Annotated in this window: 50 protein-coding genes; 18 read left to right on the top strand and 32 right to left on the bottom strand. The window is 46.2% G+C overall.

The window, feature by feature from the left end:
• The first annotated feature begins 993 nt into the window (after positions 1 to 993).
• Positions 994 to 2,565, top strand: a complete 1,572-nt coding sequence (locus tag R7Q46_RS20835; protein WP_318077763.1) for an ABC-F family ATP-binding cassette domain-containing protein — start codon at positions 994 to 996, stop codon at positions 2,563 to 2,565.
• Positions 2,562 to 3,719, top strand: a complete 1,158-nt coding sequence (locus R7Q46_RS20840) for an MFS transporter (protein WP_318077764.1) — start codon at positions 2,562 to 2,564, stop codon at positions 3,717 to 3,719. Before R7Q46_RS20835 ends, R7Q46_RS20840 begins: the two co-directional genes overlap by 4 nt.
• Positions 3,720 to 3,793: 74 nt before the next feature.
• On the opposite strand, the gene fis is transcribed toward R7Q46_RS20840, so the two are convergent.
• From fis to R7Q46_RS20885, 9 genes are all read right to left on the bottom strand, one after another.
• A complete protein-coding gene (gene fis / locus R7Q46_RS20845) occupies positions 3,794 to 4,090 on the bottom strand; it encodes a DNA-binding transcriptional regulator Fis (protein WP_000462885.1) in 297 nt (98 codons plus the stop codon).
• Positions 4,091 to 4,113: 23 nt separating this feature from the next.
• Entirely contained in the window at positions 4,114 to 5,082 is a 969-nt protein-coding gene (gene dusB, locus R7Q46_RS20850; RefSeq protein WP_005382505.1) for a tRNA dihydrouridine synthase DusB, read from the bottom strand.
• Positions 5,083 to 5,221: 139 nt separating this feature from the next.
• Complete coding sequence (gene prmA, locus R7Q46_RS20855) at positions 5,222 to 6,109, bottom strand: 50S ribosomal protein L11 methyltransferase (protein WP_005382507.1); 888 nt, start codon at positions 6,107 to 6,109, stop codon at positions 5,222 to 5,224.
• A 165-nt stretch (positions 6,110 to 6,274) separates the two neighbouring features.
• A complete protein-coding gene (gene accC, locus R7Q46_RS20860) occupies positions 6,275 to 7,618 on the bottom strand; it encodes an acetyl-CoA carboxylase biotin carboxylase subunit (protein ID WP_005382509.1) in 1,344 nt (447 codons plus the stop codon).
• A gap of 14 nt (positions 7,619 to 7,632) precedes the next feature.
• On the bottom strand, positions 7,633 to 8,094 hold the full coding sequence (gene accB, locus R7Q46_RS20865; protein ID WP_262630476.1) for an acetyl-CoA carboxylase biotin carboxyl carrier protein: 462 nt from the start codon (positions 8,092 to 8,094) through the stop codon (positions 7,633 to 7,635).
• A gap of 61 nt (positions 8,095 to 8,155) precedes the next feature.
• On the bottom strand, positions 8,156 to 8,605 hold the full coding sequence (aroQ, locus tag R7Q46_RS20870) for a type II 3-dehydroquinate dehydratase (protein ID WP_005382360.1): 450 nt from the start codon (positions 8,603 to 8,605) through the stop codon (positions 8,156 to 8,158).
• Between the two features lie 303 nt (positions 8,606 to 8,908).
• A complete protein-coding gene (acs, locus tag R7Q46_RS20875; protein ID WP_262630477.1) occupies positions 8,909 to 10,861 on the bottom strand; it encodes an acetate--CoA ligase in 1,953 nt (650 codons plus the stop codon).
• Between the two features lie 237 nt (positions 10,862 to 11,098).
• Positions 11,099 to 11,728, bottom strand: coding sequence for a 3'-5' exonuclease (locus R7Q46_RS20880; protein ID WP_005382363.1), 630 nt, complete (start codon positions 11,726 to 11,728; stop codon positions 11,099 to 11,101).
• Between the two features lie 33 nt (positions 11,729 to 11,761).
• Positions 11,762 to 13,588 carry a DUF294 nucleotidyltransferase-like domain-containing protein gene (locus R7Q46_RS20885; RefSeq protein ID WP_318077766.1) on the bottom strand — a complete coding sequence of 609 codons (1,827 nt, stop codon included), beginning with the start codon at positions 13,586 to 13,588 and terminating at the stop codon, positions 11,762 to 11,764.
• 233 nt (positions 13,589 to 13,821) lie between these two features.
• Here R7Q46_RS20885 and R7Q46_RS20890 point away from each other — a divergent pair, with 233 nt between their 5' ends.
• Positions 13,822 to 15,009: a 3-phenylpropionate MFS transporter gene (locus tag R7Q46_RS20890; protein WP_053307400.1), complete on the top strand. Its 1,188-nt coding sequence runs from the start codon at positions 13,822 to 13,824 to the stop codon at positions 15,007 to 15,009.
• Positions 15,010 to 15,144: 135 nt separating this feature from the next.
• Positions 15,145 to 18,576: a PAS-domain containing protein gene (locus R7Q46_RS20895; RefSeq protein WP_031781037.1), complete on the top strand. Its 3,432-nt coding sequence runs from the start codon at positions 15,145 to 15,147 to the stop codon at positions 18,574 to 18,576.
• A gap of 90 nt (positions 18,577 to 18,666) precedes the next feature.
• On the opposite strand, the gene R7Q46_RS20900 is transcribed toward R7Q46_RS20895, so the two are convergent.
• The 5 genes from R7Q46_RS20900 to R7Q46_RS20920 all read right to left on the bottom strand — a co-directional run bounded on the left by R7Q46_RS20900 (position 18,667) and on the right by R7Q46_RS20920 (position 23,241).
• Positions 18,667 to 20,052, bottom strand: coding sequence for a class II fumarate hydratase (locus tag R7Q46_RS20900; RefSeq protein ID WP_176311193.1), 1,386 nt, complete (start codon positions 20,050 to 20,052; stop codon positions 18,667 to 18,669).
• 17 nt (positions 20,053 to 20,069) lie between these two features.
• Positions 20,070 to 20,447 carry a hypothetical protein gene (locus tag R7Q46_RS20905; RefSeq protein ID WP_318077767.1) on the bottom strand — a complete coding sequence of 126 codons (378 nt, stop codon included), beginning with the start codon at positions 20,445 to 20,447 and terminating at the stop codon, positions 20,070 to 20,072.
• Positions 20,448 to 20,646: 199 nt separating this feature from the next.
• Positions 20,647 to 21,129, bottom strand: coding sequence for a hypothetical protein (locus R7Q46_RS20910; protein ID WP_005382371.1), 483 nt, complete (start codon positions 21,127 to 21,129; stop codon positions 20,647 to 20,649).
• A gap of 108 nt (positions 21,130 to 21,237) precedes the next feature.
• Positions 21,238 to 22,965, bottom strand: coding sequence for a sodium:solute symporter family protein (locus R7Q46_RS20915; protein WP_005382372.1), 1,728 nt, complete (start codon positions 22,963 to 22,965; stop codon positions 21,238 to 21,240).
• Between the two features lie 12 nt (positions 22,966 to 22,977).
• Positions 22,978 to 23,241 (bottom strand): DUF4212 domain-containing protein, encoded by a 264-nt coding sequence (locus R7Q46_RS20920; protein ID WP_005382373.1) that lies wholly within the window; start codon positions 23,239 to 23,241, stop codon positions 22,978 to 22,980.
• A gap of 520 nt (positions 23,242 to 23,761) precedes the next feature.
• Here R7Q46_RS20920 and R7Q46_RS20925 point away from each other — a divergent pair.
• Positions 23,762 to 25,513, top strand: a complete 1,752-nt coding sequence (locus R7Q46_RS20925) for a potassium/proton antiporter (protein ID WP_005382374.1) — start codon at positions 23,762 to 23,764, stop codon at positions 25,511 to 25,513.
• On the opposite strand, the gene R7Q46_RS20930 is transcribed toward R7Q46_RS20925, so the two are convergent.
• From R7Q46_RS20930 to aspA, 4 genes are all read right to left on the bottom strand, one after another.
• Positions 25,510 to 26,139 carry a response regulator gene (locus tag R7Q46_RS20930; RefSeq protein ID WP_005382375.1) on the bottom strand — a complete coding sequence of 210 codons (630 nt, stop codon included), beginning with the start codon at positions 26,137 to 26,139 and terminating at the stop codon, positions 25,510 to 25,512. The two genes, R7Q46_RS20925 and R7Q46_RS20930, sit on opposite strands and share 4 nt — an antisense overlap.
• Before the next feature lie 194 nt (positions 26,140 to 26,333).
• On the bottom strand, positions 26,334 to 28,166 hold the full coding sequence (locus R7Q46_RS20935) for a protein-disulfide reductase DsbD (protein ID WP_318077768.1): 1,833 nt from the start codon (positions 28,164 to 28,166) through the stop codon (positions 26,334 to 26,336).
• A 161-nt stretch (positions 28,167 to 28,327) separates the two neighbouring features.
• Complete coding sequence (locus tag R7Q46_RS20940; RefSeq protein WP_005382378.1) at positions 28,328 to 29,635, bottom strand: anaerobic C4-dicarboxylate transporter; 1,308 nt, start codon at positions 29,633 to 29,635, stop codon at positions 28,328 to 28,330.
• Positions 29,636 to 29,811: 176 nt separating this feature from the next.
• Positions 29,812 to 31,263, bottom strand: a complete 1,452-nt coding sequence (gene aspA, locus R7Q46_RS20945; RefSeq protein WP_005382379.1) for an aspartate ammonia-lyase — start codon at positions 31,261 to 31,263, stop codon at positions 29,812 to 29,814.
• A 431-nt stretch (positions 31,264 to 31,694) separates the two neighbouring features.
• Here aspA and R7Q46_RS20950 point away from each other — a divergent pair, with 431 nt between their 5' ends.
• Entirely contained in the window at positions 31,695 to 32,213 is a 519-nt protein-coding gene (locus R7Q46_RS20950; protein ID WP_005386383.1) for an FxsA family protein, read from the top strand.
• Positions 32,214 to 32,283: 70 nt separating this feature from the next.
• Here the strand turns inward: R7Q46_RS20950 and trmL are convergent, their stop codons facing one another.
• From trmL to R7Q46_RS20970, 4 genes are all read right to left on the bottom strand, one after another.
• A complete protein-coding gene (gene trmL / locus R7Q46_RS20955) occupies positions 32,284 to 32,763 on the bottom strand; it encodes a tRNA (uridine(34)/cytosine(34)/5-carboxymethylaminomethyluridine(34)-2'-O)-methyltransferase TrmL (RefSeq protein ID WP_005386384.1) in 480 nt (159 codons plus the stop codon).
• Between the two features lie 136 nt (positions 32,764 to 32,899).
• On the bottom strand, positions 32,900 to 33,508 hold the full coding sequence (locus R7Q46_RS20960; protein ID WP_005382382.1) for a superoxide dismutase: 609 nt from the start codon (positions 33,506 to 33,508) through the stop codon (positions 32,900 to 32,902).
• Between the two features lie 175 nt (positions 33,509 to 33,683).
• Positions 33,684 to 35,078, bottom strand: coding sequence for an envelope stress sensor histidine kinase CpxA (gene cpxA, locus R7Q46_RS20965; protein WP_054579327.1), 1,395 nt, complete (start codon positions 35,076 to 35,078; stop codon positions 33,684 to 33,686).
• Positions 35,078 to 35,767 (bottom strand): response regulator, encoded by a 690-nt coding sequence (locus tag R7Q46_RS20970; RefSeq protein ID WP_005382384.1) that lies wholly within the window; start codon positions 35,765 to 35,767, stop codon positions 35,078 to 35,080. The genes cpxA and R7Q46_RS20970 overlap by 1 nt, the downstream gene beginning before the upstream one ends.
• 190 nt (positions 35,768 to 35,957) lie before the next feature.
• On the opposite strand from R7Q46_RS20970, the gene R7Q46_RS20975 reads away from it, so the two are divergent.
• The 3 genes from R7Q46_RS20975 (at position 35,958) to pfkA (ending at position 38,736) form a co-directional block, all read left to right on the top strand.
• Complete coding sequence (locus R7Q46_RS20975) at positions 35,958 to 36,470, top strand: CpxP family protein (RefSeq protein ID WP_213970968.1); 513 nt, start codon at positions 35,958 to 35,960, stop codon at positions 36,468 to 36,470.
• 111 nt (positions 36,471 to 36,581) lie between these two features.
• Positions 36,582 to 37,490 (top strand): CDF family cation-efflux transporter FieF, encoded by a 909-nt coding sequence (fieF, locus tag R7Q46_RS20980; protein ID WP_025768809.1) that lies wholly within the window; start codon positions 36,582 to 36,584, stop codon positions 37,488 to 37,490.
• Between the two features lie 283 nt (positions 37,491 to 37,773).
• Positions 37,774 to 38,736, top strand: coding sequence for a 6-phosphofructokinase (gene pfkA / locus R7Q46_RS20985; protein ID WP_005381521.1), 963 nt, complete (start codon positions 37,774 to 37,776; stop codon positions 38,734 to 38,736).
• Positions 38,737 to 38,825: 89 nt separating this feature from the next.
• Here pfkA and R7Q46_RS20990 read toward each other — a convergent pair whose 3' ends face one another.
• Positions 38,826 to 40,208, bottom strand: a complete 1,383-nt coding sequence (locus tag R7Q46_RS20990; RefSeq protein WP_017635565.1) for an MATE family efflux transporter — start codon at positions 40,206 to 40,208, stop codon at positions 38,826 to 38,828.
• Between the two features lie 240 nt (positions 40,209 to 40,448).
• Between R7Q46_RS20990 and R7Q46_RS20995 the strand changes: the two genes are divergently transcribed.
• From R7Q46_RS20995 to R7Q46_RS21005, 3 genes are all read left to right on the top strand, one after another.
• A complete protein-coding gene (locus R7Q46_RS20995) occupies positions 40,449 to 40,739 on the top strand; it encodes a co-chaperone GroES (protein ID WP_005381516.1) in 291 nt (96 codons plus the stop codon).
• A gap of 77 nt (positions 40,740 to 40,816) precedes the next feature.
• A complete protein-coding gene (groL, locus tag R7Q46_RS21000) occupies positions 40,817 to 42,463 on the top strand; it encodes a chaperonin GroEL (RefSeq protein WP_005381509.1) in 1,647 nt (548 codons plus the stop codon).
• Positions 42,464 to 42,776: 313 nt separating this feature from the next.
• Positions 42,777 to 43,340 (top strand): VC2662 family protein, encoded by a 564-nt coding sequence (locus R7Q46_RS21005; protein WP_213973482.1) that lies wholly within the window; start codon positions 42,777 to 42,779, stop codon positions 43,338 to 43,340.
• A gap of 100 nt (positions 43,341 to 43,440) precedes the next feature.
• Here R7Q46_RS21005 and R7Q46_RS21010 read toward each other — a convergent pair whose 3' ends face one another.
• Both R7Q46_RS21010 and epmB read right to left on the bottom strand, forming a co-directional pair.
• Entirely contained in the window at positions 43,441 to 43,938 is a 498-nt protein-coding gene (locus R7Q46_RS21010; RefSeq protein WP_005381504.1) for an MgtC/SapB family protein, read from the bottom strand.
• Positions 43,939 to 44,033: 95 nt separating this feature from the next.
• Entirely contained in the window at positions 44,034 to 45,056 is a 1,023-nt protein-coding gene (gene epmB, locus R7Q46_RS21015) for an EF-P beta-lysylation protein EpmB (RefSeq protein WP_225455802.1), read from the bottom strand.
• 32 nt (positions 45,057 to 45,088) lie between these two features.
• On the opposite strand from epmB, the gene efp reads away from it, so the two are divergent.
• Together efp and R7Q46_RS21025 are read left to right on the top strand one after the other, a co-directional pair.
• Complete coding sequence (gene efp, locus R7Q46_RS21020) at positions 45,089 to 45,655, top strand: elongation factor P (RefSeq protein ID WP_005381500.1); 567 nt, start codon at positions 45,089 to 45,091, stop codon at positions 45,653 to 45,655.
• Between the two features lie 266 nt (positions 45,656 to 45,921).
• The gene (locus R7Q46_RS21025; RefSeq protein ID WP_005386397.1) at positions 45,922 to 47,325 is read left to right on the top strand and encodes an SPFH domain-containing protein; all 1,404 of its coding nucleotides are present in this window, start codon (positions 45,922 to 45,924) and stop codon (positions 47,323 to 47,325) included.
• A gap of 102 nt (positions 47,326 to 47,427) precedes the next feature.
• Here the strand turns inward: R7Q46_RS21025 and frdD are convergent, their stop codons facing one another.
• From frdD to frdA, 4 genes are read right to left on the bottom strand one after another with little or no spacing between them, the layout of a single operon-like run.
• Positions 47,428 to 47,805 carry a fumarate reductase subunit FrdD gene (frdD, locus tag R7Q46_RS21030; RefSeq protein WP_318077770.1) on the bottom strand — a complete coding sequence of 126 codons (378 nt, stop codon included), beginning with the start codon at positions 47,803 to 47,805 and terminating at the stop codon, positions 47,428 to 47,430.
• 11 nt (positions 47,806 to 47,816) lie between these two features.
• Positions 47,817 to 48,200 (bottom strand): fumarate reductase subunit FrdC, encoded by a 384-nt coding sequence (frdC, locus tag R7Q46_RS21035; protein ID WP_005381491.1) that lies wholly within the window; start codon positions 48,198 to 48,200, stop codon positions 47,817 to 47,819.
• Between the two features lie 2 nt (positions 48,201 to 48,202).
• Positions 48,203 to 48,961, bottom strand: a complete 759-nt coding sequence (locus R7Q46_RS21040; protein WP_005381489.1) for a succinate dehydrogenase/fumarate reductase iron-sulfur subunit — start codon at positions 48,959 to 48,961, stop codon at positions 48,203 to 48,205.
• Complete coding sequence (gene frdA, locus R7Q46_RS21045) at positions 48,961 to 50,760, bottom strand: fumarate reductase (quinol) flavoprotein subunit (RefSeq protein WP_005381487.1); 1,800 nt, start codon at positions 50,758 to 50,760, stop codon at positions 48,961 to 48,963. Before frdA ends, R7Q46_RS21040 begins: the two co-directional genes overlap by 1 nt.
• Before the next feature lie 435 nt (positions 50,761 to 51,195).
• Between frdA and epmA the strand changes: the two genes are divergently transcribed.
• From epmA to R7Q46_RS21065, 4 genes are all read left to right on the top strand, one after another.
• Complete coding sequence (epmA, locus tag R7Q46_RS21050; RefSeq protein ID WP_318077771.1) at positions 51,196 to 52,167, top strand: elongation factor P--(R)-beta-lysine ligase; 972 nt, start codon at positions 51,196 to 51,198, stop codon at positions 52,165 to 52,167.
• 9 nt (positions 52,168 to 52,176) lie between these two features.
• The gene (locus R7Q46_RS21055) at positions 52,177 to 52,551 is read left to right on the top strand and encodes a VanZ family protein (protein WP_238842827.1); all 375 of its coding nucleotides are present in this window, start codon (positions 52,177 to 52,179) and stop codon (positions 52,549 to 52,551) included.
• Between the two features lie 21 nt (positions 52,552 to 52,572).
• Entirely contained in the window at positions 52,573 to 53,208 is a 636-nt protein-coding gene (locus tag R7Q46_RS21060) for a TetR/AcrR family transcriptional regulator (RefSeq protein ID WP_005381480.1), read from the top strand.
• A 144-nt stretch (positions 53,209 to 53,352) separates the two neighbouring features.
• Positions 53,353 to 54,309: a DHH family phosphoesterase gene (locus R7Q46_RS21065; RefSeq protein ID WP_318077772.1), complete on the top strand. Its 957-nt coding sequence runs from the start codon at positions 53,353 to 53,355 to the stop codon at positions 54,307 to 54,309.
• Positions 54,310 to 54,382: 73 nt separating this feature from the next.
• Here R7Q46_RS21065 and R7Q46_RS21070 read toward each other — a convergent pair whose 3' ends face one another.
• From R7Q46_RS21070 to gpsA, 3 genes are all read right to left on the bottom strand, one after another.
• Positions 54,383 to 55,528 (bottom strand): murein hydrolase activator EnvC family protein, encoded by a 1,146-nt coding sequence (locus R7Q46_RS21070; RefSeq protein WP_005381476.1) that lies wholly within the window; start codon positions 55,526 to 55,528, stop codon positions 54,383 to 54,385.
• Between the two features lie 27 nt (positions 55,529 to 55,555).
• Positions 55,556 to 56,377 carry a serine O-acetyltransferase gene (gene cysE / locus R7Q46_RS21075; protein ID WP_005381475.1) on the bottom strand — a complete coding sequence of 274 codons (822 nt, stop codon included), beginning with the start codon at positions 56,375 to 56,377 and terminating at the stop codon, positions 55,556 to 55,558.
• 78 nt (positions 56,378 to 56,455) lie between these two features.
• Entirely contained in the window at positions 56,456 to 57,493 is a 1,038-nt protein-coding gene (gene gpsA / locus R7Q46_RS21080) for an NAD(P)H-dependent glycerol-3-phosphate dehydrogenase (protein ID WP_054577183.1), read from the bottom strand.
• Positions 57,494 to 57,671: the final 178 nt, after the last annotated feature.

A 57,671-nucleotide genomic window follows, 5' to 3' on the forward strand; every position in this document is an offset into this window, starting at 1 on the left:
AGTTGGTTAGAATACCGGCCTGTCACGCCGGGGGTCGCGGGTTCGAGTCCCGTCCACTCCGCCACTTATATTAAGCCCCAGTCGAAAGACTGGGGCTTTTTTCGTTTTGGTTCCCCGACTTACCTTAAACCCACTTTCATATTGAAACCTTGTATCGAGAGGACGGCTTCCCTCTGGCGATGCTTTCTAAGCCCTGTTATGAGTGAAGTGGAACGCAGTTTTGTGTGGTTTCTGCAGTCTCGAGCGCTAGTTTTGAGCCCCTGTGCTTAACTTACCAAAGCTTCCTTTATTATTACCTGGAAAATTTATTTACTAGGTTATGTTATTTTCGGGGGAAGATTTCTCTGCTTTAGATGTTTTGATTTAGCCATAGGCGCTTATTAATATAAACTCAGCGCATTTAAAACTTTCCAAACATGGATTTTGTTTTGTCGATCTATTTAAGCCAGTGTCTTAAAGTATATTCGCTACTTCTTCCCTCTAACCCTCTCCAACCTTCAAAGCCACCACTACGTACGTATAACGTGAGCGGTATAGGTGCTTTCATAGCTGTGTTTGCTGAGTAAGCAGTTCACCTGGCACATTGACTGAGGAAAAGTCTTCTTTCACTGGACCTTCGTGTAAGTCACGATAGTTTTAATAATTATCTGGTACTTTTTATTCTAAAAGTGTACGCTTCACATCGAATGTTTTTTCGACAGTAAATCATGTTATATCTCTTGTTTAAAAGCTTTGTAAGAAGGCTGAACTCCGTGCAAAAAACGCGATGAAGTGTTGCTCGGAGTCTTAAATTAATCTTCATCAGGTGTTTTATGTGTGGGTAGCTTCGCTGAAGTTATACGCAGGAGCTTGTACACCTGATAAAAGAGAAGAGATGGCCGGTGATATTTCATCATCGGCCTTTTTGTATCTGTTAAGCAGCTACAAAGCATTACCCAGTATTGAAATAAGGGCCGGTATTGATCACCGGCCCTTTTTTATTTGGTTGAAAACATGAGTATTTTACAAGTTAAAAATTTGTCTTATCAGATAGCTGATAAGACGTTATACAACAACGTGACCTTTCGTATTAACGTGGGAGAGAAAATAGGTATCACCGGAGCGAATGGTGTTGGAAAAAGCACCTTATTGAAACTGCTTTTCGGTGAATTATCTGCAGATAAGGGCTGCATTGAATGGTTACCAAACCTTGAGGTGGGGTATTTAGAACAACATTTTAAGATCGATAATGTGCTGACAGTTCATGAGTGTTTAAAGGGCTCTTTTGAGAGTTTATACGCTGCAGAGCAAAAGCTTTGGACTTTGTATCATGCGATGACCGAGTCTCACTCTACATCTCTTTTAAGCCAAGTCGCTCGGCTACAGGCATATTTAGAAGATGAAAACTTCTATGCAATTAATACCAAAATTGAACAAGTTGCTGTAGGTCTTGGCATTTATCAATTTGGCTTAGATACACCGCTTGTCTCGCTAAGTGGCGGTCAAAGACACAAAGTCCTTTTAGGCAGGTTGTTACTTCGCAACCCCGATGTGTTAATTCTTGATGAGCCGACAAACTATCTTGATGCTCCGCACATTGAATGGCTAGTCACGTTTCTCAATGATTACATTGGCACAGTTTTACTGGTTTCTCATGATGTTGATTTCCTTAATCAAGTAGCGACCAGTATTTGTGATATTGATTATCAAACGGTTCGAAAATACAGCGGCACTTATGTCAAAGCAATGCAGCAAAAGCATCACGATGGTGCTTTGATAGAAAAGCAATATAAGGCTCAGCAAAATGAAATTCGAAAGTTAGAGCAATTTATTGCCAAAAATGGCGCTGGAGTTAACGCGAGTCTTGCTAAAGGGCGTAAGAAAAAACTGGATAAAATCGAACGTATTCAACTGAATAATGTAGAGAAAGTATCGATGTTTGACTTTGCTTACCAGCCCATTGGGCAACCGAATGTGATTGACGCAAAAGCGTTGATGATCGGTTATCAGCAGCCTCTGCTTCCAGTATTTAATATCACGTTAGCGCGCGGGGAAAAGTTGGTTGTTGCTGGCTTTAACGGCGTAGGTAAGTCGACCTTACTTAAAACCCTGATGGGGGAGATCGAGCCACTCTCTGGTGAGGTGGTATTGGCAAAAGGTGCAATGATTGGTTATTTTTCTCAAGATTTGTCTTGGCGCCATCCTCAGAACACGCCTGAACAGGAGCTGTGCTCTTGTGCGCCAACAATCTCAAGCAAAGAGTCACGCAAGCTATTAGCTCGCTTTGGGATCACGGGGGATAAGACGCAGCGCCACTTAGATACATTGAGCGGTGGTGAGCAAACTCGGGTGAAACTGTGTTGTTTATCGGTTCAGAAATGCAATGTTTTGCTGTTGGACGAACCAACAACACATTTGGATAGCAACAGTAAAAATGCGCTTAAAGAGGCTCTCCAGCGCTTTTCCGGTAGAGTGATTGTAGTATCTCATGAGAAGGCATTTTTGCAATCTTGGCCTGATAGAGTTTTAGATATTTCGTTGCTCACTTGTGCTGAATCGGAAACAGAACAGGAGGTGGAGCTATGATGCAGTCCATGATCCTATTTCTCGTTGCTTTTCTTGTTGGTGCTGATGAGTTGATGCTTGGATCTATTCTTGAACCTATCGGAAATGATTTAAGTGTTCAACCGAGTCAGGTGACCTTATTTATTACAGCATATAGTTTAGCCATAGCAATTTGCGCTCCTTACTTGGGCCGTTTATCAGACCGAGTTGGGCGTATTCGTATCATGGTGCCTGCTTGCTTTGTATTTGGGGTTGCGTCTATTACGACGGGCATAGTTCATGATTTTGAACTTGCTATTGCAACTCGAGTGATCACTGGTATTGCAAGTGCAGGCATGTTACCAATTGCATTCGCGTTAGCGGGAGACGCGAAGGGTAATAGAGCGATGCGTCAAATTGTGATGGTTCAGGCGGGATTAACGCTAGGTATGATAACTAGCCCTGCGATCGGAGCATTGTTGACCCAGCTTTTATCATGGCGTGCCGCTTTTATTATTTTGGGCGTTGCGGCTCTTCTTGTCAGTGCTATGAGCGTAGTGTTCATGAATGACCAGCATGATGAGTCCCAAATGTCAGATGCTCTGCCACCTATAACAGGTGTAATTCATGTTCCTGGCGCGTTTAGGGCGATTTTAGCGATGTGTTTAGCTCTAGGGGGAGGTATTGGTGTATTTAACCTGATAGGCCTTCATATTCGAGATACCAGCGATTTGGCGCTCGGTTGGGTGGGCGCTATTTATGCAGCTCTAGGGATCGTGAGTGTGGTTGGAAATATGTGCGTGGCAAGAGCTTCTCGCTGGCTTGGTAGCTCTCGAGCCGTTATGCGAGTGGCCTTAATGGTGTGCATACCTTGTAGTGCATGGGTGTTCTCAAATGAGATGAGTACGGTGACCGCTTATCTTCCAGCTCTAGTGCTCTGGTCTCTCGCTGGAGGGGTTGGTTCTCCGGCATTACAAGCACATATCGCAAGCTTATCTGATGAATATCGAGGTGTGCTGATGTCTTTTGGAATGAGTATGATGCACTTTGGTGTCGCGATTTGGTCTGCCTTGGCGGGCTTCGCGTATTCTGTAGGCAATGAATGGGTCGCTTTCGTGGCTTTGCTATTGTTTGGCTCAGCAGTAGTTATCTTAAAGCCAGTTGGTAATACTGAACAAAGTGAGCGTTATTCGTAGTGTTTTAGTAGATAAAGAAAAGCCGTTACCTAAAAAGGTAACGGCTTGTTCCAAATACTTTTTGAAAAACGGTCTTAGTTCATGCCGTATTTCTTAAGTTTCTTGCGAAGAGTACCGCGGTTGATACCCATCATAGTTGCTGCGCGAGTTTGGTTACCGCGAGTGTACTGCATGATAGTATCTAGTAGTGGCTGTTCAACTTCAGCTAGAACTAATTCGTATAGTTCTGTTACTTCCTGGCCGTTTAGTTGAGCAAGGTAGTTTTTAAGAGACGCTTTAACAGAGTCACGTAAAGGCTTCTGAGTAATCTGGTCTTGTGACGTTACTGTAGTTACTGTTAATGCTTCTGAAGTCAGATTTTGTTCGAACATATTCGGTCTAGCTCTTCTCTTAATTATGATGCAACGTTATCAAAATAACCTTCTAACGCCTCAATTTGCAGCGGAGCTGCGTCGATAGCGTTGAAGGTACGGCGAAACTCACTTGCCTGTTCATGCTCTTTCAGGTACCACCCAACGTGCTTGCGCGCGATACGTGGACCTAAGAACTCCCCATAAAACTCATGCAGAGCATTTACATGACCAAGCATAATGGTTTTCACTTCCTCAGTTGGAAGTTCCTCCATTGTGGTGCCGTTTTCCAAATAGTGATGGATTTCCTGGAAAATCCAAGGACGACCCTGGGCAGGGCGTCCAATCATTAAAGCGTCCGCACCGGTGTACTCCAGTACAAATTTGGCTTTCTCCGGGCTATCGATATCACCGTTCGCGATAACCGGAATTGAAATCGCCTCTTTTACCGCTTTAATGCTGTCATATTCGGCCTCACCTTTGTACATACATGCTTTCGTTCTGCCATGCAGAGCAAGAGCTTGTATGCCGCAGTTTTCGGCTAATTTAGCGATCTGGACACAGTTCTTGTTGTCTGTATCCCAGCCAGTTCGAGTCTTTAACGTTACAGGAACGTCCACTGCATTCACGACCGCTTTCAAAATCTCTTCGATAATGTTTGGGTATTGAAGCAGAGCAGAGCCCGCTAGCTTCTTATTCACTTTTTTTGCCGGGCAGCCCATGTTGATGTCGATGATTTGTGCACCGTTCTCAACACTGAATTGAGCTGCGTCCGCCATAAGCTGTGGATCGGAACCCGCAATCTGTACAGAGCGAATGCCCGATTCGCCCTCGTGTACCATGCGCTGTTTCGACTTTGACGTTCCCCATAGTTTTGGGTTAGCAGACATCATTTCACTGACGGCCATTCCCGCACCATAGCGAAGACACAACTCGCGAAACGGTCTATCCGTTACACCAGCCATAGGGGCTACGATTAGATTGTTCTTAAGTTGATAGTTTCCGATTTTCAAAACGTCATCACAGTTCTGTACCAGCAAGGGCGCGCATTTTACGCATTTTTTCACTGCGTGAAAAGACTAATATTTGAGCATTTACAAATTGTTTTTGTAAATTGTATGAATTTCAAACAATTAGCTCTGAAAACCTTGTCTAGCCTTGCTTACGACCAGAGATGCGACACCATTCACTTTGCTCAACAATTGGGTCAATGTGAAGCTCGTCACGGTAATAGTTCGCAACATCTTCAGCTTGAGTGTCTAATACGCCGGACATAGCGAGGTCGCCATTTGGCTTAACTAGTCCTTTGATGATAGGTGCAAGTTCACGTAAAGGTCCCGCAAGGATGTTGGCCACAACGACGTCAGCGACGAGACCTTCTGGTTGATTTTGCGGTAAGTAAACTTCTAGTTTGTCTGCAACGCCATTACGCTCAGCATTGTCTTTTGAAGCAAGCAGGGCTTGAGGATCAATGTCGATCCCTATCACTTTTTCAGCGCCCAGTTTGATCGCTGCGATCGCAAGAATACCTGAGCCACAACCGAAGTCGATAACGGTCTTACCGCTTAAGTCCATGCTTTCTAGCCACTCAAGACAAAGTGCTGTTGTAGGGTGAGTACCCGTACCGAATGCAAGGCCTGGATCCAACATAACATTAACAGCGTCAGGATCTGGAATGTCGCGCCAGCTTGGACAAATCCATAAGCGTTCACCAAATTTCATTGGGTGGAAGTTTTCCATCCATTCGCGTTCCCAGTCTTTATCTTCAAGCTGTTCTACTTTGTAAGCAAAATTGTCAGCCAGCATATTGCTCGCTTTAATTTGGTCGATGATGAAGTTAGTGTCTGCTTCTGCATCATACAGTGCCAGAATATCAGTATCGCCCCATAAGCGAGTTTCGCCAGGTAGAGGTTCGAATACAGGTGTATCCTGCGCGTCTAAGAATGTAACAGACAGCGCGCCAGTCTCTTCCATTAGCATATCGCCGATTTGCTCAGCGTTTTCATTGGTCGCGTTGAGTTTGATTTGAATCCAAGGCATTGGTTTTTGCTCTTAAAGTGAATGAAGTGGCGCAGAGTTTACCAGAACTCTACGATTTGTTTGAGTATATACCCAAATAAGCCGATTTATATGTTGAGCCGTTCGCGTACATATAAAACAAAAATGCCCACGGGAGTGGGCATTTTTTAAGACGTTTGCTTAGGTTTATTGTAAGCCAAGCTTCTTCTCTAGGTAGTGGATGTTTGCACCACCGTGTTGGAAGTTTTCGTCATTCATGATGGAGAATTGCAGTGGTACGTTAGTTTTGATGCCTTCGATGATCATCTCACCCAGTGCGTTCTTCATACGTGCAATCGCTACATCACGGTTCTCACCGTAAGTGATCAGTTTACCAATCATTGAATCGTAATGAGGTGGTACTGTGTAGCCTGTGTAGATATGAGATTCCCAACGTACACCCATACCGCCAGGAGCGTGGAAACGCTCGATCTTACCCGGAGATGGTAGGAAGCGCTCAGGGTCTTCTGCGTTGATACGACACTCAATCGCATGGCCACGGATCTTAATATCATCTTGAGTGAATGACAGAGGCTGACCCGCTGCAACACGAAGCTGTTCTTTGATTAGGTCGATGCCAGTAACCATCTCTGTTACTGGGTGCTCTACCTGAATACGAGTGTTCATTTCGATGAAGTAGAACTCACCGTTCTCGTATAGGAATTCAAACGTACCTGCGCCGCGGTAACCGATCTCGATACATGCACGAGTACAGCGTTCACCGATGTACTTACGCATTTCTTCGGTGATACCAGGTGCTGGAGCTTCCTCCACTACTTTTTGGTGACGACGTTGCATTGAACAGTCACGCTCACCAAGGTGGATTGCGCCGCCTTGACCGTCAGCAATAACCTGAACTTCAACGTGACGAGGGTTTTCTAGGAATTTCTCCATGTAAACCATGTCATTGTTGAACGCCGCTTTTGCTTCAGCACGTGTCATTGCAATGGCTTGGATAAGGTCTTTCTCTGCTCGTACAACACGCATACCACGACCGCCGCCGCCGCCAGATGCTTTGATGATTACTGGGTAACCAATGCGCTTAGCAAATGCTTTGTTTTTCTCTTCGTCATTGTCTAGAGGGCCGTCAGAACCCGGTACACAAGGAACGCCTGCTTTCTTCATTGCATTGATAGCAGATACTTTATCGCCCATTAGGCGGATAGTGTCTGCCTTTGGACCAACGAAGATGAAACCACTGCGCTCAACTTGCTCTGCGAAGTCTGCGTTCTCAGACAGGAAGCCGTAACCTGGGTGGATAGCCACAGCACCAGTCACTTCTGCTGCAGAAATGATGCGTGGAATGTTTAGGTAGCTGTCGATACCACGAGCAGGGCCGATACATACGGTTTCGTCTGCGAGTAGTACGTGCTTAAGATCGCGGTCCGCTGTTGAGTGAACAGCGACGGTCTTAATACCTAATTCTTTACAAGCGCGAAGAATACGAAGTGCAATTTCACCTCGGTTCGCGATGACTACTTTGTCTAGCATAAGGCAAGCCCCGCTTATTCGATTACAACAAGAGGTTGGTCGAATTCAACTGGTTGGCCGTCTTCAGCTAGGATTGCTGTAACAACGCCAGATTTGTCCGCTTCGATTTGGTTCATCATTTTCATTGCTTCAACAATACATAGAGTATCGCCAGCATTTACTTTCTGACCTACTTCTACGAATGCTTTAGAGTCTGGGCTTGGAGAGCGGTAGAAAGTACCAACCATTGGAGAAAGAACTTGGTGACCTGCAGGTGTTGCTGCTGGAGCTTCTACTGCTGGCGCTTCCGCTACTGGTGCCGCTGCTACTGGAGCAGGTGCCGCCGCTGGAGCTGCTGCGTAGTGAATTGGTGCTTGAGGGGCTGCAGTGCCATGACGGCTGATGCGCACTGACTCTTCACCTTCAGAGATCTCTAGCTCAGCAATGCCAGACTCTTCAACTAACTCAATTAGCTTCTTGATTTTACGAATATCCATCTTTTCTTTCTCTTTTATCTTGTGATTAAGACAACCCTCGTAGGGTTGCAGAGTGTTAGGGTTACTTTGCCTGTAGCTTATTGATCGCTGCAGACAGAGCAAATTCATAACCTTGTGCGCCTAAACCGCAAATCACACCCTCTGCTTTATCTGACAGATAAGAGTGATGACGGAATGGTTCACGTGCGTGCACATTTGATAAGTGCACCTCAATAAATGGGATGGCGACGCCAAGTAATGCATCTCGCAGCGCCACACTAGTATGAGTGAAAGCCGCTGGATTGATGATGATGAAGTCAATCTTGCCATAGGCAGCGTGAATGGCTTCAATCAGTTCGTACTCACGATTTGATTGTAGGTGTTCCAGTTCTACCCCAGCGTTATGGGCTTGCTCTGTAAGAGTATCCACAACTTGAGCTAAGGTACTGTGACCATAGTGTGTCGGTTCGCGCAGACCCAATAGATTAAGATTTGGTCCGTTTAGAACAAGAATCCGTGACTTTGCAGACATTGTGTTGCTATCTTCCCTTATCGTGAGTGGAACGTTTATATTCCCAAATATACGATAGTTCAGCACGATTTTTTTGTTAAAACCGAGCAAATTTTAAAAAATCGACCAAGATTATAGCTAATTCATAGCAATTAGCAGCAATTTACTGGTCTAATCTCCTAATAGCCACTCTCGTTTCTGTAACCAAGTTAACAAAAACAACATAATTGCCATATTTTTTGTGTGGCCAATTTGTGCACTAAAGCAAAAAACCGCCATGAGTGATGGCGGTTTTTAAAGTGCTTTTAAAACAGTTGGTTGAATTTATGCCAATTCTGCTTTCTCTGCGATAAGTTTATCTACAACGCTCGGATCGGCAAGCGTTGATGTGTCTCCGAGGTTGCTGGTATCACCCGTTGCAATTTTACGCAGGATTCGACGCATGATCTTACCAGAACGAGTCTTCGGTAAGGAATCCGTCCAGTGCAGTACATCTGGTGTTGCAATTGGACCAATCTCTTTACGCACCCAATCTTTCACTTCTTTGTGTAGCTCTGCTGACGGGAATTCACCATCGTTCAAGGTAATGTAAGCGTAGATAGCTTGGCCTTTGATATCATGCGGAATGCCCACAATAGCGGCCTCAGCAATTTTATGATGTGCGACAAGAGCCGATTCTATTTCAGCGGTACCCATGCGGTGACCCGACACGTTTAGTACGTCATCAACACGGCCCGTGATCCAGTAGTAACCGTCTTCGTCACGACGAGCCCCATCACTAGTAAAGTACATTCCCTTGAAGGTTGAGAAGTAGGTCTGTTCAAAGCGTTCGTGGTCGCCATAAACAGTACGCATCTGACCTGGCCATGAATCAAGGATCACCAAGTTACCTTCTGCTGCGGTTTCTTCAATGATGTTGCCCATGTTATCAACCAGTGCAGGTTGGACTCCGAAGAATGGTCGAGTTGCTGAGCCTGGTTTTAAGTCTGTTGCGCCTGGTAGTGGTGCAATTAAGATACCGCCGGTCTCTGTTTGCCACCAAGTATCAACGATAGGCGAGCTCTCGTTACCAATCGTTTTGTAGTACCACTCCCACGCTTCAGGGTTGATAGGCTCACCTACTGAACCCATCACACGTAAGCTTGAACGAGATGTCCCTGCTACCGCTTCGTTACCTTTTGCCATTAGTGCACGAATAGCGGTTGGCGCAGTGTAGAGAATGTTCACTTGGTGCTTATCAACCACTTCACTCATACGAGCCGTGCTTGGGTAGTTTGGAACACCTTCAAACAGAATGGTTTTGGCCCCGTTCGCTAGTGGACCATAAATTAGGTAAGTATGGCCTGTAATCCAGCCCACATCCGCGGTACACCAGAAGGTTTCACCTGGTTGATAATCGAAGACATATTTAAAGGTCATTGCCGCGTAGACGAGGTAACCGCCTGTAGTATGTAGTACGCCTTTAGGTTTACCTGTCGAGCCAGATGTGTAGAGGATGAACAGCGGGTCTTCGGCTTTCATCTCTTCTGGTGGGCAAACGTCAGAAATGTTGGCTGTTGCTTCGTGCCACCAAACATCACGGTGTTCATGCCATTCAACATCACCACCTGTACGTTTAAGCACGACGACTTTATTGATGGTTTTTACGTCTGGGTTGGTTAGTGCTTCATCCACGTTCTTTTTCAGTGGAACAGCGCGTCCGCCACGTACGCCTTCGTCTGCGGTGATCACGACTTTAGCGTCAGAGTCGATGATACGGCCGGATAGTGCTTCTGGTGAGAAACCGCCAAATACTACGGTGTGAACCGCACCAATACGGGTACAAGCGAGCATAGCCACAGCGGCTTCTGGCACCATTGGCATGTATAGACACACTACGTCGCCCTTGCGTACGCCTTGCTCTTTCAATGCGTTGGAGAATTTACACACTTCTTTGTGCAGTTCGTTGAAAGTGAGTGTTTTGTCGTCGGCTGGATCATCGCCTTCCCAAATGATGGCGACGTTATCCCCGTGTTCTGCAAGATGACGGTCAATACAGTTAGCCGAGACGTTCAGTGTGCCATCTTCAAACCAGCGAATATCAACATGGCCAGTGTCGAAAGAAGTGCTTTTTACTTTGGTGAAAGGTTTGATCCAATCAACGATTTTGCCGTGTTCGTTCCAGAAGCCCTCTGGATCGGTTACCGACTGCTGATACATGGCTAAGTAAGTATCATTATCCGCGTGTGTATGAGTTTTAATATTTTCTTTTACCGGATAAACGTGGGCTTCGCTCATGGCTTCTCTCCTTGTGCCTTATTTCTCGGCCTTACACCAATCTAGATAAGATTTTGAATATATTTTTGTAGGGCTGTTTTTTGGTTCTAAATAACTTGGTCGTGGTAATGACGACGTTGTGCTTATAACTGTCAGTCACCGCGCGTATTTCCACAATTAGACTTTAGGATGAGAGTGATGGAAGCGCCGGGAAATCGCTGAAACAAAAGTATTTCTGGGAGCTAGGTCAACTGATTTTTATGTATACGGCGCGGTTAGGTTGGGTAAATCGCCTTTCGTTAAGCGGACAAAGACCAAAGCGGCAGAAATCGCGTCTTGCAAAGCGTCGTGTTTGTCTTGGATAGGAAGTTCGAGGTGTTTACAAATGGCATCCAGACTTAAGTCGAAATAGGCATTCGGCAAATGTCGTTCCAACTTATCGTGATAAATCTGACTGACCTCGATCAGTGGGTTAGGAAGTGGGAAGCCAAGTTGCCGCAGACAAGCAAGGTCTAAGATCTTTTTATCGTAACGAATGTGATAGCCCACAAGTGGTCGGTTGCCGATAAAGTCGAGCAGCTCGAGCAGCGCCTCTTTTTCACTGATGCCATCGACTAAGTCTTGGTGGCGAATTCGATGGATCTTGACCGAGCCAGAGTCGAGCGATTGTGGCGCGCGTAAGCGGACTTCAAATGGTTGACTGGTGATGATGCGGTTGTCGATGATCTTGGTGGCTGCAATAGTCACCAGCTCGGCGCGATTTGGGTCAAGGCTGGTGGTTTCGCAGTCAAGAGAGACGTATTCTGTTTTATCTGGCGTGCAAAACAGCGACTGATAAGGCGAACCTTTCAATTTGTAGTGCCAGTATTTGCGTTGTAACCAGTTCATTGCCTACGCCTCTGTGATTTATGAAAATCAGGGTTAATCACGAATTTGATAATGGAAGCCTAAAAATTGCTTAAATTTCTTGACCACATGTAAGCTGTGGCGAAGCAAATCACGCTCAGTTCTATCCAGTTGTTTAATATCAATGTTATTCAACGCTTCTTGCTTTTTGAGTTGCTGATTAAGGCGAAGTTTAAAGAACAATTTTAGTGCTTCGTTGAGATTATCTGCTGTTTCGGGTTCTAAGATGCGCTTATTTCTCAGTGCTTCAATGCGTTCAAACGTGTTCTTCTCTTCAATGGCATACTCCAAAGACAAGGCGCGAATGCCGTGTACAATTGGGAAAATACCGCCGCGTTTAATGTCCAATCCGTTTTTAGCACTTTTTACGTTGCCAAATAGAGTTAGGGGCACCGAAAACTGCAAGGCAGGGCGAGTAAAGTCAGACAATATCAACATGCGATCTTTCATTGTGTCACGAAGATGCGCCGCAATTGGAGCCAGCAGCTCGCAATTCCCAGCAACAGCATGGGCGTCACTGAAAATGGCTAAGTCCATGATTTGTTCTGGTTCGGCTTTAGCTATCCAGTGGTTTAGGGTGCTTATCCATTCTTGCTGTGTTTTGACCCATTTCGGGTTGTTAACCATCACTTTGCCAGGGCAAAATGGATAACCGAGCTGTTGTAGGGTGTGTGTGAAGGATTGCATCACTTGTTCGCAATGAGGCCATTCCAGACCATCTTGAATAATCAGGGCATTGTCTTGATCGGTTTTGAGAATTTGCTCTCCTCGGCCTTCAGAGCCGAGTACGATCAAGCAACAATGGTCGTGCAAGGCTGGTGGTATCACTAACTCGAACGCTTTCTCGATAATTTGTTCGTTTACGGCTGAGATCAGCTCCATGATGAAGCGAGTGCGGATGCCGTTTTTCAATAAGCTCTCGACCAATTGACGTTGGCGGTTTGAGGCCAAAGCGAGCTCTTCCACGCTGCTTGCTCGAGCAATACTGAGCGTTAACACGTGAGAGTGGGTTGAGAACGCGCTAAGAATTTGGGTCATATCCAGCATGCCAACGGCTCTGTTGCCTTCACATACCATGAGGCGTTTCATTCTGTTTCTGGTCATTGTGATCATGGCGTTGAATAGAAAGTCACCATCATCAACGTGATAAACAGGAAAGCTCGCGATCTCACCCACTGGTGTGTCGAGCGCGCAACCATCTATCATCACAGAATGCAGCATATTAGTACGAGTCACTATTGCGTACGGGTGGGCTGATGGCCATTTTTCCAATCGTGGATCATCGCCATGGAGTTGAACCAATGCAGCGTCAATCCCATTTTCTTTTAAGGAACGTGTTACCTCGTTAATTGGTGTATTTGGTTCGAGGATCATCGGTGGGTGATAAATGCTGCGGTCAACTTTAGTGAGAATAAACTCCGCTAAGTTTTGCTGTTGATGGGCCGCTTCGATGAGCTCTTGCCGTTTCGATAAATTGTTATCGAAATAGGCTGCAAACTGGCCATTTTCGTTGTAAAGGGCAAGGAAAATTTCTTTCGGCAGTAGGTAAGAGAGCGTGTCCTCAAGCGCGATGTAGTGATGACGTACCTTGTCTTCAAGTAACGAGCGTACATCGAACATATCGTCGTTGGCATAATGTGCGAACACTTCCTGTTGATCGTTGGAGCGCTCTTCTACCGCGCCTTTGATCAGAATATGTAAGTGGGGGTTCTTCTGTCCGCAGGATAAAATAACATCTCGAGCTCGATAGTAGGCGACGTCCAGAGACGATCGCAGTCGCGTTTGTTGTGCTTCAGTTAAGCGATCGAACGGTGGAGATTGCATGTTAAATTTGTCAGGCATGAGAACACCCAATAATGATGGAAGGAACACTCTCTAAGTCTGACAAATTTCTTACCGGAAGCCAGACGACTTTGGTCTAAATTACGATGTTTTCGCTTGAAGATGCCAAATGTCGCAAAGTTAGTATTCCATCGAGGAAACGATAAGTTTCTTATTCTTCCCTTTTTATAATACGCATGGCGATCCATAATTCCCGGCTCGAACGTTGGTGTTCCCGTTTTAGGATATTAGTAATGTTGAAACCTTCTCCGTATGGCTGGATTTCCCAGTACTTTCTCGGATTCTTCTTTGCGTATGGCGTGTATCTGCCATTTTGGTCACTTTGGTTTAAGGATCAGGGCGTATCTTCGACAGATATCGGTTTGCTGGTCGGGTTAGGCCTTGCGACACGTTGTGTTGCCAATATCGTGATCACCCCACGAGTACACAAAGTCGAACATCTTATGCCTGCTTTACGTTGGTTGAGTTTCGCTGCCCTCCTTTTTGTTGGATTTCACTTTTTTACGGGTGGTAGCTTTTGGTTAATGGCACTAGCGACAGTGTTGTTCAATCTTTGTTGTGGACCGATTATTCCGTTGTCGGACGCGATGGCAAATTACTACGCTCGCCTGAAAATGCTCGATTATGGCCGCACGCGGCTATGGGGTTCGATCGCCTTTATCGCAGGCTCGACGGCAGTGGGCTACCTGGTGGCTGAATTTGGCTCCGATATGATCTTGTACACTGCGATGTTCGGCGTGTTTATCTCGTTGCTGTTTGCTATGCGACCGACTAACCCAATGCCTGTAACGCACGGTGGGCAAAGCGCAGAACGTCCAAAGCTGACCGCTCTTTTGACCGACAAGCCGATACTAAAATTCTTAGTGTTGGTGTCACTAATTCAGGGCAGTCATGCGGCTTACTACGGCTTTAGTGCGATTCACTGGAAGGCCGCTGGTCACTCGGAAGATGTCATTGGCTACTTATGGAGCTTGGGGGTGGCCGCAGAAGTGGCAGTGTTTGCACTGAGTAAGCGTTTATTCGTAGGTTGGTCAATACGCGCGCTGTTTATTGCTGCTGCCGTTGGTGTAATGATGCGTTGGGGTATTACGGCGTCGACAACATCAATTATTGCTTTGGTGGTTGTTCAACTATTGCATGGTGTGACTTTCGCTACCGCACACATTGCCGCGATCCAATATATCCAAAACTCCGAAGAAAATAAGATCGTAGCGTTGCAAGCGTTGTATAACGCGATTCCGTTGGGCGCATTTATCGCGTTAATGACCGTATTGAGTGGCTGGGGTTATGAGCACTGGGGACCGCTTGTGTTCTGGGGCATGGCCGCGATGGGGTTATTGGCTCTGTTCATCAAGCTTGATTCGCAAGACCCACATCAGGTGGTTGATGTATCAGACAAGCCACTTGAAACACAGAATTAGACTTATGTAACAAAGGTTAAAAACTAAGCTTTGTCTCCTTTATCAAAGCAGTGTTAAATGAAACCTCTCCCTCATGGAGAGTTTTTTTTATTCTCTTGCTTTAAAAGTAGCAAGAAAGGCAAGAAAGGATATCGGATGCAAGGATGGCTGGTGGTTCCCGTTTCTTTAGCGTATTTGGGAGCTTTATTTATCATCGCGTGGTACGGCGACATTCAGAAAAGGTGGCTAGCGCGCTGGCGGCCTTGGATTTATAGCCTTTCCATTGCGGTGTACTGTACATCGTGGACCTTCTACGGCACGGTCGGGCAGGCCAGCAGTAATCCTTGGTCTTTCTTACCCATCTATATTGCTCCCATTTTAGTGTTTACCATCGGATGGCGCGTTTTAGCTCGGCTTATTTTGATTGCTAAACGGGAACACATCACGTCGATTGCTGACTTTATCGGAGCACGCTACGGTAAATCCCAAGGTTTGGCCGTGGTTGTTACGCTCATAGCGGTTGCGGGAATTTTGCCGTACATCGCTTTACAGCTGCGTGGTATCACTATGGGGCTTGAAATTATTGCTCCGGAGCTGGCTACTGATTTTGGTTATCAAAACGATAGCGTGTCGTGGTTTGTTGTGGTCGCATTGGCGATTTTTACGATGCTATTCGGTACCCGCCACATTGATAACACGGAACACCATCGTGGGATGATGATGGCAATTGCCTTCGAATCCATTATCAAACTGCTGGCTTTTTTAGTGGTTGGTGTCTTCATTGTTTGGTTGGCGATGAACACCGAGAGTTTGAGCTTACTTGATGTTGCCGCACAGACGTATCAGTCACCAAATATCCCGACTATATTGATTCATACTGTACTCACCATGCTGGCGATCGTTTGCCTTCCGCGACAATTCCATACGATGGTGGTGGAAAATGAACGTGCTCAAGATTTGCATGTGGCTCGCTGGTTGTTCCCCATTTATCTGATCTTAATGGGGATTTTTGTTTTACCTATTGCGTGGGTAGGACAAGGCCTCTTGAGTGGCGCTTCGCCTGATACTTATGTCATCAGTGTGCCGATGTCGGTAGGGGCGAGTGAAATCGCTTTGCTTGCGTTTCTAGGCGGTACTTCAGCGGCAAGCGGCATGGTTATCGTATCGACGATTGCCTTAGCGATCATGGTCTCGAACGACTTGGTTATGCCATTGCTATTGCGTCGCATGCGACTGACGCAGCGTAACCATCACCATTTTTCTGAATTATTACTGCGGATCCGCCGTGGTTTGATTTTAGTTTTGTTGATTGGCGCGTGGTGTTTCTATCAAGCGTTGGACACCATTCATTCACTTTCTGCTATCGGCTTTCTCTCGTTCGCGGCTATCACGCAATTTGCTCCTGCGCTGGTTGGCGGTATGTATTGGCGTCAAGGGAATAAGAAAGGTGTGTATGTTGGCCTCGCGGTGGGTTTTGCTACCTGGTTGATTACGTTAATGAGCCAAACAGACATGCTTGCCGGAGACGCCAGTAATAACTTCCTGATCTGGTTGATTACGCCACCAGAGGTATTGGCTAGTTTTGATATCGCGATTTCAGATTGGGGGATGATCCTCAGTGTGGTCGCTAATGCAGTGTGTTTTGTTGTGGTTTCTATGGCTACCCGACCAAGCCTAAGTGAGCGCTTACAATCGGCATCATTCGTTGGTACACCGCTGCCTGAAAGCGAAAATATGAGCCTGTACCAGAGCCGCGTTACGGTTGCGGAACTGGAAATGCTAGCGTCCAGATTTGTCGGACGAACGCGAGTTAAAGCGGCGTTTCAAGCCTACTGGAGCCAGCAACGAGAAGAGTTAATGCCGAATCAGCAAGCGCCATCTTCTCTGATTCGGCATACGGAGCGTGTGCTAGCAGGGGTATTTGGTGCATCTTCTGCTAAGTTAGTACTTACTTCCGCTCTGCAAGGAAGAAACATGCAGCTTGAAGAGGTGGCGACTATCGTCGATGAAGCCTCTGAACTGTACGATTTTAGTCGGGGTTTACTCCAAGGCGCGATTGAGCATATTGGACAAGGTATTGCGGTCGTCGATAAGCAACTACGCTTGGTAGCGTGGAACCAACGCTATTTAGAACTCTTTGAATTTCCGCCAGGCCTGATTCAAGTAGGTCGACCGATTGCGGATGTGATTCGGCACAATGCAGAGCAGGGGTTGTGTGGCCCTGGTGACCCTGATGACCACGTCCGTCGCCGTGTTTATCACCTTGAGCAAGGGACTCGGCACACCTCTTCTCGGGTTCGTCCCGATGGTCGCGTGATAGAGGTGCAAGGTAACCCAATGCCAGGTGGTGGCTTTGTGATGAGCTTTACCGACATCACCGTATTCCGTGATGCAGAGCAAGCACTGAAAGACGCCAACGAGACATTGGAAGAAAGGGTACGTCTGCGGACTCGAGAATTAGAACAACTTAACAAGCAGCTGGTGGAAGCGACACAGCGCTCGGATTTGGAATCGAAGTCCAAATCACGGTTCTTGGCGGCAGTAAGCCATGACTTGATGCAACCGCTCAACGCGGCGCGTCTATTCGCATCTTCACTATCGGAAGTCGCCAAAGACAGCGAAGCCAAAAAGCTGTCAGCACACATTGAAAGTGCTTTAGAGGCTGCCGAAGACTTAATTGGAGATTTGCTGGATATCTCGCGTTTGGAATCGGGCAAGTTGGAAGTCAACGTGCATGGCTTTGCGTTAAATGATGTGTTATCGAATTTGAATGCTGAGTTTAGTGCGTTAGCCAAACAGCAAGGCATAGAGTTCACCATGATTCCGTCCTCACTCATGGTTAAGTCGGATCCCAAACTGCTGCGCCGTGTGGTGCAAAACTTCCTGACCAATGCGTTTCGTTATAACCCGAATGGCAAAGTCGCACTCGGTGTTCGCCGCGTGAAAGGGCGAGTGCGTATTGATGTATGGGATAATGGAGTGGGGATTGAAGAAGAGAAGCAGCAAGAGATTTTTGAAGAGTTTAATCGCGGAACTCAAGTTCGTTCCGACCAAGGTCTCGGACTTGGTTTGGCGATTTCGAAAGGAATTGCTCAGGTACTTGGGCATGAAATTTCGATGCGCTCTTGGGTTGGAAAAGGCAGTGTTTTTTCCATCACCCTAGATAAAGCTGATCATGTTCAGCCTCATCCAGTTCACGTGGCGATGAATAAGCAATCTGAACTTGGTCATCTGAGAATCCTTTGTGTCGATAATGAGCCTGACATTCTAGTCGGCATGGAAAACTTACTTTCCCGATGGGGTTGCGATACACGAGTTGCGATTGATTTAGTTGAAAGTCTACAAGCGCTTGAGGATGGTTGGATTCCGGATGTAATTTTCTCCGATTACCGACTTGATGATGGTCGTACTGGTTTAGAAGTGCTACAGCAATGCCGCCTGAGATTAGGCCACAGCTTTGAAGGCGTCATCATCAGTGCAGATCGTACCGATGATATGCTTGATGGCATCAAAGCAAATGGGTTCAGCTTTATTGCTAAGCCAGTTAAGCCGCTTAAGCTGCGTTCGGTGCTCAATCGAGTCGCTTAGGATTGGAGTGTTTGAAAAATCGCTATAAAAGAGACCTCCGAATGGAGGTCTCGATGTTTGTAATCTTAGTTGATAGGCTGAGTTTGCCGTTTATTCTGCGACGCCGCCTTGGGTCAGTTTGGCTGGATTAAGCAATCGCTCTAGTGTGGCTCTATCCAAATCAGTTTCTTCTTCCGCGACATCAATAATCGCGCGTCCCTGTTTGTAGGCTTTTTTCGCGACTTCTGCCGCTTTTAGGTAGCCAATGACCGGGTTGAGAGCCGTGACCAAAATTGGGTTTTTGGCGAGTGCTACATCCAAGTTATCTTGGCGAACTTCAAACGTCGCAATGGCTTTGTCAGCTAAAGCGGTTGCGCTGTTAGAGAGTAACTCGACGCTCTCCAATACGTTATGAGCAATAACTGGCAGCATGACGTTAAGCTGGAAGTTGCCCGCTTGGCCTGCGACGGTAATGGTGGTGTCATTACCAATGACTTGCGCTGATGCCATAGCTGCGGCTTCTGGGATCACAGGATTTACTTTGCCAGGCATGATGGAAGAACCCGGTTGCAAGCCTTGTAATTCAATCTCACCTAAACCAGCCAATGGGCCTGAATTCATCCAACGAAGATCGTTTGCGATCTTCATGATCGCAACTGCTGCTGTTTTGAGCTGTCCCGACAGAGCGACGATCGCATCTTGACTGCTTAAATTGAAAAAGAAGTTATCACTGGCCGTGAACTGAATACGAGTTGACTGGGTTAGGTTGCTAGCGAATAAGTCTGCAAAGCGTGGATCGGCATTGATCCCCGTTCCAACCGCCGTACCACCTTGGGCTAAGGCTTTTACAGCAGGAAGTGCTTGTTCAATCGCTTGTTTTGCATGCTCGATTTGGAACTGCCAACCGCCAAGTTCTTGAGCAAAGGTAATTGGCATCGCGTCCATTAAGTGGGTGCGACCGGTTTTTACAACATCTTTCAATGCTTGTTGCTTAGACTCTAGTGTTTGGCTGAGGTGTGACAGGGCCGGGAAGAGCTGTTTTTCGATGGCTAATGCTGCGCTAACTTGAATGGCCGTTGGTACCACATCGTTGCTGCTTTGTCCCATGTTGACGTGATCATTAGGGCTGACAGTGCCGCCTAGATGCTGGGAGGCCAGTGTTGCAATTACTTCATTCGCATTCATATTTGAGCTAGTGCCTGATCCGGTTTGAAATACGTCAATTGGGAATTGCTCAATATGATTGCCTTCGATAATTGCTTGAGCTGCGTCAGCAATCGCGTTGGCAATATCTCCTTCAAGCAGCCCTAGCTGTGCGTTGGTGAGTGCCGCAGTCTGCTTGATGTGTGCTAACGCTTTGATAAAACCAGATGGCATTTTATGTTGACTGAATGAGAAGTTATCGACGGCGCGTTGAGTCTGGGCTTGGTAGAGAGCATCTGCAGGGACAGTTACTTCGCCCATACTGTCAGTTTCTATGCGGAATTCGGTGCTCATGGTAGGGATCCTTTTGGTTAATCAAGTGAGATTTGAATCAGGCGTAATTGTTGTTGTAGTGCGAGAAATTTCACGTCGCCTTGTTCAAGCTGGTAGTAATAGCGTTTGAGACAGAATAATGGCGAATGGATAGAATCGAGACAGACACGACGGAAGATACGACTGCGAGTTGAGTCTTGAATTGCGTCTAGTAAATGGAAATAAACCTGACGTAAAAACAGCTCACACAACAATAGATTTTCTTCATCGGCATCGTGTTCATAACAGGAAGACAACACCATTCCCCAATGAATATAGTCATGAATCACGTCTGGCTCAAAGCCATGTGGTGCGGCGAGAAGGAATCTATCTTGGGCTTTAAAAAATGCGTTAAAGATGTCCCGTTTGTTGTCCATAACCACCTCTCATTAAATGTAATGATAATTATTATCAATTAACTTGTGGATTGGCAACCCTTTTTAGAGTAAGAGGTTGTTGAAGAAAGATTTACGGAAACAAAAGCCGACGCAAAGGCGTCGGCTGAGTAGGAGTTCATTTATGCTGAGTGAAACTAAGTCACTGTCATTTGAAGACCAGTGAATTAGCTTGTCAGCGTTATTCAGTAAATAAGGTTTCGTACTTCACAAATGCGGTTTGCGTTTCACCATAATACAGTGTGCCGCCTGATTGAATGACGACTCTTAACCAGCTTTCTGCAGATGCAGGCTTTGGTAAGGTGATGTACCAGCTTTGGCCTGCTTGATCGGCGGGCTTCATATCAATCGGTTGAGCGTTTTTCTCTTTGTCACTCACAATAGAAACTTTAACCCCTTCGAGTGGGTAAGCGGCGTTGAGTGACAATTCTAAGTTATTTTTAGTGAGTTTTTCCGAGCGAAATTTCACTTTAAAATCGCCATTTTCCATATCACACAGACCGCTGGTGTAACGACAATTAGACTTACTCGCGAGTTTGTAAGTTTCCCCTTCTTGCGCCGCGTGGGGCTTCTCGCTGAGGGCCATATCGGTACCGAAGTAAGCGATCAAAGAGAGAACTGGCGCAATCAGTAGAGCGAGAATAAAGTGCTTGTTTTTGAACATCTTGGCTTCCTTGCAACGACATACTGCGAATATGGTAACTGAAAAGTGAGAATAAAAAAGCCCCGGACGGCTGGTTCCAAACGGGGCTTTTGTGGTTTTGATTAGTTTTTAGTGATCCACTGCACTACCAGCACCTACTGGCACGCGAACGTGTTCGACTAGGTCTTTTACTTCTTGTGGCGTTTCTGCAGTTACTTTGGATACAGCGAATGCGACGATGAAGTTAAATAGTGCGCCAATAGCACCAAACGCGTTTGGCTCAATACCCAGGAACCAGTTTGTTCCCCAGCTTTCTAGATATTTCCAATCAGCAACGAAAAGAATGCCTTTGTGTTGGAATACGTAGAACAGCGTAATACTGATACCCGCAATCATACCGGCGATTGCGCCTTCTTTGTTGATGCTCTTGCTGAAGATGCCCATCATCAATGCAGGGAAGATGGATGAAGCGGCAAGACCAAAGGCGAGTGCTACCGTACCTGCGGCAAATCCAGGCGGATTTAAACCGAGATAGCCTGCGGCTGCTATCGCTACTGCCATTGATATTCGACTAGCAAGTAGCTCTTTTTTCTCGGATATGTTCGGATTGATAACCCCTTTGATTAAGTCATGGGAAATAGCTGAAGAAATGGCGAGTAGTAAACCTGCTGCGGTAGATAGTGCAGCTGCAAGACCACCTGCTGCCACAAGTGCAATAACCCAGTTTGGTAGTTTAGCGATCTCTGGGTTAGCCAATACCATGATGTCGTTATCAACGCGCAGTTCGTTGGTGGACGCATCTGAAGTGTATTGGATATTGCCATCGCCATTTTTATCGTCAAAACCGAGTAGTCCAGTTGTTTCCCAGTTTTTGAACCACGCAGGACGCTCGTCATACGCTAGGTGCTGACCCGGAGCTGGATTTACCGTATTCATTAGGTTGAGACGAGCCATCGCTGATACCGCTGGTGCAGTAGTGTAAAGGATTGCGATGAAGATCAGAGCCCAGCCTGCTGATGTACGTGCGTCGCGAACCTTCGGCACGGTAAAGAAACGGATAATTACGTGTGGTAGACCGGCAGTACCAATCATCAGTGACATGGTGTAGACAAACATATTAAGTGTGTCGCCACGTACTTGGGTCGTGTATTCACTGAATCCGAGTTCGGTCACAACTTGGTCAAGCCGATCGAGTAGATAGACATCGGTACCAGCCATGGTACTCCCCAGACCAATTTGTGGGATTGGGTTACCAGTGAGTTGCAGAGAGATAAAGATTGCAGGGATAGTGTAAGCAAGAATGAGTACGCAATATTGAGCAATCTGCGTGTAAGTGATGCCTTTCATGCCGCCAAGAACCGCGTACATGAAAACGATACACATACCAATTAATAGGCCGGTGGAGTAATCCACTTCTAAGAAGCGACCAAACGCAACACCTACGCCTTTCATCTGACCGATAACATAAGTCACTGATGCGATGATAAGACAAACAACCGCTACGATACGTGCTGTGTTGGAGTAAAAGCGTTCACCAACAAACTCTGGCACCGTAAACTTACCAAATTTGCGTAGGTAAGGCGCTAGCAACAGCGCAAGCAGAACGTAGCCACCAGTCCAACCCATTAGAAATACTGAGCCGCCATAGCCCATGAAGGCAATTAAGCCTGCCATTGAGATAAACGACGCTGCGGACATCCAATCGGCTGCGGTTGCCATACCGTTTGCAATCGGGTTTACACCGCCACCAGCAACATAAAACTCTTTGGTTGAGCCGGCGCGAGCCCAAATAGCAATCCCGATGTACAGGATGAACGTGGCGCCAACGACCAGGTAGGTAATAGTTTTCAAATCCATCTGAGTGACTCCTTATTCGTCCACGCCGAATTCACGGTCAATTTGGCGCATCTTCCATGCGTAATAGAAAATAATTCCTAGGAAGGCATAGATGGAGCCTTGTTGAGCAAACCAGAAACCGAGTTTGTAACCGCCTAGTTGAAATTGATTTAGTACGTCGACAAATAAGATGCCGCAGCCGAAAGACACGACGAACCAGATGACCATTAGGCCGATCATGAGCTTCACGTTTTTGTCCCAATAGGCTTTGGCTCTTTCTTCGCTTTCAAATGCCATTGCCGTCTCCTTACGATTGGTATTGTTGTTAATGAAATGTTTCAATATGTACATTAGCAAGGTGTTGGCAATAACTCTTTTCAACTTTAGTCGGGGTGTTAAAAATGAAGAATCCCCATGCTATGGGCTTTTGCAGCGAGCAAAGGGGTAAAATGTTATGTTAATAAACTGTTAAGTTAGCCAAAGGTCTAAAGGTTGATTGGATAAACAAGCATGATTAAGACGGGCCATTAATCTTTTCTTCATTGAACTTGGAGATGCTGTGTAAATATTGGTGGTGATCTTGTGGCTCTTAAAGAGAGAAGGCGTAGATAAGAAAGCTCTCAAGTAATTTATTTACATAAAGTTTTCGCATCAAATCACCGTTTTAACGCACAATAAAGTAATATAACTGAGTCATTCTCGTACAACCTCGCATTTTGAGACGGTGTAAAGGGGAGGCAGATTAGGGCATTACCTCATTAACGAAGTAGCCTTGCTCATCACAATTATTATCGTTTTTCATTAAGGGAGGGTGAGAATGGACGCAGACACCATTAACAGTTTTTTTCTAATAGGTGCGTTGTTAATCGCACTTAGCGTTCTTTTAAGCCCAGTGTCTTCTAAGTTGGGAATCCCAATTCTTTTGGTATTTTTAGCCGTTGGAATGCTGGCGGGGGAAGACGGCTTAGGCGGCATCTTATTCGATAACTTTTCGATCGCTTATTTGGTTAGTAACCTCGCATTAGCCATCATTTTGCTTGATGGTGGGATGAGAACGCGGGTCGCCAGCTTTAGGGTTGCGTTATGGCCCTCGGTCTCTTTGGCGACATTTGGCGTTGCGATCACCACCATTTTGACCGGGCTGATGGCAACGTGGTTATTCGACTTAGATTTATTGCAAGGCATATTGGTTGGTGCGATTGTTGGTTCCACCGATGCTGCCGCGGTCTTCTCTCTACTCAAAGGTCGTAGCCTGAACGAACGTGTTGGTTCAACGCTGGAAATTGAATCCGGCACCAATGACCCAATGGCGGTGTTTCTGACCGTAACTCTGATTGCTATTTTAGCGAACCCTGGCGCAGATTTAAGTGCGGGCTTTTTGGCGTTCAGTTTTCTTAAGCAGTTTGGTATCGGCGCGTTACTTGGCTTCGCTGGTGGCTGGATCTTATGGAAAGTTATCAATCGCAATCAATTACCAGATGGGCTGTATTCTATTTTAACGGTCAGTGGTGGCTTGCTTATTTTTGCTTTATCTAACACTTTAGGTGGCAGTGGTATTTTGTCGATTTACCTCGTTGGTCTTTTATTAGGTAACCGTCCAACACGCAGCCGACACTCTATTCTTCATGTTTTAGATGGTATGACGTGGCTAGCTCAAATTGGTATGTTCTTGGTGCTTGGTTTGTTGGTTACACCATCCAATTTACTCTCTATTGCGTTGCCAGGTCTTGCGCTTGCTTTCGGGATGATTTTGTTTGCCCGACCAATCTCAGTTTGGATTGGTTTACTGCCATTCAAGAGTTTCACGCCACGTGAAAAGTGGTTTGTCTCTTGGGTAGGACTGCGTGGTGCTGTACCTATCATCCTCGCGGTATTTCCGATGATGGCAGGGTTGCCAGATGCTCAACTGTACTTCAATTTGGCATTCTTTGTAGTAATGGTGTCTTTGATAGTACAAGGGGGCACGTTGACTAAGGCGATGTCTCTTGCAAAGGTCGAGCTACCTTCTAAGCCTGAGCCAATTTCGCGTACGGGTGTAGAGATTTACCCGACCAGTGAGTGGGAGCTGTTTATCTATAGACTTAAAGCAGATAAATGGTGCATTGGTGAGCCATTACGTAGTCTTTCGATGCCGGAAGGAACGCGTATCGCCGCTGTATTTCGCAGTAAAGAGCTATTGCACCCATCCGGCAGTACGCGTCTTGAGGAAGATGATACCTTGTGTGTATTAGCACAAGAAAAGGATTTAGATGCACTGAGCTTACTGTTTAGTGAAGCCCCAGAGAAAGCGTCGCTAGCGCGATTCTTCGGTGACTTCTTCCTCGATATTGAAGTGAAGCTTGCCGATATTGCCGTGATGTATGGTTTGAATCTGGGGGATGAACCGCTGGATAAAAGTTTGAGAAACCTTGTCGAAGAGCAATTAGGTAGCACGCCAGTATTGGGAGACCATTTCGAGTGGCAAGGTTTGCATTGGATCGTCGCTGATGTTGTTGATCAGCAGGTCACTAAAGTCGGTATCCGATTGCCAAACGAAAAGAGTAAGTCTGACGATAAGACGTCAATCTAGTCGCTCATTTCCGTCAGCATAATCACGGCTTGCGTGCGGTTCTTTACACCGAGCTTACGGAAAATCGCTGTCATGTGCGCTTTTATGGTGGCTTCTGAAACATTCAATTCGTAAGCGATTTGCTTGTTCAGCAAGCCATCGGACAACATTCCCAACACTTTATATTGCTGCGGTGTTAGCGCAGCAATCTTTTCCGCTAAGTCATTACATGCCGCGTTATTGGTGATCAACCCTTCAGGGAAGTATGGGTCGCCATTCAGCACTTGATTGAGCGCGTTCACTAATTCGCGCATGTCGCTGGACTTGGGAATAAAACCAAATGCACCATGGCTTTTCACCTGCGTCACGATCGCCGGCTCTTCACTCGCTGAAACGACGACGATAGGTAAATCTGGATGCTCTGCTCGCAAATGAATCAAGCCAGACATACCATTTGCTCCTGGCATTTTGAGATCCAATAGCACTAAATCTGGCTCTTCCTCTCGTTCTAACAAAGCCAGAAGTGCGTCGAGTGAGTCCGCTTCCAGCAAATTTGCACCACTAATAGCCATGTGGATAGATTGAAACAAGGCATTCCGGAAGAGTGGGTGATCATCTGCAATAATGATGGTGTAGGTCGAATCCATGACGTTAAACACTTTTGACTATTTCGTTAAATTTATTATTGTCCAGCTTTGAGAGAGTGGACAATATCTATTCGCTAAAAGTCTGAACCAAATCGACTTTTATTAGGAAAATTGCATATAAACGCAATGTTCTTATTCAAATCTGAGCAATAAAAAACGCCAGTGGACATCACTGGCGTTTGAATATCTGGTTATCAGAACTGCTTGATATGCTCTAAGAAAGGCTCAGCTTGCATAAAGCCCGTCAAACGAGCGTTTGAAACGTGTTCACCACTGGCATCCCAAAACTCAATTGTTGGTAAACCAAGCACACTCATGTGCTTCAGTAGTTCGATGTCTTGCACTTGGTTTTTGGTCACGTCCGCTTGCAGAAGAACGAAGTCTTGCAGTTTGGCTTCGACGCTTGGGTCATGGAAGGTGTACTTTTCAAACTCTTTACATGCTACACACCAATCGGCGTAGAAATCGAGCATGACGGGTTTACCTGCCGCTTTCGCAAGTGCCAGTTGTTCTTCAAGCTCCGCCACGTTAGCAATGCGAGTAAAGCTAACAGTGGCTTGCTGAGTTTGTGTTGTGCTGTTGCCAAACCAGTAATTTAAGATAGGTTGTGCTGAGGCTAGCAAACCTAAGACGGCGATTATGCCCACGGCACTTTGTTTCCAGCCACCAAACTCTAGACTGTTTTTGATGTGGTATAGCCAACCAAAAGCAGCAATACCCAGTGCTGACCACAGAATCGTTGACCACATTTCTGGCATGATACGTTCTAGTAAGAAGATAGGTGCGGCAAGCAGAATAAAGCCGAAGAGTGTTTTCACTCGGTCCATCCAACCACCTGCTTTTGGTAGCAGTTTGTTGCCGAATACCGCAACAAGAATCAGCGGAATACCCATGCCCATCGCCAGCGCGTATAACGCGATACCACCGGTAAGCAAATCGCCGCTTTGTGCCACGTAAAGTAGCGCACCAGACAGAGGTGCCGTGGTACATGGTGAGCACACCAGTCCAGAAATCGCCCCCATGGCGAATACGCCTGCACTGCTGCCGCCTTGCTGTTTGTTGCTGAGGTTGTTTAACCACGTTTGAACGTTGCTTGGTAGCTGTAATGAGTACAGACCAAACATAGACAAAGCGAGTGCGATGAACAGTACGCTCAAGCCAGTCAGCACATAAGGGTGCTGCATTGCCGCTTGGAACTGCATACCTGCAGATGCCACCACAAGGCCGAGTAGGGTGTAAGTCAGCGCCATGCCTTGCACGTAGACGAATGACAAGCCTAGCGCGCGGCGTTGGCTTAGTTTGCCACTGCCAAGCACTATGCTGGTCAGAATTGGGTACATCGGCAGCACACAAGGTGTAAACGCCAAGCCCACACCAAGCGCCAAGAACAGAAGTGGTGTCCACCAGTTATCAGCAAGGTTGGCTGCAAGGCTATCTTGCTGTGTTACTGGCGCTGATGATGTGTCACCAGACGTAGATGATTGCGCCGCTGGTGGCGTTGCTGCTGGTGCCTGTTCTGCTTTTGGTGCAGTTGTCGCCGTTGTTGAATCTGAGTTCGACGAAGTAAACGCGCTGATAGGAATCACGCGAGTTTCTGGCGGGTAACAGAAGCCTGCTTTCGCACAACCTTGGTATTGCACCACCACGCGCGCACCGTCTTGCCAATCATGCATTGGTACATTAACGAAGAGAGGTTGAGTATAGATATGCACGTCACCAAAGAATTCATCTTTATGCGGTGTGCCGTCTTCCATTTGCAGTTCGCCTAGCGATACTTTCTCACCAGCTACAGACAAGCGCTCTTGATATAGGTAGTACCCGTCACGTACCTGCCAATCGAGCATCAATTTGTCATCTTGTTGGTAGAAGTTAAATGGAAACGCCTGATCAACAGGAACAAAGCTGTCGCTGCTGCTACCAAAACTGTTGTTCTGGCTACTGTTAAACTGGTCTTTGCCAAATAAAGCTAAAGACGGAGTGGAAAAGGTAATGAGCCCTAAGAGTAAAACGGAAAGTAATGCGCGCATAAAAGAGTCAATTCATCTTAGATAATTGCCGTTAGTGTAACTCAATCAGACCTGCTGGCTAGCCAATAAGTTTCATGAAAATGAAGATTTATTGAGCATAAATCAAGACAACAGGCAATAAAAAAGGGAGCCGAAGCTCCCCGAGTAAGACTCTGTTTCTACTAGATCAGTAGACCACCGAATGCGAAGCCAAGTGCTACCGCAGAAGCGATGGTTACCACACCAGGTACAAAGAATGGGTGGTTGAATACGTACTTACCGATACGAGTTGAACCCGTGTCGTCCATCTCAACCGCGGCAAGTAGCGTTGGGTAAGTTGGCAGCACGAATAGCGCACTTACTGCTGCGAAAGATGCAACTGCGGTAAGTGGTGCGACACCGATTGCTAGTGCTGCTGGCATCAGCGCAACAGTGGTTGCACCTTGTGAGTAAAGCAGCATTGAAGCGAAGAATAGAACAAGTGCTAGCATCCATGGGTAGTCTGCTAGTAGCGCACCAGCCACTTCTTTGATGCCGTCAACGTGCGCGTTAACGAACGTAGAACCTAGCCATGCCACACCAAGAACACACACACACGCTGTCATACCAGAGCGGAATGTTGCTGCGGCTGGGATTTTGCCAGCATCGATTTTACAGCTCATTACGATAGCTGCCGCAGCTGCTAGCATTACCGTCATGATAGCTTCGTTACGACCTAGAGCAGGGTTCTCGATAAGGCCAACAGAGCCAGAAATTGCTGCTGCGTAACACACGACAAATGCGATTGCGCCTAGGAAGATGAATGTTGCTTTCTTCGCTGTTGGTAGGATTTCGCGTTTTGCTTCTGTATTTAGCTTGATTAAGCCTTTTTCTAGACGCTCTTGGTATTCAGCATCGTCTTTTAGCTCACAGCCCATGAAGTTCGCCACGAACGCACCGATCATGCACGCGATGAACGTCGTTGGGATACAGATTGCTAGTAGTGTTAGGTAGTCAACGCCAAATGGGTGCAGCATTGCCGCGAACGCTACAACAGCCGCTGAGATTGGTGATGCGGTGATAGCGATTTGCGATGCTACGACCGCGATAGACAGTGGACGAGAAGGGCGCACGCCTTGGCCTTTCGCTACTTCTGCAATCACTGGCAAAGTAGAGAATGCCGTGTGGCCAGTACCCGCCATTAATGTCATTAGGTAAGTTACGATAGGCGCATAAAAGGTGATGCGCTCAGGATGCTTGCGCAAAAAGTTTTCAGCAACTTGCACCATCCAGTCTAAACCACCCGCTACCTGCATTGCTGCGATAGCGGTGATTACAGACATGATGATCAAAATTACGTCAACGGGAATGTAAGCTTGGCTTGTTGGTACGCCCAAGATCAAAGACAACGCAATGACCCCAGCACCACCGGCAAAACCAATGCCGATACCACCGATTCTTGCCCCCAAATAGATGAAGAGCAGAACCACGAAGAGTTCGACCATGACCATATTGATACCTCTTTAGTTTTTTATTTGATTCTGATTTTTTGAACACTCAGGAACAGGAGTAAATGCTCAGAGAATGAGAACCTAGTGGTTTAGCGGCAATAAAAGCATATAAAAAATGTGGTTAACCGTATGAGAGCCTAAAAAAGGGGCCTGAGTGGCCCCCTTCGGATTCGTTATTACTCGTAACGTTTTGCTTTGTAAGTAGGATGCATGAAGTTTTCTACTGACAAGATTTCATCAAGCTCCTCTGCTGTAAGCAGACCGCGCTCTAGCACGACTTCACGAACACTCTTACCAGTTTCTGCACAAATCTTACCTACGATGTCACCTTCGTGGTGGCCGATGTATGGGTTTAGGTAAGTGACGATACCGATAGAGTTGTAAACGTAGTTTTCGCAAACTTCTTTGTTCACAGTGATGCCGTCGATACATTTATCACGTAGGTTCACACACGCGTTGTGTAGTAGAGAGATAGACTCAAACACACTTTGTGCGATCACAGGTTCCATAACGTTTAGCTGTAGCTGACCGCCTTCTGCTGCGAAAGAAACCGTGTTGTCGTTACCGAGAACTTTGAAGCAAACTTGGTTTACTACTTCTGGGATAACTGGGTTTACTTTAGCTGGCATGATTGAAGAGCCTGCTTGCATTTCAGGTAGGTTCAATTCATTTAGACCCGCACGAGGACCAGAAGAAAGTAGACGAAGGTCGTTACAGATCTTCGATAGTTTCACTGCTAGGCGTTTTAGCGCGCCGTGAGTCATTACGTATGCACCACAGTCAGACGTTGCTTCGATAAGGTCTTCTGCTGCAACAACGTCAAGGCCTGTTACTTCCGCTAGGTGTTTTACTGCAAGCGCTTGGTAGCCAGTTGGTGTATTTAGACCAGTACCGATTGCGGTTGCGCCTAGGTTGATTTCTAGGAGGAGTTTAGATGTGTAATCTAGAGCACGAATCTCTTCGTTTAGTGTTACCGCCCACGCATGGAACTCTTGACCTACTGTCATTGGTACTGCGTCTTGAAGCTGAGTACGGCCCATTTTCAGTACATCTTTAAACTCAACGGCTTTAAGTTCGAATGCGCCTTTTAGGTACTCAATTGCTTCCATTAGCTTGTGTACGCTGTTGTATACCGCAATACGGAAACCTGTTGGGTACGCACAGTTGGTTGATTGGCTCTTGTTTACATGGTCATTTGGGTTAACAAATTCGTATTGGCCTTTCTCTTTACCCATCAATTCAAGCGCAACGTTTGCGATCACTTCGTTCGTGTTCATGTTAACTGAAGTGCCTGCACCGCCTTGGAATACGTCTGATGGGAACTGATCCATACACTTGCCAGTTTCTAGGATCAAATCACACGCTTCGATGATGTAGTTTGCAACGTCTTTTGGAATAGCGCCAAGTTCTTTGTTTGCTAACGCTGCTGCTTTTTTGGTCATTACCATGCCGCGTACAAATTCTGGTACGTCAGAGATGGTCATATTAGAGATGTTGAAGTTCTCGATCGCACGTAGCGTATGAATACCGTAGTACGCATCTGCAGGGACATGACGTTGACCTAATAGATCTTCTTCAATACGAGTGGCTGGGTTTGCTGTTTTTGGAGCATCAGATAGGGTAGCCATAGCAGGATCCTTAGATGATAATTCTGATAATAAAGTTATTTATTAGCCATTTCTGCAATCTAGAATCCATTCATCAGAATTTTTGGCTGGAAAATCCGTCCTGACTTATGTGGCACATGATACTGCACCTAGCGCATAAAAATAGTAACTAGATCACCTTTTTCGTTTTTCATGAGTCAATAATTTGCAAAGTATGAACGGGTTATTAATAACCCTTTATGGGTACTCGATTTTCCTCGACAAACATGAGTTTTTAGAGTTCGAAATTAGCACTTTAAAGGCACGAAAAAATCGGTATGCAATTGAATGAAACGCGCTCCCGCTACTTTGTCTAAAAGAGAAGGAGACCAGTATGAACACGCTTTTTTACAACGATTCGTTTGAGCTTAGTCTGCTTTTACCATTACACTGAATTAAACAAAGGAGGGCGTGTGTTTCCTATCTTATTATTAGCGTTTATTTTTGTTCCGATCATTGAAATCGGCTTATTTATTCAGGTGGGCGGTTTTTTAGGTTTATGGCCGACCATTGCACTAGTCTTAATCACGGCATTTGTTGGTGCATCGTTGGTTCGTAGCCAAGGTATACAAACACTGATGTCAGTACAGGGGCGTCTTGAACAAGGTGAAATTCCAGCCCAGCAAATTTTTGAAGGCGTAATGCTAGCGGTGGCTGGCGTGTTACTGTTAACCCCGGGCTTTATGACCGATGCCCTTGGTATGTTGGTGTTGCTTCCTGCGCCACGCGCCGCGATAGCTAAATACTTGATGAGCAAAATGGTGGTGAAAACCATGCATGGCGGTGGCTTCCAAGGTGGTTTCTCTAACCAGGGGCCATTTGAGCAAGACCCGTTCCGTCGTGACCCATTTGATTCCCAGTCAGATAATGGCAAGACCTTCGAAGGGGAATACGAGCGTAAAGACGATGATGATCGCAACAAGCTCAACTGATTGAGTTAGTCAGTAAAGAAAACAAAAGGGCGCACCAAGCGCCCTTTTCTGTATTTGGAATTCGTGCTGCTTACAATGCGCCTTCAAAGCCCATTTGACGCCATGCTTCAAAAGCAATGATCGCAACGGCATTCGAAAGGTTTAGGCTGCGTGCGTCCGGCATCATTGGAATGCGAATACGCTGCTCCATTGGCAAGCTATCGATGATTTCAGCAGGCAAACCACGAGTTTCTGGACCAAACATCAAAACATCACCCGTTTGGTATTGTGCATCAACGTGGTGACCTGTGGTTTTGGTGGTGCAGGCAAACAATCGGTAGTTACCTTGCCTCTCTTTCTCTAAATATTCTAAGAACGCTTGATAGTTTTTATGACGCGTTACGCGAGCTAAATCATGGTAATCCAAACCAGCGCGGCGGACTTTTTTCTCTTCAAGATCGAAACCCAGAGGTTCAATTAAGTGAAGGTTTGCACCGCAGTTGGCGCATAGTCGAATGATGTTGCCGGTGTTCGGCGCGATTTCTGGTTCGTATAAAGCGATATCAAACATGGTATTGAAATAGAGTTGGTCAAAGAGAGGGGCAGTATATACCCAAGTCACCGAGATATGCGAGATTCAGCAAGATTGACCTGGGTATGAAAGCAGGCATTAGCGCGGATGTTAATACCGTAAGTAGCGATGCTCTTTATAAGAGAGCGTGAGCATAGTTTTCTTCAACTGCTCGCCAGTTGACGACGTTCCACCACGCATCAATATATTCTGGGCGACGGTTTTGGTAGCTGATGTAATACGCGTGCTCCCACACGTCTAATGCGAGGATTGGTTCACCGCGCACATCCACTACATCCATCAGAGGGTTGTCTTGATTACTGGTGGACGTAATGTGAATCTCACCATCTTTTACGATCAGCCATGCAAAGCCAGACCCAAAGGTATTGATGGCTGCTTGGGCAAACGCTTCTTTAAATTGCGCAAAGCTACCAAATTTATCGTTAATTGCTTGAGCAAGCGCGCCTTGAGGCTCTCCGCCACCGTTTGGTGACATGCAATTCCAATAAATGATGTGGTTGTAATAGCCGCCACCATTATTACGTACTGCTGGACTGAGCTTAGAGATATTGTCAAAGATCTCGTCTAATGACTGAGTTTCGAGCTCGCTCCCTTCAACGGCATTTACAAACTTATCAAAGTACGTCTTGTGGTGTTTGCTGTAATGCACTTCCATGGTTTTCGCGTCGATGTACGGCTCTAGTGAATCGTACGGGTAAGGCAGAGCGGGAAATGTATGTGACATAGTAAATCCTCCTTAATTGGAAAATTTACTTTAATGCTAACGATAATTATTATCAACTTTGATCTTTGTAAGGGTATTCTAAGAAGACCTCACCAATTTCTAAAGTGAGGGTGGGGCTGTGAATCACTCACTCTAGAAATATGGTGCGAATTATTGTTAGTTCATCAAATTGAGACTAACAATTGATCGGTAAGGTGATACTCATGCGCAATCCGCCTAAAGGACTTCGGCTGGCTGCGATCGTGCCACTGTGCTGGCGAATGGCACTTTCGGTAATGGTTAGGCCGAGACCTGTGCCGCCAGAGTGGCGATCGCGTGCCGTTGAAACGCGATAGAACGGGCGAAAAATCGCGGCCAGTTCCTCTTCTGGTACACCTTCTCCATTATCGTCAACCGTGATACGAAGCGTATCGTCATCGGCTTTGATGTCGATTTGTACCTCATCTTTTCCGTAGTAAATGGCGTTACGAACGATATTTTCCACCGCACTCATCAGCAGTTTAGGGTTACCGGAAATATTGCGCTTAGGTAATTCTGAATAGTGTAGCTGTTTGCCCATTTGCTCTGCTTCAAACTGCGCATCTTTAATGATTTCTTCCCATAAACTTTCTAGTGGCTGTGTTTCGCGAGTCATATGACTGTTCGCCTGCATGCGAGAAAGCTCTAATAGTTCGCTGATCATCTGTTCCAAGCGCTGCGCTTCGGTATCGATACGAGTCAGTTCTGGGCTTTCGCCTTGTTTACGCGTCGCTAATGCGCTTGCCATGCGCAGACGAGTTAAAGGTGAGCGCAGCTCGTGAGAGATATCGGATAGCAAACGTTGTTGTCCTGAAATCATTTGATTAACCGCTTCGACCATCTGGTTGAAGCTGCTGCCTGCTTGACGAAATTCCGCCGTACCTTTTTCTAAATTTGGGTCTGTGACAAATTCACCTTTCGCCACACGTTGAGCAGCGGCTTCAAGACGACGTGCAGGCTGACTCAAAGCCCAAGCAAGCCATAACAGCAATGGTGTACTAACCAGCATGACCGCAAGCAAGAGCTGGAATGGGTGATCAAACAGACGCAGGAGTAGAGGTGGTGGCTCATTCCACTTGAAGCCCACGTACATCAAGATATCGGAACCTGCCAAAGTGATAGGAATTGGGCCCGCAATCATGTATCGACCATACAGCTTCTGCTTTGGATTATTGTAATCTTCGATACTGGTGACAAAGTTTTGCATGGCACGCAATTGAAAATTGCTGCGTTTTTCTGTCGTAAGAACATTACCGCTGTAGTCAGAAAAAAAGACTCGTGGGCGAGGGTCGTGCTTGCCGTGGCGGTTGCCCTCGATACGAAAAAGTATGCGGCCTAAATCAGTTTGCTGGCTGTATTTTTGTTGGATTGAGTCACGCGTTTCTACCATACGTTTGTAGTGTTCTTCTGGAATATCGCGAGCTTTGCGTGGGTCCAAATGTGGCAGTGATAGCACGGCTATCAATACTAATAACATGGTGAACCAAAAAATGGCAAAGATGCGTCCATACAGGCTATTGATGTTTGGCAGTTTGATGCGTGATAGGTGCATTAATCCTCCTCAAGCAGCATGTAGCCACGACCACGCAGGGTTTTAATTCGCGGCTTGCCATTGCTTTGATCTGGTAATTTTTTACGTAAGTTCGAGACATGCATATCGATAGCGCGATCAAAAGCAGCGAGTCGTTTACCAAGCACATCTAAGCTCAGTGTCTCTTTGGTCAGCACTTGTCCTGGGTTTTGTACGAAGTGGGTGAGTAGCGCAAACTCGGTTGCCGTGAGGTCGAGTAGCTGTTGCTCACAATACGCTTCTTGCTTACCGGGATAGAGGCGGATTTCTTGATACTCAATGCAATCGCTGTTTTTGGTATTTTTTTGTGTGCTGCTAGTGCGGCGTAAAATCGCACGGATTCGCGCTAACAGCTCTCGGTCACTAAAAGGTTTTGGTAAATAATCATCCGCGCCCAGTTCCAAGCCGATCACGCGATCAATTTCTTCCCCTTTAGCGGTCAGCATCAAGACGGGAGTTTCCCAATTTTCACGTAAGCGTTTCAGCGTTTCCATGCCATTGAGTTTTGGCATCATGACATCCAACAAAATCAAATCAATCTTATCATTGATCGCGGCTAAGCCGGCTTCACCGTCATTTGCTTCGCTGACGTCAAACCCTTCGAAACTGAGTACTTCTTTTAATAAGCTGGTTAGCTCGATATCGTCATCGATTAAAAGAATGTTTGCCATGGGGGCACCTATAGTAAGTTACCGATAGCCTAATATTACATTGGAATGATGCGCAACGAAGAGGAGAAAAATCACTCTTTACGATTCTTTACGCTCCCTATACGTCGCTTTACCTAGCGGGTCGTATTCTATACTCAAGCGCTGTGAGAACAGCTCAGAAGAACCACTCACCTGTGTAAGGAATCGTATTATGAAGTCTGCAAAAAAACTTGTGTTAGCTGCTGTTGTTCTACCTCTTACTCTTGGCGCCGCAAGCGCATTCGCTTACGGTGGTAAAAACCATCATAAAGGTCCTCGTGACGAATGCGGCATGGGTATGGACCGAGGTGTCATGCGTCAACTAGACCTGACTGATGCACAAAAAGATCAGCTAAAAGAAATGCGTGAAGCAAACAAAGCAGAAATGAAAGCAAAATTCGCTGATGGCAAAGAAGCACGTATGGCTGAGCGTCAAGCGCATCACGCAAAAGTGCAATCGCTTTTGCTGGCGGATAATTTTGATGAAGCTCAAGCTACCGAGTTAGCAAAAGAGATGGTTGAGCGCCAAACGGAACGTCGCGTGCAAATGCTAGAAAGAAAGCACCAAATGCTTAGCGTATTAACATCTGAGCAGAAAGCGAAATTTGTTGAGCTACAAAATGAACGTATGCAAGAGTGTGGCGACAGAATGCACAAGCGCATGGAAAAGTCGCGCAATAATTAAGTCATGAATTGATGTTATATAAAGAGGCAGCCATTGGTTGCCTCTTTTTGATCTGGTTATTTCATGGTCATTCAATATACTCAACGTATGGTTTTAGTTAACTCTTTGATTATGAAACAGCAATACGCACGTTTAGTTACGACCGCCGCTTGGACTGCAACCATTGTGGCGACGCTTCTTCTGATAGTAAAAGTCATCACGTGGTGGGTAACCGGCTCAGTGAGCTTATTGGCGTCATTGATTGACTCCATGTTAGATATCGCGGCTTCGGTTGTGAATCTTGTGGTGGTTCGTTACGCCTTACAACCGGCAGACCGCGAACATACGTTTGGACATGGTAAAGCTGAGTCCTTAGCGGCCCTAGCCCAAGCAATGTTTATTTCGGGCTCGGCAGTATTTTTGATTCTTAACGGGATTGACCGATTTTTCCGCCCACATGCTTTACACGCACCGGAGTTAGGTGTGTATGTATCGCTGTTTGCGATTGTGGTCACACTTGGCTTGGTGATGTTCCAAAAACATGTGGTTCGCGTGACGGGGAGCCAAGCAATAGCGGCGGATTCTCTGCATTATCAGACTGACTTGTATATGAATGCTGCGATCATGGTGGCTCTGGGGCTCAGTTATTTTGGAGTGACTCAAGCGGATGCTGTGTTTGCGATTGGTATTGGTGTCTTCATTCTTTATAGCGCTTTCAAAATGGTCAGCGAAGCGATTCAAACCTTACTTGATAGAAAGTTGCCCGATGAAGAACTTGAGCAAATTAACCAAGCTTGTTTGAGCGTAAAAGGGGTATTGGGTGTGCATCAGTTACGCACGCGAATGTCAGGACCGACGCGCTTTATACAGTTGCATTTAGAGCTAGACGATAACTTACGATTAATTGAGGCGCATTACATCGCTGATAAAGTGGAAGATAATTTATTGGCTCTGTTTCCTGATGCGGATGTATTGATCCATCAAGATCCATTGTCTGTCGTTTTCGGACCAGAGAAAGAGCAGAAAGCGCAAGATTGGTAGGCTTGAAAAATCCATCAGTGCCCGACGACAAACAGGTACTTATTGACTATCTTTCCATCAATACTTATTAAGATTCGTGATCCTGATATGAATCAACAAAGTTTCATAGAGAAACTGTAATACTCTTACATAAGTAGAAAAGTTACATAAAAAAGTGCGTTTTCATTGGTAATCCTGTAGAGGAAATGTAACATAACGCACAGTTCTGGATTATGCAGGTTGCTTGGTAACAAGGGGCCTAAAAGAAAATTAAATAATTGATTGCCAAAGATCGAGGGTGAGCATGATTAAGAAGATCGGTGTTTTAACAAGTGGCGGTGACGCACCTGGTATGAACGCTGCGATACGCGGCGTAGTACGTACAGCACTATCCGAAGGATTGGAAGTATTCGGTGTGTACGACGGCTACCTAGGCCTATACGAAGGCCGCATCGAGAAGCTAGATCGTTCTAGCGTTTCAGATGTGATCAACAAAGGTGGTACGTTCCTAGGTTCTGCACGTTTCCCTGAATTTAAACAAGTGGAAGTTCGTGAAAAAGCGATTGAGAACCTGAAAAAACATGGTATCGATGCACTAGTGGTAATCGGTGGTGATGGTTCGTACATGGGTGCGAAGAAACTGACTGAAATGGGTTACCCATGTATCGGTCTTCCGGGCACAATCGACAACGATATCGCAGGTACGGATTACACTGTGGGCTACCTAAGTGCACTAAACACCGTTATCGATGCAATCGACCGTCTACGTGATACTTCTTCATCTCACCAACGCATTTCAATTGTAGAAATCATGGGCCGTCACTGTGGTGATTTGACTCTGATGTCTGCAATTGCGGGCGGTTGTGAATACATCATCACTCCGGAAACTGGTCTAGACAAAGACAAGCTGATCAGCAACATCCAAGATGGTATCGCTAAAGGTAAGAAACACGCGATCATCGCGCTTACTGAGCTAATGATGGATGCTAATGAACTAGCACGTGACATCGAAGCCGCGACAGGTCGTGAAACTCGTGCAACAGTACTTGGTCACATCCAACGTGGTGGTCGTCCAACTGCATTTGACCGCGTACTAGCATCTCGTATGGGTAACTACGCTGTTCACCTATTGATCGAAGGTCATGGTGGTCGTTGTGTAGGTATCGTGAAAGAGCAACTTGTTCACCACGATATCATCGACGCAATCGAAAACATGAAGCGTCCAGTACGCAACGATCTATACAAAGTTGCTGAAGAACTGTTCTAAGTAAGCTTGAAATAGATAAACAAAACCGCGGCTTTCCGCGGTTTTTTGTATTTGAGAATCAACAAAAAGAAACTAGTGATAGACGAGTGTTAAGACACGCTGCTCTGCTCTATGAGCGTTAATTTGCGCTCGCGCAGCGCAAACAAGTAGCCCAGTAGCCCACCCAACGTATTCCCAACCGCGATACCGATAAACAAGCCTTCAATGCTGTAGATTTGGCTCCCGACCCACGCCGAAGGCAAGGTAAAAATGAACAGCCGCATAAAGCTCCACTGGAATGCACGCAATGGCTTGTGCATCGCATTCAAACCACTGACTAACATCATTACGATGCCTTGGAAGCCATAACTAAATGGCACCACCAGTAAATAATGCCAAAGCAGGTTTTTCACCGCATCTTCCTGAGAAAACAGCGCAGCCAGAGGAATGCTCAGTGGCACCATCATCAAGAAGATAAACCCTTGGAATACCACTGCAAAACGCATGCTAATAAATAAACCGGAAAAGGCTCGTTGCGGTTGTTTGGCTCCTAAATTTTGTGCCATAAACGGTGTGAGGGCAGAGGTCAGCGACATCAATACTAAAATCAATATAGACTCAATACGCTGCGCTGCGCCGTAAGCAGCAACCGCCGCTGTACCGTGGTTGGATAACAGCATCATCAGAATGGCACCGGACAACGGATTCATCGCGTTTGATAGCGCTGCAGGGGTACCAATTTTTAGTGTCTGTTGCCAGTCTTGTTTCAGCAAAGCCCATTGGGGTTGAGCAAGCAATTTTTCCCGTTTAATTAGCACATAGAATGAGCCACACAAAGCACCTAACCAGCTAAAGGCACTTGCTATGGCTGCGCCTTGAATGCCAAGTTCCGGAAAAGGGCCATAACCGAAAATCAACAATGGATCGAGCATGCCATTAATCAAACCAGCCAACATCATGACTTTTGCTGGTGTTTTTGTGTCGCCAGTAGCTCGGATAGCACTGTTGCCCGCCATTGGGATCACTAGCAGAGGAATGGTGAGATACCAGACCTGCATATATTGCTCAATAAGAGGGATGAGATCATCAGACGCACCAAGAAAACGAAACAATGGCGCAATGGTGGTAAAGCCAATAGAAGACGCGATAGCCACAAGTAACACGGCTAACAACAAACCGTGGGTGGTGAACCGAGCAGCTTGTGGTGCATGACCTTGCCCAAGCAAGCGACCAATATTGGTCGATAGTCCCATCCCAATCCCCATCGTAATGCAGTTAACCGCAAAGGTTACAGGGAAGGTATAGCTGATAGCTGCTAGCGCTTGAGTGCCAAGCAACGAGATAAAAAACGTGTCCACCAAGTTAAACATCAAAATTGCGATCATGCCCATGGTCATGGGTACGGTCATTTTCCGCAGCGTTTCAGGAATGGGTGCGGTCAACAAACCATGCTTATCGGTCGCTTGGGGTTCCAGCTTGTTATTTTCCTGCATGTGTGACAACTATCTGGTGAGCAAACTGCAAGGATACAAGAAAGCGAGATGCCGAGCGAGTGAGCATTTCTAACGCAAACCGTTGCCTAGTTGTTCGTTATTTTAACTAAGTCACAAAAATTTTGTGCCACCCCCTTGGGATCGCTGCTTCGACCCCTTATATAGGGATCACGTGTCTGGGGCTACAGTCCCTAAGGACAATTATCAAATAAACATGGAAATTTTCAGGAGAGACGACCGATGAACATTCGTCCATTACATGACCGAGTTATCGTTGAACGTAAAGAAGTTGAATCTAAGTCTGCTGGTGGCATCGTTCTGACTGGTTCTGCTGCAGAAAAATCGACTCGCGGTGTTGTTCTAGCTGTGGGTAAAGGCCGCATCCTAGAAAACGGCACCGTACTGCCACTAGATGTTAAAGTCGGTGATACCGTTATCTTCGCTGAAGGTTACGGTACAAAAACTGAAAAAATCGACGGTAAAGAAGTGCTTGTCATGTCTGAAAACGACATCATGGCGATCGTTGAATAATAGCAATCATTGAGTAATTTTTTGCTCAGATTCAATTACGAAATTACACACAAAGAATTTTAGAAAGGAAATCAAAGATGGCTGCTAAAGACGTTAAATTTGGTAATGACGCACGAGTTAAAATGCTGGAAGGTGTAAACGTTCTGGCTGACGCAGTAAAAGTAACACTGGGTCCTAAAGGACGTAATGTCGTTCTAGACAAATCTTTTGGTGCACCGACTATCACTAAAGATGGTGTATCAGTAGCGCGTGAAATCGAGCTGGAAGATAAATTCCAGAACATGGGCGCACAAATGGTTAAAGAAGTTGCGTCTAAAGCAAACGACGCAGCGGGTGACGGTACAACAACAGCAACGGTACTAGCACAATCTATCGTTAACGAAGGTCTAAAAGCAGTCGCAGCGGGCATGAACCCAATGGATCTTAAGCGTGGTATCGACAAAGCTGTTGCCGCGGCAGTTGAGCAACTAAAAGAGCTTTCTGTTGAATGTAACGACACAAAAGCGATCGCGCAGGTTGGTACTATCTCTGCAAACTCAGACGCAAGCGTAGGTAATATCATTGCAGAAGCAATGGAGCGTGTGGGTCGTGATGGCGTTATCACGGTTGAAGAAGGTCAGGCGCTACAAGACGAGTTAGACGTAGTAGAAGGTATGCAGTTCGACCGCGGTTACCTGTCTCCTTACTTCATCAACAACCAAGAATCAGGCAGTGTTGATCTAGAAAACCCATTCATTCTTCTTGTTGATAAGAAGATCTCAAACATTCGTGAGCTTCTTCCAACGCTAGAAGCTGTCGCGAAAGCATCTCGTCCACTGCTTATCATTGCAGAAGATGTAGAAGGCGAAGCGCTAGCAACATTGGTTGTGAACAACATGCGTGGCATCGTAAAAGTTGCAGCTGTGAAAGCACCTGGTTTCGGTGACCGCCGTAAAGCAATGCTACAAGACATCGCTATCCTAACTGGCGGTACTGTGATTTCTGAAGAGATCGGTCTAGAGCTAGAAAAAGTTGCACTAGAAGATCTAGGTCAAGCGAAGCGTGTTTCTATCACGAAAGAAAACACGACTATCATCGATGGTATCGGTGAAGAAGAGATGATCTCTGGCCGTGTTGCTCAGATTCGTCAACAAATCGAAGACGCAACTTCAGACTACGACAAAGAGAAACTACAAGAGCGCGTAGCTAAACTGGCTGGCGGTGTTGCAGTAATCAAAGTTGGTGCTGCGACTGAAGTTGAAATGAAAGAGAAGAAAGACCGTGTAGAAGATGCGCTAGCCGCAACTCGCGCAGCGGTTGAAGAAGGTGTTGTTGCTGGTGGTGGTGTTGCACTTATCCGCGCGGCATCTAAGATTGCTCACCTAACGGGTGACAACGAAGAACAAAACGTTGGTATCCGCGTTGCACTACGTGCAATGGAAGCGCCAATCCGTCAAATCACGAAGAATGCAGGTGAGGAAGACTCAGTTGTTGCGAACAACGTGAAAGCGGGTGAAGGTAGCTACGGCTACAACGCGGCAACAGGCGAATACGGCGACATGCTAGAAATGGGTATCCTAGATCCAACTAAAGTTACTCGTTCTGCATTACAATTCGCAGCATCGGTTGCAGGTCTGATGATCACAACTGAAGCGATGGTTACTGACCTACCGCAAAAAGACGCGCCAGCGATGCCTGACATGGGCGGCATGGGTGGCATGGGCGGTATGGGCGGCATGATGTAAGCCAGCTTATCTCATCGCTCTAGGGAAACCTTATAGCGGAAAGATAACCGACCAAACCCTTAAAAGTCGAGGCAGATGCCTCGACTTTTTTATGCGTGTCACCTGAGAAACATGACGTTCTGGTGTGGCTTATCATGAAACTTTTGAGCGTAAAAAGCGCCATTTCAGAAGCAAAAAATCGAAGAGAAATATTTTTTCTTTTGAGTCAGATGGTTAAATCTGACCTATTGCTAACACTTTTTGAACGGGGACAGAGCAAAATCTGAACATTACACTATGTTGTAAATTGTTGCTTCCCATCATGGAGATGAAAATGAAAAAGCTTATGACGTCATTGGCGGTTGCAGCCGCTATCGTATCACCTGTTGCTTTTGCCGACAGTACACCTGTGATGTTCTCTACTATCGATAACACAAACGCACCCTCTAATTCTTCAGTAGGTGGCGTTCGTTTAGCTGTGTTGCATGGACAGGTAAATGAGGTTAAAGGTGTCGACTTTTCACTGCTTGGTATGTCAGAAACGGATCGTACGACAGGTGTGAACTTCGGTCTGTTTTTTGGCGCAGCAAAAGTAAATCAAGAAATGAAAGGCGCGTCTTTAGGCTTAGTTAACTGGAACCAAGGTCAGACGACGGGTGTTAACTTGGGTGCTGTTAACATTACGAACAACGTAAAAGGCTTGAACTGGAGCGCGGTGAACTATTCTGAAGGCTACACCATGGCGGATGTGGGCTTAGCGAGTATCTCTAAGAAGTCTAATTTCCAGTTTGGTTTCTTCAACATGACCGATCAAATCGATGGCGTGCAAATTGGTCTTTTGAACTGTGCGGATAACGGTTTCTTCAAGTGTTTCCCACTCATCAACTTTGCTAAGTAATCCCTGAGAAAGTCAGAATCTTTATATACAGAAAGCCCTCGATGTTCGTCGAGGGCTTTTTAATTACAGATGGGATGAAGCGAGTTTCTCGGAGCGTTAACTATTTAATTAATCGTGATGAAGTTTTGCGTTGTTGAATTCTTTGATGAACACCGCGGCGTAATGCTTTGATGTGGTTTTCTGCTTTATCCACACCTAACAACACGGTTAATGTCAGGAGAGTAATAACCACCGACTGCGTTAAATAACCCAAACCTATCATCAAACCTAAACCTGCTAGCACCCATATTACAGCCGCGGATGTTACGCCATGGATTTTTCCATCAAGTGTCATCATAACGCCAGCGCCTAAGAAGCCGACGCCAGTAATGATCTGACCAAGCACTCGTGCTTGATCAAGTGTATTTGGCGATAACGACACGGCCATCGACATAAACAGGTAGGTGCCTGAAATAATTAGTATTGCTGTGCGAATGCCAACCGGTTTACCACGAGTTTGGCGCTCTATACCGATCATGAGCCCATTAATGGCGCAGCATAGTAGGGCAGGCCAACTGAATGGGCCAAGATCGAAAATTTGTTCGAATGCAGTATGCATCTTGACCTCCAAAAGTGCGGAGTATGCATAGACTTACCGTGCAAAGCGAACAAAAATAATCAATCTAGACGACAAATTTAATTGAGCGTTGGAGCTTATTCTAAATGCAAATCCAACGGCGTTTTACTTGGCCTGCCACCAATTTCTCGTGTGAGTTTTGGCACCAGATAACCCGATACACGCGTGATGAGTCCGCGCATAATAGCTCTCGCTTCTTCGTCCGAAATAAAGTAGTGCGCTGCGCCTTGCACCTTATCAAGAACGTGGAGGTAATAAGGCAAGATACCCGCGTCAAATAAGGCCTCACTTAATGCCACTTGAGCTTCTACCGAATCATTCACGCCTTTCAGCAGAACGCCTTGGTTTAGAAGCGTAACGCCCGCTCTTTTGAGCTTGAACATCTGTTCAGCAAATTCGTCATTGATTTCGTTGGCATGGTTGATGTGAGTGACGAGGATGATTTGTAACCTTGATGCTTGCAGCAGTTGGCATAGTTCATCAGTGACTCGAGCTGGAATCACCACAGGTAAACGGCTATGAATACGCAGACGTTTGATGTGAGGAATATGAGCAATGTGCTCTAAAAGCCAATGAATCTCATCGTCTTTTGCCATTAATGGATCACCACCTGAGAAGATGACTTCGTTCAACTCTGGTTGTTGTGCCATGTACTCTAAGCACTTGGTCCAGGCTTGTTTCCCGCTTTTGTTCTCTTGATAAGGGAAGTGACGACGAAAACAGTAACGGCAATTTACCGCGCAGCCACCTTTGACAATCATCAGGGCGCGGTTGCGATACTTGTGTAGCAGGCCAGGGACTTCATTGTCTTGCTCTTCCAATGGATCATTGGAGTAACCCGGATGCACCTCAAATTCGTCGCTCAGTGGTAAAACCTGACGTAAAAGAGGGTCTTTAGGGTTGCCTTTCTCCATCCTATCGACAAAACTTTGCGGTACACGCTGTGCAAACAGCTTGCGCGCGGCAAACCCGTCTTGCCACGGTGAAGGATCAATTTCCAGTATTTCGAGCAATTTTGCAGGATCAGAGATCCCATTCGCCAACTGTTTGAGCCAGTTTTGCTCAACAGATTCGACTTTTCGGGTTATTATGTGCGGCATTGAATTTAGCTCTAAGAATGTAAGAGGAAAAAATGGCTACAGTTAGCACCAATGAATTTAAAGGCGGTCTTAAGTTAATGCTTGATAACGAGCCTTGTGTAATTCTGGAAAACGAATACGTTAAACCAGGTAAAGGCCAAGCGTTCAACCGTGTTAAAATTCGTAAACTTCTTTCTGGTAAAGTGCTAGAGAAAACATTCAAGTCTGGTGACACTTGTGAAGTGGCAGACGTAATGGATATCGACCTAGATTATCTATATTCAGACGGCGAATTCTACCACTTTATGAACAGTGAAACGTTTGAACAGATCGCAGCGGATGCAAAAGCGGTAGGTGAAAACGCTAAGTGGTTGGTAGAAAACAACACTTGTATGATCACTCTTTGGAACGGTAACCCAATTACTGTTACTCCACCAAACTTCGTTGAGCTAGAAGTTGTAGACACAGACCCAGGCCTGAAAGGTGATACTCAAGGTACTGGCGGTAAACCAGCGACGCTATCAACTGGCGCTGTTGTTCGTGTTCCTCTGTTCATCTCAATTGGTGAAGTGATTCGTGTAGATACTCGTACTGCTGAATACGTAGGTCGTGTGAAGTAAGCACTTTATATGATTGTTAGAAAGGTCGCTTCGGCGGCCTTTTTTATTGCCTGTGATTCTTCTCTTTTAATCCCTCTGCGTAAAACATCGATATCCTCCGCAAATTTTTGATGATTTTGTATTATTCGTAAAAATCTTATTTATTCCATGAATCTGTCGATTATTCCTTAATGTAACATTTTGATACATTAGTACTTGTCGCTGAGTTGCATAGCAATCTGATTTTTATCGATTTAACTCAGTAACAATCCAAAAAGGAGAACAAAATGGAAAGCAGAGGTTTAGGAAGGGGTTTAAAGGTGGAAGAAAGACGTCAGTTACTACATAAAGGATTAAAAGCAGCCGTATTTGGCGTACCGCTGTTGGCAATAGGCTTAACGATTAATAGCTCGGTGCTGATGACCGATGCGGGTTACAGCTACGTGCATCAGAATAATATTACTGGTGAGTTGGATGTGTTTACTGAACCTGGCATTCATTTTCGCATGCCATTTCTGTCCAAAATCACCAAGTATGACCAAGTGATCACCGTGTCATTCGGTAACAGCAAGGGCGAAGATTTTTATCAACGCCTTGATGCGATTCAGGTTCGATTTGCCGACACCTATATTGGTCAGATCCCCGTAACATTCCGCTTTAAGCTCAGTAATGACCCTGAAGCGGTGAAGAAGATGCACAAAGAGTTCCGCAACAACAGTAACTTGATCGATGCGCTGCTTGTAAAGAACGCACGTAACGTAACGGTGATTACCGCAACCCAATACACGGGTGAAGAGTTTTTCCAAGGTGGCTTGAACCAGTTCAAATCGAAACTTGGCGATCAGTTACGAGAGGGGATTTATCTAACAGAGCGACGTCAGGTCGAAGTGGAAGAGTTGGATCTTGCGCCTGTTGGGGCGAATCAAGCCAATCCGAACCAATTACAGCGCACCAATCAACTGGTATGGAAAACCGTGCCTGTCGTAGACAAAACCGGGCAACCAATTCGTCAAGACAATCCGTTACAACAATATGGTATTCAAGTGACGCAGGTGACCATTGGTGACCCGCAGCCAGAAAAGCAATTAGATCAGCTATTGGCAGATAAAAAACGTTTAGTGGCGGATCGTATTCGCGCGATTCAGGAACAAGAAACGTCGAAAGCACAGGCAGAGACCGAGCAGTTACGCAAAGAGATTCAACGAACACGTGAGGTGCAAGACGCCCAGCGTGGTAAAGAACTCGCAATTATTGCTCAGCAAAAAGAAGTGGAAGTTGCACGTCAGATTGCAGAGCGTGAAATCGTTGAAGTGGAAAAAACCAAACGACTTGCTGAGGTCGAGAAGGAGAAAGAGCTAGCTATCGCAGAGGCTAACTTAGCGATTCAAAAGGCGAACGCACTTTCTGCTGAGTTTGAAGCGAAAGCGATATTAGCGAAAGGTCGCGCAGAATCTGAAGTCCTAAAAGGTAAGTATGCAGCGTTAGGAGCAAACCGTGAAGTTTACTTGGCAGAATTGAATCGAGACGTAGCGAACTCGCTGTACAACAATTTGCAAAACTTCCAAGTTCAGATGCCACAAAATTACATTGGTGGAAGTGACGAAACGGGCTTGAAAACAAACCTAGATGTGATTACTGGCTTTGGTGCTCTGGGTCTTATGGACCAGACAAAGAAGGTCGCACAGCAATAAGATCATGGGTGGTCAAAAGCTTAAAAAGCAAAAAGATCATGGGTAACCCAAAGCAATAAAAAAGCTGGCATTTAGCCAGCTTTTTCTTTTTTGGTCAGTCTCTTAAATCATGAAGATAAAGATAACTGCTAGTGCAGTGATGAGGCCTGCAAATGCATAGCATGCAATTTTACCAATCACACCAGTGTGGAATTTAAGGTCGTGCATGCCGTGGTGTACACGGTGCATTGCATGCCACATTGGCAATGCTAGCGTGCTAATGATGAATAGCGCACCGATGATGCTGGTTGCGAAGGCAGAGACACGCTCGTAGCTCATCGCTTCTGCATCAATCACGCCTAGTGGGACCAAGATGCCCAGCACCAATACCGTGATTGGCGTGATCATCGCGAACCAAGTACCACCTGCGCCAAACAGACCCCACCAGATTGGCTCATCAGAACGTTTTGGTGATGTGTTTACACTATAATTCGGTTTCATTGCTCAGCTCCTTACACCACGATGAGAACGATCAGTGAGATGAACGCAACCGCGGCCCACTGAGTCAATACGATGATCTTCTTGTCCACTGGTTTGCCTTTCAAACGAATTGGCATTACTTGTGGCATCATGCTGAAGAAAGTTTGAGCGTGGAATAGGCTACCGAGTAGTGCAACGATGTTGATTGCGACTACGATTGGGTTCGCCATGAACGCTAACCAACCTTGCCATGCTTCAGGACCTTTCACCAAGCAACCTAAACCGAAAGTTAGGAACAGAGTGAATAGGATTAACGGAAGCACCGTAGCTTCACGTAGCATGTAGAAGCGGTAGAAAGGATGGTTCTTCCACCAAGTGCGTTTTACTTCACGAACGTAAGGTTTACGATTGCTCATCCTTATGCCTCCACTTTCTTTGGTGAACCATCAGGTTTCAACATAGCAATCACGAAGTCCATAGAAGACTCCACTTTGCCTTGGTTTACTGCCGCTGCTGGGTCAACGTTCTTCGGACAAACTTCAGAACAGTAACCAACAAACGTACAACCCCAAGCACCGTTTTCACCGTTGATAAGCTTCATGCGCTCATCTTTACCGTTGTCACGGCTGTCTAGGTTGTAGCGGTGGGCTAGCGTTAGTGCAGCAGGACCGATGAACTCTGGGTTAAGACCAAACTGAGGACATGCGGCATAGCACAGACCACAGTTGATACAGCCAGCGAACTGCTTGTATTTCGCCATCTGTTCTGGCGTCTGCAAGTTCGTACCGTCTTCTGGTTTACGATCGTTACCAATGATGTATGGTTTGATTGCTTCTAGGCGCTCGATGAATGGCGTCATATCAACAATCAAGTCTTTCTCGATTGGGAAGTTCGCTAGAGGCTCGATAGTCACACCGTCTGGGTAGTCACGTAGGAAGCTCTTACAAGCAAGTTTCGGTACGTTGTTCACCATGATGCCGCAAGAACCACAGATCGCCATACGGCAAGACCAACGGTAAGACAGATCTTTGTCTAGGTGGTCTTTGATGTAACCAAGTGCGTCAAGTACAGACATGGTTTCATCGAATGGGACTTCGAATGTTTGCTTGTATGGTTCTGCATCTTTTTCTGGGTCGTAACGCAGGATGTCTACTTTTTGAATGCGATTTGCTGACATTATGCTTGCTCCTCTGCGTTCTTCTCTTCAGCCGCTGCTTTTTCTGCTGCTTCACCGTATAGACGAGCTTTTGGTTGTGACTTAGTGATGGTCACATTGCTGTAATCGATACTTGGTGCTGACTCTGGCTTGTAGAAAGCAAGTGAGTGTTTTAGGAAGTTCACGTCATCACGTTCTGTACAACCGTCGTCTAGACGCTGGTGCGCGCCGCGCGATTCTTTACGTAGAATCGCAGAGTGAACCATCGCTTCTGCGACTTCTAGGCCGTAACCCACTTCGATTGCGTATAGAAGGTCTGTGTTGAACACTTTACCTTTGTCTTTGATGCTGATGCGTTTGTAGCGTTCTTTCAACTCAGTGATTTTGTCGATAGTCGCTTGCATCAAATCTTCTTGGCGGTAGATACCACAGCCAGCTTCCATGGTGTGGCCCATTTCTGTGCGGATTTCTGCCCAGTTTTCGTCGCCTTCTTGGTTCATCAGTTTCGCGATGCGCTCTTCAACGGCTTTGACTTGCGCGTCAATTGCCGCGTCGTTCCAACCTTTGAATTCTGCTGCGCGTTTCACTGCATTTTCACCCGCTACGCGGCCAAATACCACGAACTCAGCCAGTGAGTTAGAACCTAGACGGTTTGCACCGTGAAGACCAACAGACGCACATTCACCCACCGCGAATAGGCCTTTAATGCGAGTTTCACAACCGCCGTCCGTTTCAATACCACCCATGGTGTAGTGAACGGTTGGACGAATTGGAATTGGCTCTTTTGCAGGGTCCACGTTTACGTAAGCTTTTGCTAGCTCACAGATGAACGGTAGACGCTCTTGTAGGTACTCTTCACCAAGATGGCGAAGGTCTAGGTGCACCACGTCACCCAGTGGGTGTTTGATGGTGTTGCCTTTCTGTTGTTCGTGCCAGAAAGCTTGAGAAACTTTGTCACGAGGACCCAGTTCCATGTATTTGTTCTTCGGTTGGCCAACTGGAGTTTCAGGGCCCATGCCGTAATCTTGTAGGTAACGATAGCCGTTCTTGTTAACGATGATACCGCCTTCACCACGACAACCTTCCGTCATCAGGATACCTGTGCCTGGAAGACCGGTTGGGTGGTATTGAACGAATTCCATATCACGTAGAGGAACGCCGTGACGGTAAGCCATTGCCATACCATCGCCCGTTACGATACCACCGTTGGTGTTACAGTGGTAAACACGGCCCGCGCCACCTGTTGCTAGAACAACCGATTTTGCTTTGATAGTAACAAGCTCGCCTTCAGACATGTGAATAGCAATCAGACCTTGAACTTCGCCTTCATCAACAAGCAGATCCACCACAAAGTACTCATCAAAACGTTTGATGTTGCTGTACTTCATTGATGTCTGGAATAGCGTATGAAGCATGTGGAAGCCAGTTTTGTCTGCAGCGAACCAAGTACGTTCAACCTTCATACCACCAAAGCGGCGTACGTTGACTTCACCGTTCTCTTTACGACTCCATGGGCAACCCCATTGCTCCATTTGGATCATTTCGCGAGTCGCGTTCTCTACAAAGTATTCAACAACATCCTGTTCACATAGCCAGTCACCACCGCCAACAGTGTCGTTGAAGTGGTTGTCTAAGCTATCTTCATCCTTGATAACTGCTGCTGAGCCACCCTCTGCAGCGACCGTGTGGGAGCGCATTGGATAAACTTTAGAAATCAGAGCGACTTCTAAGTCTGGGTTTGCTTCAGCCGCTGCAATAGCAGTACGAAGACCAGCGCCGCCTGCGCCGATGACTGCGATATCTGTGGTGATAATTTGCACAGTTATCCTCCAGTGTGTGATTGCGGAAATCCGCTTGTTATTGTCATTACGAGGCGCTCCTTAAAAAGAACTCCCCAAAAGTAGTAGGGTTAGTGTAGATGAGCCACATGGCAGAAAAATTGATGTAATTGGGTTTTTGCTTCGGTAATGCACTTAAGGGCATAGAATTTATAGGTTATGTGACTGCTATCACGGCATCGAGGTTTTGGCCCTCAAGCATTAACATTAGGGATGTTAAGCCTGTGTTGCGTGACATTAACCGCATGGATAATAGGATTTTAACTGAGTGTTTTTTGTTCTGCGGCACGAGTAATGCTTGCCTCAAATTGGCGAGCTCATTAGTAAAAAGAAGAAGGGATATTCCTCTCTTCTTGAAGAGTAAAAAGCATGTAGAATGAGACTTTCCTCGCTGAATTAAAGTTTGAGAGATTTGTTATGCAAACCAACTGGCAACCTACTGCTTCCATTGACCAACTTCGTCAACGTGCGACGTTAATCGCGTCGATTCGCCAATTCTTCGCTGACCGACAGGTGATGGAAGTCGATACGCCAGCCATGAGTCACGCAACCGTGACTGACATTCATTTGCATACTTTCCAAACCGAGTTTGTTGGCCCAGGCTATGCCGATGGCAGTAAGCTGTTTTTTATGACCAGCCCAGAATTCCATATGAAGCGCCTTTTGGCTGCGGGCAGCGGTTGTATTTATCAAATCAACAAAGCATTTCGTAATGAAGAGAATGGTCGCTACCACAACCCTGAATTCACGATGTTGGAGTGGTATCGCGTTGGCTTTGACCATCATAAATTGATGGATGAAATGGATGACCTGTTGCAGCTGGTATTGAAGTGTGGCGCAGCGCAGCGCATGACGTATCAGCAAGCCTTCATTGATGTGTTGGGTGTGTGTCCACTGGAAGGCTCGATGACTGAGCTGAAAGCGGCGGCAAGCAAGCTGGGTTTGAGTGACATTGCTGAGCCTGAAGAAGATCGCGATACGCTGCTGCAACTACTATTTAGCGTGGGAGTAGAAAACAAAATTGGTCAGGACGTGCCGGCTTTTGTGTACGACTTCCCTGCATCACAGGCGGCGCTTGCGAAAATCAATCCTCAAGATCATCGCGTCGCGGATCGTTTTGAAGTGTACCTTAAGGGGATAGAGCTGGCGAACGGATTTCATGAACTGGATAACCCGAAAGAGCAATTAGCGCGCTTTGAACAAGATAACGCAAAGCGTATCGAAATGGGTTTAAAACCACAGCCGATCGATTATCATCTGATCTCTGCACTGGAAGCAGGGTTGCCAGATTGTGCAGGGGTCGCGTTGGGTATCGATCGTTTGATCATGCTGGCGCTAGGCTGTGACCACATTGATCAAGTGACGGCCTTTCCATTTCCAATTGCATAAGGACGTCCAATGAACCTGACGGCTGCACGTTTCGTCATCTTTAGCTACGCCATATTGATCGCTTTTTTATCTCTGAGTTCAGGTGAACTGCAAGACTGGGGCAATATCGTGTATCTCGACAAAATGCAGCACGCTATGGCGTACAGCGGCTTTGCGTTTTTAGGTTGTTTTTGTGTGTGGCGTTGGCGTCAACGTTGGGCGGTGGCGATTAGTATTTTGCTATTCAGCGCCGTTATTGAGTGGTTGCAAGGGTATGTAGGGCGACAAACTTCTTGGTTAGACCTTGTCGCCAACTCAACTGGTATCTTAACTGGTCTGTTATGTTACCGTATTTGGAGCCTCTATCGACCTAGGTTGGTGAAGTCGCTATACTCGATTCGTTAATGAAGAGGGAACACGATAACAATGAAAACGCGCGACAAAATCGTCTACGCGGCACTGGAGTTGTTCAACCAACATGGTGAGCGCAACATCACCACCAATCACATTGCCGATCACATCGAAATTAGCCCTGGTAATCTGTATTACCACTTCCGCAATAAGCAAGAAATCGTTCGTGAGATCTTTGCGCTTTATTCAGCAGAACTTTTAGAAAGATTTACCCCTATTCAAGGTTCGCAAGAGAGCCTGACTATGCTGAAGAGCTACCTAGACTCTATTTTTACCTTGATGTGGAAATACCGCTTTTTCTACGCAAACCTACCAGAAATCTTGTCACGAGATGAACAGTTACACGAGCAGTACATCGATGTGCAAGAGAAGCTGCAAGCGAACCTCATTGCTATTATGCAAGAGTTCGTAACGATGAAGCTGTTGAATGTCGATCAACAACAGTTGAAGTCATTGGTATGTACATTGCACTTGATTGCGTGTAGTTGGTTGGCATATCAATCCGCGATGGCTTCAAAAACCAACATTACCGAGCAAATGGTGAAGCAAGGGATGTTGCAGATGCTTAATGTCGTTAAGCCATTAGCAACTGAGCAGGGCTTAGAGCAGCTACTGTTATTAGAAGATGCGGTTAGCAATCTACACAGTTAAACGTCAAACTGCTTAATATTTCGAGAGTCACTCTCATTTTCGAGTCGTGGCTCGAGTTGACTTGTCAAATATGCCACGCACAATAGTCCCATACGCTAAAAACCCTTGCAGGGATAAGATTCTCGATAAAGGAACTATCGCCCCATGAATTACGACATTTTTAATGGTGATGCTGATGGCATCATTGCTCTTCTACAATTGCGTTTGGCTGATCCTGTCGATGCCCAGTTAATAACCGGTGTAAAGCGCGACATCAAGCTGGTGGAAAAAGTAGACGTGCAAGCGGGTGATGAGCTGACTGTGTTAGACATTTCGATGGAAAAGAACATGGCAGGTCTAGAGCAAGCTTTGGCTCAAGGCGCGCACGTCTTTTACGCCGATCATCACAAAGCGGGCGACATTCCTCAGCATGGTAATTTGGATGCGCACATCGATCTCGATGCCAGCATGTGCACGGCGTTGATTGTCGATAAGTTGCTTGATGGGCGTTTTCATGACTGGGCGATTACGGCGGCTTATGGCGATAACATGATTGCTAAAGCCGATGAGTTAGCGAATAACGCGGGCTTGTTGCAGCAACAGAAAGAGCAGCTAAAAGAGCTGGGTACTTTAATTAACTACAACGGCTACGGATCGAAGGTCGAAGATTTACACTTTCACCCTGCGGAGCTGTACCGAGCTTTGCTGAAGTACACGTCACCATTTGAAGCTATTGAAGATACGGCCTCGCCATACTACCAATTGCAATCGGCTTACCAACAAGACATGGAGGCGGCTCTCGCAGTGCCTGCCATGCATGAGAGTGGTAAGCTGAAGTTGTTTGAGTTACCAAACACGGCGGCATCACGCCGAATCAGTGGTGTTTATGGCAACTGGCTAGCAAACCAAACCCCTGACTCTGCGCATGCGGTACTTACTGAAAATGCAGATGGTACTTATACGGTTTCACTCCGCGCCCCATTAAACAATAAACAAGGTGCCGTTGCCGTGTGTGGTCAGTTCCCGACAGGTGGGGGGCGAGAGGCGGCGGCAGGAATCAACGCGTTAAGCAAAGATGATGTGAATGCTTTTATTGATGCGGTAGAAACCTACTACGCATAGCATTTTCCAAAATATGAATACAAAAAAGGAGCCGAGTGGCTCCCTTTTTATTATAAGTCTATGAGTCAGATAATCAGCGTTTTAACCAAGATTTCGGATTCTGCGCTTCACTATTACGACGAATTTCAAAGTACAGCGATGGTCTGTCTTGACCACCTGTATCACCCGCGAGAGCAATCACTTCGCCGGCGGTGACTCGGTCGCCTTCTTTTTTAGTTAAGGCTTGGTTGTAACCATAGAGGGTCATGTCACCTTTGCCGTGGTCGAGCAGTACCACTAAACCGTATCCGCGCAGATACTCAGCAAATACGACAGTGCCAGGATAAACGGCTTTCACTTGTTGACCATAGTTGGCAGACAACACCATACCCTTCCAGTTTACCTGCCCAGTTTGTCGCGTACCAAAGTTGTGTAACACACTGCCTTTGAGTGGCCAAGGCAACTTACCGCGCTGTTTGCCGAGTCCGTCCATTGGCACCGCATTACGCTTCGCTGCTTTGGCGATCTCTGCTTTTAAACGGGTTTCGTTGCGTTGCAGCTCGGCTAAGTAGCGTTTGTCATTCTTGATACTGCTCTGAATTTTATTCAGGGTTTGCTTACGCTTGGATTGTGTACTCGCTAGCGCTGTACGTTTTTCGGATTGCTGCTTGAGCAGAGTCTCGATTTGCTCTTTTTCTAGCTCGAGCTGGTTTTTGTTGTGCGCTAATTCTTGGGTTATTTTGGTGATCGCATCAATCACTTCAGCACGTGCTTTAGCTAAATGCTGGAAGTATTGGCTCATGCGGTCTTCTTCCACACCTTGATTTAACAAGTGACCATTGGCCTTCGCTCGCTCGGTTACGTAATACGTTTGCAGCAGCTGTTTGAGTTCTTCTTCTTGCTCTTGACGCTGTGCTTCTTGCAAGGCAATTTTCTCTTCCAAGTTTTCTATGTTTTTGTCTGCTTGTGCGAGGTTAGACTTGGTTTGTCGTATTTCACGCTCAAGCTTAGAAATACCAAGCTCTTGATCTTTTAGTGATTTCTGTAACTCATTGAGCTGCTTTTCTTGGGAAGAGAGCGATTTGCGCTGACGGCTTATCTCACTGGATACGCCTTTGAGCTCTTGCTGACTCACAGCAGAGGAGGTAATGGGATAAGTGGCAGATAAAGCACAAGTTAATAAAATAGCCGAGCGTAGAACAGGGTGATTTTGTTTTCGCACTTGAGAGTTACCTACCACGTTGTTGTCAAAAAGGTTTGTTGACGATTAAATACCATCTCCATGGATAAAGCTTTGCGACTTGCCGTTAAAGCCTTGATCCATATCGAGAGAGGGTTTGTCCGTTTTTGGACGTCCGACGATTTTTGCAGGCACGCCAGCCACCGTTGTGTGAGGAGGCACGGCTTGCAATACCACAGAGCAAGATCCGATTTTCGCGCCTTCACCGACTTCGATATTGCCAAGAATCTTTGCACCAGCTCCGATCATCACACCCTCGCGAATTTTCGGGTGACGATCACCGCATTCTTTACCAGTACCACCAAGGGTGACATCTTGCAGTATAGACACGTCGTTTTCGACCACGGCAGTTTCACCAATCACGATGCCTGTTGCATGGTCGAGCATGATGCCACTACCAATGCGCGCTGCAGGGTGAATATCGACCTGACATGCTACCGAAATCTGATTTTGTAGGTAAGTCGCAAGAGCGTGACGACCTTGCTTCCACAGCCAGTTTGCTACTCGGTAGCCTTGCAGTGCGTGATAGCCTTTTAGGTACAGCAATGGCATTGAATACATTGAAACAGCAGGGTCGCGATTGACCGTGGCACAAATATCACAAGCCGCACCGTCAGTGATGGTTGGATCAGCCGCAAAGGCTTCTTCAACCACTTCACGCACAGCCATCGCTGGCATGGAAGCGGTGTTCAATTTGTTAGCCAGAATATAACTCAGAGCGGCACACAAACTTTCATGCTTGATAATGGTGGCATGATAGAAGCTCGCCAGCATAGGCTCTTGTTCTGACATTTCACGGGCTTCTGAGACAATTTTGTTCCAGACTTTTTGTTTTTCGCAGTGTTTCATTCTCAATATCCAGAGTGGTTCTTCCGTGACCCGACAACTTCAATTTTTCTCAGATGAGCTGCAAAGGGCGGTAGATTGCTACTTTCCTTCGGCTTTTTTGTCACGAGCAAGTAAATCTTGCGCTGCTAAGCGCGCATCTTTTCCTTGATACAATACTTGATAAATTTGATCAACTATCGGCATCTCAACACCCATACGTTGAGAAAGTAGCCATACTTCTTTTGTATTGCGGTAACCTTCAACCACTTGACCAATTTCTTCTTGAGCCGTATCAACGTCTTTACCTTGGCCTAATGCCAAGCCAAAGCGTCGGTTACGTGATTGGTTATCGGTACATGTCAGGACAAGATCGCCTAAACCCGCCATGCCCATAAAGGTTTCTGGCTGTGCACCCAGCGCAGAACCAAGGCGACTCATTTCAGCTAAGCCACGAGTAATTAATGCGGTACGAGCATTGGCGCCAAAACCGATACCATCAGACATACCCGCACCAATCGCAATAACGTTTTTCACAGCGCCGCCCAATTGCATACCAATAAAGTCACTATTGGCGTATACGCGGAAGGTTTTGCTACAGTGGATTTTTTCTTGTAGATCCGCAACAAATTCAGAATCTGGAGACGCAACAGAGATTGCAGTCGGCATACCCATTGCGAGCTCTTTCGCAAACGTTGGGCCAGACAATACTGCTAGTGAGTAGTTTTCACCGATAATGTCATAAGCGACGTCTTTCAGCAGGCGCCCCGTTTCAGGTTCAAGCCCTTTGGTTGCCCAACAGATGCGAGAGTCTTCGCGCAAGAATGGTTTACAGCTGTTTAGCACGATGCCAAAGACATGGCTTGGAACCACAACCAACAAATCTCGGCTTGCTTGAACGGCTTTTTCTAAATCCGATTCAATGATCAAGCTTTCAGGGAAATCAACACCTGGTAAGAAGGCATGGTTAGCTCGGTCTGCTTCTAGGCGAGCCATGTGCTCTGGCTCGTGTCCCCAAAGGACAACGTTCGCGCCGTTACGAGCGAGTGAGATTGCCAAAGAGGTGCCGTATGAGCCTGCGCCAATCACAGTCATTGCGATGTCTTTACCGTAAGCATTGTTTGTATTTGCTTGTGTCATGCTACCGCCTAATTGTCTTGCTACTAGTAGAATCTAGTTCCTAATCGTCAAATTTTACGCCTTCTGGCGATTAGGAACTAGGAACTTTTGTCAGAAATAAAAAATGCACATTGCATCGGATGGTAGACGCTCTGTGCATTTTATTTGAGTCGGTGACGTCAGCACTGTGGCTATTCGT

The sequence above is a fragment of the Vibrio sp. 811 genome (genome assembly GCF_033339195.1).

Excerpts from the sequence above, each read along its gene's own strand:
- R7Q46_RS20835 (WP_318077763.1), top strand. The coding sequence starts at position 994 with ATGAGTATTTTACAAGTTAAAAATTTGTCTTATCAGATAGCTGATAAG.
- R7Q46_RS20840 (WP_318077764.1), top strand. The coding sequence starts at position 2,562 with ATGATGCAGTCCATGATCCTATTTCTCGTTGCTTTTCTTGTTGGTGCT.
- fis (WP_000462885.1), bottom strand. The coding sequence starts at position 4,090 with ATGTTCGAACAAAATCTGACTTCAGAAGCATTAACAGTAACTACAGTA.
- prmA (WP_005382507.1), bottom strand. The coding sequence starts at position 6,109 with ATGCCTTGGATTCAAATCAAACTCAACGCGACCAATGAAAACGCTGAG.
- accC (WP_005382509.1), bottom strand. The coding sequence starts at position 7,618 with ATGCTAGACAAAGTAGTCATCGCGAACCGAGGTGAAATTGCACTTCGT.
- accB (WP_262630476.1), bottom strand. The coding sequence starts at position 8,094 with ATGGATATTCGTAAAATCAAGAAGCTAATTGAGTTAGTTGAAGAGTCT.
- aroQ (WP_005382360.1), bottom strand. The coding sequence starts at position 8,605 with ATGTCTGCAAAGTCACGGATTCTTGTTCTAAACGGACCAAATCTTAAT.
- acs (WP_262630477.1), bottom strand. The coding sequence starts at position 10,861 with ATGAGCGAAGCCCACGTTTATCCGGTAAAAGAAAATATTAAAACTCAT.
- R7Q46_RS20880 (WP_005382363.1), bottom strand. The coding sequence starts at position 11,728 with ATGAACTGGTTACAACGCAAATACTGGCACTACAAATTGAAAGGTTCG.
- R7Q46_RS20885 (WP_318077766.1), bottom strand. The coding sequence starts at position 13,588 with ATGCCTGACAAATTTAACATGCAATCTCCACCGTTCGATCGCTTAACT.
- R7Q46_RS20890 (WP_053307400.1), top strand. The coding sequence starts at position 13,822 with ATGTTGAAACCTTCTCCGTATGGCTGGATTTCCCAGTACTTTCTCGGA.
- R7Q46_RS20895 (WP_031781037.1), top strand. The coding sequence starts at position 15,145 with ATGCAAGGATGGCTGGTGGTTCCCGTTTCTTTAGCGTATTTGGGAGCT.
- R7Q46_RS20900 (WP_176311193.1), bottom strand. The coding sequence starts at position 20,052 with ATGAGCACCGAATTCCGCATAGAAACTGACAGTATGGGCGAAGTAACT.
- R7Q46_RS20905 (WP_318077767.1), bottom strand. The coding sequence starts at position 20,447 with ATGGACAACAAACGGGACATCTTTAACGCATTTTTTAAAGCCCAAGAT.
- R7Q46_RS20910 (WP_005382371.1), bottom strand. The coding sequence starts at position 21,129 with ATGTTCAAAAACAAGCACTTTATTCTCGCTCTACTGATTGCGCCAGTT.
- R7Q46_RS20915 (WP_005382372.1), bottom strand. The coding sequence starts at position 22,965 with ATGGATTTGAAAACTATTACCTACCTGGTCGTTGGCGCCACGTTCATC.
- R7Q46_RS20920 (WP_005382373.1), bottom strand. The coding sequence starts at position 23,241 with ATGGCATTTGAAAGCGAAGAAAGAGCCAAAGCCTATTGGGACAAAAAC.
- R7Q46_RS20925 (WP_005382374.1), top strand. The coding sequence starts at position 23,762 with ATGGACGCAGACACCATTAACAGTTTTTTTCTAATAGGTGCGTTGTTA.
- R7Q46_RS20930 (WP_005382375.1), bottom strand. The coding sequence starts at position 26,139 with ATGGATTCGACCTACACCATCATTATTGCAGATGATCACCCACTCTTC.
- R7Q46_RS20935 (WP_318077768.1), bottom strand. The coding sequence starts at position 28,166 with ATGCGCGCATTACTTTCCGTTTTACTCTTAGGGCTCATTACCTTTTCC.
- R7Q46_RS20940 (WP_005382378.1), bottom strand. The coding sequence starts at position 29,635 with ATGGTCATGGTCGAACTCTTCGTGGTTCTGCTCTTCATCTATTTGGGG.
- aspA (WP_005382379.1), bottom strand. The coding sequence starts at position 31,263 with ATGGCTACCCTATCTGATGCTCCAAAAACAGCAAACCCAGCCACTCGT.
- trmL (WP_005386384.1), bottom strand. The coding sequence starts at position 32,763 with ATGTTTGATATCGCTTTATACGAACCAGAAATCGCGCCGAACACCGGC.
- R7Q46_RS20960 (WP_005382382.1), bottom strand. The coding sequence starts at position 33,508 with ATGTCACATACATTTCCCGCTCTGCCTTACCCGTACGATTCACTAGAG.
- cpxA (WP_054579327.1), bottom strand. The coding sequence starts at position 35,078 with ATGCACCTATCACGCATCAAACTGCCAAACATCAATAGCCTGTATGGA.
- R7Q46_RS20970 (WP_005382384.1), bottom strand. The coding sequence starts at position 35,767 with ATGGCAAACATTCTTTTAATCGATGACGATATCGAGCTAACCAGCTTA.
- R7Q46_RS20975 (WP_213970968.1), top strand. The coding sequence starts at position 35,958 with ATGAAGTCTGCAAAAAAACTTGTGTTAGCTGCTGTTGTTCTACCTCTT.
- fieF (WP_025768809.1), top strand. The coding sequence starts at position 36,582 with ATGAAACAGCAATACGCACGTTTAGTTACGACCGCCGCTTGGACTGCA.
- pfkA (WP_005381521.1), top strand. The coding sequence starts at position 37,774 with ATGATTAAGAAGATCGGTGTTTTAACAAGTGGCGGTGACGCACCTGGT.
- R7Q46_RS20990 (WP_017635565.1), bottom strand. The coding sequence starts at position 40,208 with ATGCAGGAAAATAACAAGCTGGAACCCCAAGCGACCGATAAGCATGGT.
- R7Q46_RS20995 (WP_005381516.1), top strand. The coding sequence starts at position 40,449 with ATGAACATTCGTCCATTACATGACCGAGTTATCGTTGAACGTAAAGAA.
- groL (WP_005381509.1), top strand. The coding sequence starts at position 40,817 with ATGGCTGCTAAAGACGTTAAATTTGGTAATGACGCACGAGTTAAAATG.
- R7Q46_RS21005 (WP_213973482.1), top strand. The coding sequence starts at position 42,777 with ATGAAAAAGCTTATGACGTCATTGGCGGTTGCAGCCGCTATCGTATCA.
- R7Q46_RS21010 (WP_005381504.1), bottom strand. The coding sequence starts at position 43,938 with ATGCATACTGCATTCGAACAAATTTTCGATCTTGGCCCATTCAGTTGG.
- epmB (WP_225455802.1), bottom strand. The coding sequence starts at position 45,056 with ATGCCGCACATAATAACCCGAAAAGTCGAATCTGTTGAGCAAAACTGG.
- efp (WP_005381500.1), top strand. The coding sequence starts at position 45,089 with ATGGCTACAGTTAGCACCAATGAATTTAAAGGCGGTCTTAAGTTAATG.
- R7Q46_RS21025 (WP_005386397.1), top strand. The coding sequence starts at position 45,922 with ATGGAAAGCAGAGGTTTAGGAAGGGGTTTAAAGGTGGAAGAAAGACGT.
- frdD (WP_318077770.1), bottom strand. The coding sequence starts at position 47,805 with ATGAAACCGAATTATAGTGTAAACACATCACCAAAACGTTCTGATGAG.
- frdC (WP_005381491.1), bottom strand. The coding sequence starts at position 48,200 with ATGAGCAATCGTAAACCTTACGTTCGTGAAGTAAAACGCACTTGGTGG.
- R7Q46_RS21040 (WP_005381489.1), bottom strand. The coding sequence starts at position 48,961 with ATGTCAGCAAATCGCATTCAAAAAGTAGACATCCTGCGTTACGACCCA.
- epmA (WP_318077771.1), top strand. The coding sequence starts at position 51,196 with ATGCAAACCAACTGGCAACCTACTGCTTCCATTGACCAACTTCGTCAA.
- R7Q46_RS21055 (WP_238842827.1), top strand. The coding sequence starts at position 52,177 with ATGAACCTGACGGCTGCACGTTTCGTCATCTTTAGCTACGCCATATTG.
- R7Q46_RS21060 (WP_005381480.1), top strand. The coding sequence starts at position 52,573 with ATGAAAACGCGCGACAAAATCGTCTACGCGGCACTGGAGTTGTTCAAC.
- R7Q46_RS21065 (WP_318077772.1), top strand. The coding sequence starts at position 53,353 with ATGAATTACGACATTTTTAATGGTGATGCTGATGGCATCATTGCTCTT.
- cysE (WP_005381475.1), bottom strand. The coding sequence starts at position 56,377 with ATGAAACACTGCGAAAAACAAAAAGTCTGGAACAAAATTGTCTCAGAA.
- gpsA (WP_054577183.1), bottom strand. The coding sequence starts at position 57,493 with ATGACACAAGCAAATACAAACAATGCTTACGGTAAAGACATCGCAATG.